Raw genomic sequence first — 57,671 nt, forward strand, 5'->3', positions numbered from 1 at the left:
GCGGCATCGGTATTCGTATCGAACGATGGCGTGCGGCGGTGCGTGCACGCATCGATACCGTGCTCGCCGATGCGCCACATCGCGGCATAGTCGTGGCGCTCGCGACTGGCGCGCAGGACGCCGTGAGCGATGCCGACTGGCGGCTGATGCGCAACACCGGCACATCCCATCTGGTAGCGATTTCCGGCCTGCATTTCGCATTCGTCGCCGGGCTCGGTGGCTGGGCGGCGGGGGCGCTGTGGCGGCGCGCACGCTGGCGCGGCATGAACGCGTCGTTGATCGTGCCCGCCCAGAAAATCGCCGTGGCGGGCGCGTTGTGTGCCGCCGGCGTTCACGCCGCGCTCGCGGGCTTTAACGTGCCGGTCCAGCGTGCGCTGTGGATGCTCGCGGTGGCGGCGGTCGCGGTTCTGAGCGGGCGCAATGTGGCGCGATCGCAGGTGCTTGCATGGGCGCTCGGGCTTGTGCTGATCCGCGATCCGTGGGCGGTGACGGCGGCGGGATTCTGGCTTTCGTTCGGCGCAGTCGCGGCGATACTCTTCGCCGCTGCAGGCGTGCCGCGCGTGCGGCGCGAGAGAAGCGAGGGTCACGTGCCCGATAACGTCGATCCGATGAGCGACGCGGCCCCCGTGGTCTCACGTGCCGACAAAACGCGACGCCTGCTCGCGCAAACAGGCAATGCCGCACGCGGAATGGCAGACCGGCTGACGGACGCCGCGCGAGTGCAATGGGCGGTGACGATTGCACTCGCGCCGCTCACGGCTTACTGGTTTGCGCAGATACCGCTGATTGGACCGTTCGCGAATGCATTGGCGATTCCCTTCGTCAGTGCGCTCGTGACGCCCACGGTGCTCGCAAGCGTCGCGATTCCTGCGCCGCTCGACGCCTTTGCGTTGCAAGCGGCTCACGCGATGCTCGATCTGCTGGCTGCTGTCCTCGGCTGGTTTGATGGCGTGTCGTGGGCCGTGTTGCGCCTGCCGCAACCCAATGCATGGGCGCTGGCGTGTGCAGCTTTGGGCGTGGCGTGGTGTCTCGCGCCGCGCGGCTGGCCGCTGCGCTGGATCGCGCCGTTCATGTGGCTACCGCTCCTGTTTCCGGCACCCACGGGGCCACCCGCCGGGGCGTTCCGGGTCACCGCGCTGGACGTCGGGCAGGGCACTTCGGTGCTGGTGGAAACCGCGCGCCATACGCTGCTGTTCGACGCGGGAACGGGGCCGGAATCGACGCACGCGGGCGAGCGGATCGTCGTGCCGTATCTGCAGGCGCACGGCGTCCAGCGCCTCGACATGTTCATGGTGAGCCACGACGACTCCGATCACTCCGGTGGCGCGCCGGCCGTGCTCGATCAGATCGCGGTGAAGCAGTTCGCGGCGGGTATCCAGCCGAATCATCCGCTCTGGGCGAGCGCGAGCCGAAGTGGCGCACAGGCGATCCAGTGCGCGGCCGGTCAGCGCTGGCACTGGGACGGAATCGACTTCGAGGTGCTTTGGCCCGACGCGGGTCCTCTCGCGGGCAAGCCGAACGCGCGCTGCTGCGTGCTGCGCGTTTCAACGACGGGGCAGGGCGATACCACGGCGGCGCTCCTCGCGGCCGATATCGAAGCTGCCACCGAACGCACACTCCTCGTGCGCGCAGCCGATCGCCTGCGCGCTCAGGTGCTGGTGGTGCCCCATCACGGCAGCCGCACGTCGTCTACCGAGCCGTTCCTCGACTCTGTCTGGCCGCTCGTCGCGATTTTTCAGGTAGGCTACCTGAACCGTTTTCACCACCCGCATCCCGGCGTGTACACGCGCTACGCGGCGCGACACATCGTTCTCACTCGCAGCGACTCGGATGGGGCCGTGCGTGTCGAGGCCCAGACCGGCGCTCTCGCGGTCGAACGCTATGTCGACACGCAGCGTCGATACTGGATGGACGTACCGGACGATTGACGCGGCGGTGGCCACCTACTTACAAAACAACGGAGACAACTGGCCTTTGAAGAACGTCATCCACTTTTCGCACGCTAACGGCTTTCCTGCCTCGACGTATCGAACGCTCTTCGCCGAACTCGGCGACAACTACGAGCTGCGCCACATCGAGCGCGTCGGCCATGACGCGCGTTTTCCGGTCACGCGCGACTGGCCGCATCTCGTCGATGAGCTGATCGAGGACATCGAGCGCAGCTACGAGCAGCCCGTGTGGCTCGTCGGCCATTCGCTCGGCGGCTATCTTTCGCTGATGGCGGCGCTCAGGAGGCCGCAGTGGGTGCGCGGGGTGGTGATGCTCGATTCGCCTGTGATCGCGGGATGGCGCAGCGGCATGTTGCGCGTGTCGCAGTGGACGGGCCTCGACGAGCGTCTTTCGCCCGCCGCGGCCACGCGCAATCGTCGCACCACGTGGGCCAACCGCGACGAGGCATGGCGGCACTTTCATTCGAAGCCCGCATTTGCGCGCTGGGACGAGCGCGTCCTGTCCGACTATGTCGACTTCGGCATTCCTCAGACGTCGGCCGACGGCGCACGCACGCTGGCGTTCGACCGGCGCGTCGAATATTTGATCTACCGCACACTGCCGCACACGCTTGGCGCGCGTCTCGCGCACGGCTCGCCCGTGCCGGTTGGCTTCATCGCTGGCACGCATTCGAAGGAGGTGCGCCAGGTCGGGCTTGCGGCAACGCAACGCATCGCGGGCGATCGCTTCGAATGGATCGAGGGTTCGCACCTTTACCCGATGGAGCGCCCGATCGAAACGGCGCGTGCCGTGCAGCGCCTCATCTACTCGATGGACAAAGTCTGACGCGGCGCGACGAGCGCGTGGCTGTTGACGCAGACGGCTGAGCCTTCGCTGGCGGGGTCCCCGATCGCGACTCGGTTGTGCCTGAGTCGTGCCGTCGTCGTTCCTCTACGCGCAGCATGAACCGCCCACCGGCCAAAGCCGTACCTCGCTCGCGAACGCTCGTGCGCGGGTCCCGCCATGAACGCACCACGATCGCGTGGTGATCGTGCCATACCGGGCTCGCGCAAAAAGCAGGGTTAGCCCTTCCTTTACGGTATAATCCGTTTTTCCCGCGAGCATCCAGCGATGACCAAATATGTTTTCGTCACCGGCGGCGTAGTTTCATCCCTTGGCAAGGGCATTGCCGCCGCCTCCCTCGCCGCGATCCTCGAATCGCGCGGTCTGAAAGTCACCCTCCTCAAGCTCGATCCCTACATCAACGTCGACCCCGGCACGATGAGCCCGTTTCAGCACGGCGAAGTGTTCGTAACGGAAGACGGAGCGGAAACCGACCTCGACCTCGGCCACTATGAGCGCTTCATCAGCACGAAGATGCGCAAGGCCAACAACTTCACCACGGGCCAGATCTACGAATCGGTGATCCGCAAGGAACGCCGCGGCGACTATCTGGGCAAGACCGTGCAGGTCATTCCGCACATCACGAACGAGATCCAGGCATTCGTCGAACGCGGCGCGGCATCCGCGACGTGCGGCGAGCCTGATGTTGCGATCGTCGAGATCGGCGGCACGGTCGGCGATATCGAATCGCTGCCGTTCCTCGAGGCCGCGCGCCAGATGAGCCTGCGCCTCGGCCGCAATAGCTGCTGCTTCGTGCACCTCACGCTCGTGCCGTTCATCGCGACGGCCGGCGAGCTGAAGACCAAGCCCACCCAGCACAGCGTGCAGAAGCTGCGCGAAATCGGTATCTATCCGAACGTGCTGCTGTGCCGCGCCGACCGTCCGATTCCGGACGACGAGCGCTCGAAGATCTCGATGTTCTCCAACGTGCCTGAAGACGCCGTTATTTCGGTGTGGGACGCGGACAGCATCTACAAGATTCCGCAGATGCTGCACGATCAGGGCCTCGATTCGATCGTTTGCGACGAGCTGAAGATTTCCGCGAAGCCCGCCAATCTCTCGGTGTGGTCGGAAATGGTCGAGAAGCTCGAGAATCCGAAGCATGAAGTCACGATCGGCATGGTCGGCAAGTACGTCGATCTGACCGAGTCGTACAAGTCGCTCATCGAAGCGCTGCGTCACGCGTCCATCAAGACGTCGACGAAGGTGAATATCGAGTACATCGACTCCGAGCAGATCGACGAAGAAGGTGTGGCGAGCCTGCAGCATCTCGACGCGGTCCTCGTGCCGGGTGGTTTCGGCCGTCGCGGCACCGAAGGCAAGATCAAGGCGATCCAGTACGCCCGCGAAGCGAAGGTGCCGTACCTCGGCATCTGCCTCGGCATGCAGCTCGCCGTGATCGAGTTCGCGCGCGACGTGGTGGGTCTCAAGCACGCGAACAGCACGGAGTTCAACCCGGACACGCCGGACCGCGTGGTCGCGCTCATCACGGAATGGGCCGATCGCGAAGGCAAGGTCGAGAAGCGCACCGAAGACTCGGACCTCGGCGGCACGATGCGCCTCGGCTCGCAGCGTTGCCCGATCAAGCCCGGCACGCTTGCATCGGAAATCTACGGCAAGGATGTGAACGAGCGCCACCGTCACCGCTATGAAGTGAACAACGGCTACGTGCCGAAGCTCGAAGCGGGCGGTCTCATCATCAGCGCCCGTACCCCGACCGAAGATCTGCCGGAAATGATGGAGCTGCCGCGCGAGATGCACCCGTGGTTCGTCGGCGTTCAGTTCCACCCGGAATTCACGTCCACGCCGCGTGATGGCCATCCTCTCTTCAAATCGTTTGTCGAAGCGGCGCTCGCCCATCAGCAGTCGTGCGCCGAGGAGAAAGCATGAATCTGTGCGGTTTCGAGATTGGCCTCGACAAGCCGTTCTTCCTGATCGCCGGTACCTGCGTCGTCGAATCGGAGCAGATGACGATCGACACGGCCGGCCGCCTGAAGGAAATCACCGCGAAGCTCGGCATTCCGTTCATCTACAAGTCCTCGTACGACAAGGCCAATCGCTCGAGCGGCAAGTCGTTTCGCGGCCTCGGGATGGACGAGGGCCTGCGCATCCTCTCCGAAGTGAAGCGTCAGCTCGGTCTGCCCGTGCTGACCGACGTGCACTCGGAAGAGGAAATCGGGCCCGTGGCTTCGGTCGTGGACGTGCTGCAGACGCCTGCGTTCCTGTGCCGTCAGACCGACTTCATCCACGCCTGCGCGCGCTCGGGCAAGCCGGTCAACATCAAGAAGGGCCAGTTCCTCGCGCCGCACGACATGAAGAACGTGATCGACAAGGCGCGCGACGCGGCGCGTGAAGCGGGTCTCTCCGAAGACCGCTTCATGGCGTGCGAACGTGGCGTCTCGTTCGGCTACAACAACCTCGTGTCGGACATGCGCTCGCTCGCGATCATGCGCGAGACGCGCGCGCCGGTCGTGATGGACGTGACCCACTCGGTACAGCTTCCGGGCGGGCAGGGCACGAGTTCCGGCGGCCAGCGCGAGTTCGTGCCGGTGCTCGCACGTGCGGCCGTTGCGACGGGCGTCGCAGGTCTCTTCATGGAGACGCACCCGAATCCCGCCGAAGCGAAATCCGACGGTCCGAACGCCGTGCCGCTGAACCGTATGGCCGACCTCCTCGAAACGCTCGTGACGCTCGACCAGGCGGTCAAGCGCACGCCGTTCCTCGAAAGCGACTTCAACTGATCGCGATAATGTGCAGCGGCGCGCGGCAATGCCATGCGCGCCGCGCCTGACAAAAAAGAATCACCTTCATTTCCTGAGGAAACCATGAGTGCAATCGTAGACATCATCGGTCGTGAGATTCTGGATTCGCGCGGTAACCCCACCGTCGAATGCGACGTGCTGCTCGAATCGGGCACGATGGGCCGCGCGGCTGTGCCGTCGGGCGCGTCGACGGGCTCACGTGAAGCGATCGAACTGCGCGACGGCGAAGCTGGCCGCTACAACGGCAAGGGCGTGCTGAAGGCCGTCGAGCACATCAACACCGAAATTTCCGAGGCGATCATGGGCCTCGACGCGTCGGAGCAGGCTTTCCTCGACAAGACCCTGCTCGAACTCGACGGCACCGACAACAAGTCGCGTCTCGGCGCGAACGCGATGCTGGCTGTCTCGATGGCCGTCGCGAAGGCTGCTGCTGAAGAAGCCGGCCTGCCGCTGTACCGCTACTTCGGCGGCTCGGGCGCAATGCAACTGCCGGTCCCGATGATGAACATCGTCAACGGCGGCGCGCACGCGAACAACAGCCTCGATATTCAGGAATTCATGATCGTGCCGGTGAGCCAGCCGACCTTCCGTGAAGCGCTGCGTTGCGGCGCGGAAGTGTTCCACGCGCTCAAGAAGATCCTGTCCGATCGCGGCATGAGCACGGCAGTGGGCGACGAAGGCGGCTTCGCACCGAACTTCGGCAGCAACGACGAATGCCTCTCGACGATCCTGCAAGCCATCGAGAAGGCTGGCTATCGCGCCGGTGAAGACGTGCTGCTCGCGCTCGACTGCGCGGCGAGCGAGTTCTACCACGACGGCAAGTACCAGCTCGCGGGCGAAGGTCTGCAACTGTCGTCGGCGGAATTCACCGACTACCTCGCCGCACTGTGCGACAAGTTCCCGATCGTCTCGATCGAGGACGGCATGCACGAAGGCGACTGGGCCGGCTGGAAGCTGCTGACCGAAAAGCTCGGCAAGAAGATCCAGCTCGTCGGCGACGACCTGTTCGTCACGAACACGCGCATCCTGAAGGAAGGCATCGAGAAGGGCATCGCGAACTCGATCCTCATCAAGATCAACCAGATCGGCACGCTGACGGAAACTTTCGCAGCGATCGAAATGGCCAAGCGCGCGGGCTACACGGCTGTGATTTCGCACCGTTCGGGCGAAACCGAAGACTCGACGATCGCGGACATCGCCGTCGGCCTGAACGCCGGTCAGATCAAGACCGGTTCGCTCTCGCGCAGCGACCGCATCTCGAAGTACAACCAGCTGCTGCGTATCGAGGAAGATCTCGGCGATATCGCCAGCTACCCGGGCAAGTCGGCGTTCTACAATCTGCGTTGATTTGCATTAGTTAGTACGCAGAGAATGTCGACAGCCGCCATGCTGTCACTCTTCGACTCCTCTCTTCGCCGCCCTGCGTTCGTCGCAGGGCGGCGTTTGGTTATCCGGCACCTTTCATGCGGCTTGTCACTGTCGTTTTGATCATTCTGCTGGCGCTGATCCAGTATCCGCTCTGGTGGGGCCACGGCGGGTGGCTGCGCGTGCACGAGCTGCAGGGGCAGCTGGAACAGCAGCTCAAGCAGAACGATGACGAGAAAACGCGCAACGACCGCATTGCGGGCGAAGTGCAGGATCTGCAGAGCGGGACTTCAGCCGTCGAGGAGCGTGCGCGTTACGAGATGGGGATGGTGAAGGACAGCGAGGTGTTCGTTCAGTTTGTCTCGCCGAACCAGTCGCTGCCAGCGCCCAGCGTTTCTTCGAACACTTCGACGCGCGGTGTGGTGTCGGCTGCACCTGTGAAGGTCGTTCCGAACCCCGTGTCGCGCGTGCCTGAGAAAAAACGTGCTCGCGAGAAAGACGCGAAGAGCGAGAAGGACGTGAAGAAAAAGAAGGTAGGCTGAGCTGGATTGCTGCCGACCACCGCCAGCTTCATCGGCGCGTGCAGTCAAATGAAAAAAGCGCGGCGACGAGCCGCGCTTTTTTGCTTTCGGCGATCGGGCGTGCGAGGGTGGGCGCCCGCGCTGGACTTACCAGCCCCACCCCCAGCCAGGGGCCCCATAGCCGACGCCCCAACCACTTCCCCAGCCGCCGCTGTAGTAACTGCCGTAGACCGTGACGGGACGCGAGTAATAGCGCGCCCATGCCTGCTCGGCCGCCTGGGCGGCCATAGCGCGGTCCTGGTCGGCGAGCGCCTGGCGGTCGATTGCGTCGTAGCGTGCGCGCTCCTCGGGTGAAAGCGGCTTCGCGACGGTCGGGATACCCGATTGGTTTTCGGGCAGGCGGCTATAGATCGGCGACGGCCCCGGCGGGTCCATCACGCAGCCGCTCGTCATCGCGGCGAGTGCGCCGAGCGCAACCAGCGCAGCGATTGTCCCGGCGCGCTGCCCCACAACGCGCGATCGGCTTGCGTAAGATTTTTCCTTATTCATGCTTCTCTCCATTCTGTCGGACGCCTAAGCAAATCGAGCTGACAAGAGGCACCCACGATCCAGCTTGAGTTCAATCCGCGCGCACGCGCTACAGCTTGTACAGCAGCGCGTGCGTGGCGACCTGCATGACCGCCTGCGCGAAAATCAATGACGCCGTTGCGCCGCGGGGGTGACTGCTTCTGAGAGCCCTGGCGTCGCGAAAAGTTGCGCGACGTCCACAGGGTCGAACTCGTAGCGCTGATTGCAGTAGTCGCAGTGGATTTCGACGTGGCCGCGCTCTTCGATCACACCGTCGATTTCCTCACGGCCCAGCATCTTCAACATGGCGCCGACCTTTTCGCGCGAGCAGCTGCACTGGAAGCGCGTGGGCGCGGGTTCGAAGTGGCGGACGTTCTCCTGCCAGAAGAGCCGGCGGAACAGCGTCTCCGGTTCCTGCTCGAGCAGTTCGTCGCGCGAAAGCGTGCCGCCGAGTGTGCACACGCGCGCCCAGGTATCGCCGTCGAGCTCGTTAGGATGCGGCACGATGCCGCCGTCGCCGGGCAGCTTTTGCAGCAGCATGCCGACGGCGCGCTCGCCATTGGCCGCGAGCCACAGGCGCGTGTCGAGCTGTTCCGAGTGATGCATGTAGTGCTCGAGCACCTCGGAGATCGACTTGAGCGGGCCGTCGTCGCCGTTGAGCGGCACGATGCCCTGATACGGTTGCTGGCCAGGCTGCTTGTTGGCCGGATCGAGCGTAATCACGCAGCGGCCATGGCCGGTCGGATTGATGAGCTCGGCGAGCGTCATGTCTTCGGGCAGCGCCGCGGCGGCGTCGGGCGTGATACCGTCGGCGAGCCGCGCGGTCGCGCGCATCGACAGATCCGAGCCGCATTGAACGACCAGCATACGCACGGGGCCATCGCCGAAAATCTGCATGATCAGCGTGCCGTCGAACTTCAGGTTGGCCGAGAGCAGGGCGCACGCGGCCATCATTTCGCCGAGCACGGTCTGAACCGGCATCGGGTACTGACGGCGCGTGAGCACCTCCTGCCAGGTGTTGCGCAGCGAGACGATCTCACCGCGTACCGGGGCAGCGCTGAACAAGAATTTCTGCAACTGGTCGTTCACAATCTTTTCCTTCGTTTCGATCCATGCGGCGCGGCTTGCGCCGGCGGGCGGGCATGTATGCCGCCTAGCCGATCCGCACGAGCTGCGCCTTAAAATATTCGCGACGCTTCGCATAAACATCTGCGTTGCGCTTGAGGCCGACGATGTCGGCCTCGCTGAGTTCGCGCACCACTTTCGCGGGTGCGCCGAGAATCAGCGAGTTGTCGGGGAACACCTTGCCTTCGGTGACCACCGCTCCCGCGCCAACCAGACAGTTGCGGCCGATCACCGCGCCATTCAAGACCACGGCCTGAATGCCGATCAGCGCGCCTTCCTTCACGGTGCAGCCGTGCAGCATCGCCTGATGGCCGATCGTCACGTTCGCTTCGAGCGTGAGCGGGTAGCCCGGGTCGGTGTGCAGCACGGAGCCTTCCTGGATGTTGCTGCGCTTTCCGACGGTGATCGGCTCGTTGTCGCCGCGCAGCGTTGCCCCGAACCAGACGCTCGACTCCTCGGCGAGCGTCACGTTACCGACGACGGTTGCGTTGTCCGCAACGAACACGCTTTCGTGAATGGTGGGTGCGGCTTCGCCAAGCTTGTAGATGGTCACGGTGGTGCGTCTCCTGAGTCTCGGGGTGCGGCTGCGGCGTTGTTGCGACTGGGCGCAGGGCGCGCAGCAGGTGAATCGCGTATTGTAAACGGTTGCGCGCGGACCGCCCGCCATGTCGCGGGGCACGTCGGCCTGCGGCAGGCCACAACGCGTCTACGTAGCCCGATTTTTCACCCGTTTTTCTGTACGTTCTCGATGAATTCCGTTGCTTCAACCCATTCCACACCGAATGCCGACGACTTCAATGCGCCCGGGAACTGGCGTCTTGCCGCGCTCGATGCGCTGCGCGAGTGCGATCCCGCGGCGAAAGCCGAAGCGGTACGCGCGCTTCATGCGATCGCACAGGCAGGCATGTCGAATGGGGCGCCGCGCTGGGAGCCCGAGCACGAACTGCACGCCCCCGCTGGTCTGCCAGGTCGTCCCGCGAGGCCGGAGCTTGTCGATCCGCGTCAGCTCAAGCGGCGCAGCATGGGCACGCCGCAGGGCCGCGCGGTGCTGCTGCACGCACTGGCCCACATCGAATTCAACGCCATCAACCTCGCGCTCGACGCCGTCTGGCGCTTCCCGGGGATGCCCGAGACGTTTTACGCCGACTGGCTGACGGTTGCCGCTGAGGAGGCGTATCACTTCTCGCTGCTGAGTGCGCGCCTCGCGGACTACGGCCACGCCTACGGCGATTTCCCGGCCCACAACGGCTTGTGGGAGATGTGCGAGCGCACGCGCGATGATGTGCTCGCGCGCATGGCGCTCGTGCCGCGCGTGCTGGAGGCGCGCGGGCTGGACGTCGCGCCGCCTATCCGTGCGCGTCTGAAACAAGCGGGCGACGACGAGTCGGCGGCGGTTCTCGATGTGATCCTGCGCGACGAGGTAGGGCACGTGCGCATCGGCAACCGCTGGTTCCGTTATCTGTGCGACGTGCGTGGACTCGACCCACACGCGGCATGGCTCGCGCTTGCCGAACAATACCGGGCGCCCCGGATGCGCGGACCCTTCAACTTCGAGGCGCGCCGATCCGCCGGCTTCGACGACACTGAACTGGACACGCTCGCCGCCCAGGACGCGTCAGGAGATGCGGCCGGCGGGGCCAGCCGCACCGGCGACGGAAGCGAAAAATGAGGGAATAGGCGTCGATTCGTCGCCGTGTCCCGATATAATCGAACGACCATTCTTTTTTGTTGCGCACCCGAATGAACGTTTCCCGATCCGAGTTCGTTGAAGTCAATGGCATACGCGTGCACGTGCGGCGCTGGGGCCCCAACGACGCACCCATCCTCTTCATGCTGCACGGCTGGATGGATGTGGCGGCGTCATTCCAGTTTGTCGTCGATGCGCTCGGTGGCAACTGGCAGGTCATCGCGCCCGACATGCGCGGTTTCGGCCTCTCGGACTGGCCGGTTGCCGCGCAGGGCGGCGGCAACTACTGGTTCTACGACTATCTCGCCGATCTGGATGCGCTCCTCGATCACTACGCGCCCGACGGTGAGGTGAACCTCGTCGGCCACAGCATGGGCGCGAACATCGCTTGCCTCTATGCGGGCGTGCGGCCCGAGCGCGTGCGTCGCGTGATCGATCTCGAAGGCTTCGGCATGCCCGCAACCGTGGCCGCGCAGGCGCCGAAGCGCGTGCGCGCGTGGCTCGACGAAATGCGCGATCGGCCCACGTTGCGAAGCTACGCGACACTCGACGCGGTGGCCGCGCGTCTCACGAAGACGAATCCGCGGCTTGCCGCGGCGCGCGCGCGCTATCTCGCGCAGCACTGGTCGAAGCCGGACGGCGAGGGCGGCTACATGCTGCTCGCCGATGCGGCGCACAAGATGCGCAGTCCGCTTCTGTACCGCATCGACGAGGTCATGGCGATCTGGTCGCAGGTGCGCGCGAAGGTGCTGCACGTCGAGGCGGCCGATTCCGAAACGCTCGCGTGGCTCGCGGGCGCTGTTCCGATCGACGAATTCAAGGCGCGTTTCGCCGCGTTTCCCGATTGGCGTGAACGCATCATCGACGATGCCGGCCACATGATCCACCACGACCAGCCTGAGGAAATTGCACGGCTGATCGAGGCTTTCTGCGCTTAGCCGCACGATCGGGCCCGACTTTTTGCGCATAACGCTGCCGGCGCCGCCCGTCGCTGGCCGTCCCCGGACGCCATCGATGCATTGCAGTAAAATGGCGTCAGACTTTTTTCCCGATTGTGATGAACGCCGACCTACATTGCCACTCCACCGTCTCGGACGGCCAACTCGCTCCCGCCGCTGTTGCGCGGCTGGCGCAGTCGGGCGGGGTGACGCTATGGTCGCTCACCGATCACGACGAGATCGGCGGCCAGCGCGAGGCGCGCGAAACCGCCGAGGCGCTCGGCATGCGCTATCTGTGCGGCGTCGAGATCTCGGTGACGTGGGCGTCGCGCACCGTGCACATCGTGGGCCTGCACGTCGATCCCGACTGTTCCGTGCTCGTGGAAGGGCTCGCGCGTACACGCGACGGCCGCGCCGCGCGCGCGGTTGCGATCGGCGAGCGGCTCGGCGAGCTCGGCATCCCCGATGCCTACGAGGGTGCGCTGCGCTACGTTTCCAATCCCGACCTGATCTCGCGTACGCACTTCGCGCGCTTCCTCGTCGAGTCGGGCCGCGCGCAGAACACGCAGGACGCGTTTTCGCGCTGGCTCGGCGAAGGCAAGCCGGGCTACGTCTCGCACCGATGGGCGAAGCTCGCCGACGCTGTCTCGTGGATCAAGGCCGCGGGCGGCGAGGCCGTTATCGCGCATCCGGGCCGCTATCACTACACGCCGCTCGAATTCGACACGTTTTTCGGCGAATTCATCGATCTCGGCGGCAAGGCCATCGAGGTCGTCACCGGCAGTCACACGCCGGATCAATACGTCGAGTACGCTGCCGTTGCACGCCGTTTCGGCTTCGAGGCGTCGCGCGGCTCCGATTTTCACGCGCCGGGGCCCGATTTCATCGCGCCCGGCAGCCTGCCGCCGCTTCCCGCGAATCTCACTCCTGTCTGGGAACGATGGCTGTAGGCCGCGCTCGCGTGGCCCACAACCCCTGCATACCGTCGCGCCGTCAGTATCGTTGTGACGTACGATACGTCGGCGTTTCGTCCCCTGTTAGCTGATCACTGCCATGGCCCAGTACTTTCGGCTTCATCCCGACAATCCGCAGCCGCGCCTCGTCAAGCAGGCAGTGCAGATCATCCGCGACGGCGGCGTGATCGCGCTGCCTACCGACTCGAGCTACGCGCTCGCGGCGCGCATCGACGACAAGCAGGCCGCCGAACGCCTGCGTCGCATCCGCGGACAGGATGAGCGGGCGCTGCTTTCGCTGATGGTGCGGGATCTGTCCGAACTGGCGAACTTCGCGATGGTGGACAACCAGCAGTACCGGCTCATCAAGTCGGTGACGCCGGGGCCCTATGTGTTCGTGCTGCAGGCGACGAAGGAAGTGCCGCGGCGGCTTTCACATCCGTCGCGCAAAACCATCGGGCTGCGGGTGCCGGGGCACCCGATTCCGCTTGCGATTCTCGAAGAACTCGGCGAGCCGCTGCTCGCCACGACGTTGATCCTGCCGCCGGACACGGAGCCGCTCAACGACCCCGAAGCGATCCGCGAACGGCTCGAAGCGCCACTCGATCTCGTGATCGACGGCGGCGCGTGTCCGTGCGAACCTTCGACGATCGTCGATCTCACGGGCGGCGAGCCGGTGCTCGTGCGTGCCGGACGCGGGAGCCTCGCGCCGTTCGGTCTCGAGGAGCCGGCCTGATGTTCCGCTTCAACGTCCCTGGCTGCGCGCCGGGGCATTGATACAATACCCCGCCATGGATGCTTCACTGATACAGACGATCGCGGTCTACGCGCTTCCGGTCATCTTCGCCATTACGCTGCACGAGGCCGCGCACGGCTATGTCGCGCGCGCGCTCGGCGACAACACCGCATACGTGCTCGGCCGCGTGTCGCTCAATCCGATGCGCCACATCGATCCGATCGGCACGATCGCGATGCCACTGATCCTTTATTTCCTCACGGGCGGGGCGTTCGTGTTCGGATACGCGAAGCCGGTGCCGATTTCCTTCGGGAACCTGCGCAATCCGCGCTGGGGCACGCTCTGGGTGGCGGCGGCGGGGCCGGCGTGCAACTTCGTTCAGGCGCTCGTCTGGGGCGTGTTCGGCGTCGCGCTCGACGTATTCGGCATCAACGAGCCGTTCTTCACGCGCATGGCCGCGGCGGGTATCGGCGTGAATCTCGTGCTCGGCGTGCTCAACCTCTTTCCGCTTCCGCCGCTCGACGGCGGGCGCGTTCTCGCGGCGCTCCTGCCGACGCGGCCGAGCATTGCGCTCTCGCGCCTCGAGCCCTATGGTTTCATCATCGTGATGGCGTTGCTCGTCACGGGCGTCTTTACCCGATTCTGGCTGCGGCCGCTCGTGAGCCTCGGCTTCGACGCAATCTCGGCCATCCTTACCCCACTTCAGTCGCTCCTCTCATAACATCATGTTCCCAGACCGTATCTTCTCCGGCATGCGGCCCACCGGGTCGCTGCACCTCGGCCACTATCACGGCGTGCTGAAAAACTGGGTGCGACTCCAGTCCGAGTACCCGAGCTTCTTCTGTGTGGTCGACTGGCATGCGCTCACGACGCACTACGAAACACCCGAGATCATCGAGAAAAACGTCTGGGAAGTGCTGATCGACTGGCTGGCGGCCGGTATCGATCCGAACCAGGCGACGTTGTTCATCCAGAGCCGCGTACCCGAGCACGCCGAGCTGGCACTGCTGCTCGGCATGAGCACGCCGCTCTCGTGGCTCGAGCGCGTGCCGACCTACAAGGAGCAGATCGAAAAGCTGCGCGACAAGGATCTCGGGACGTACGGCTTCCTCGGCTACCCCGTGCTGATGGCCGCCGACATCCTGCTGTACCGTGCGTCGCTCGTGCCGGTGGGCGAGGATCAGGTGCCGCACGTCGAGATGGCGCGCGAAATGGCGCGGCGCTTCAACCACATGTACGGCCGCGAGCCGGACTTCGAGGAGAAGGCCAACGAAGCCGCGAAGAAGCTCGGTGGCAAGCGCTCGAAGCTCTATCACGAGCTGCGCAATGCCTACCAGCAGGAAGGCAATGAAGAAGCGCTCGAACAGGCGCGCGCGATGTTGTCCGAATCGCAGAGCCTTTCGATGAGCGACCGCGAACGCCTCTTTGGTTACCTCGAAGGCTCGCGCAAGATCATCCTGCCGGAGCCGCAGGTGCTGCTCACGGAGGCGTCGCGTATGCCGGGCCTCGACGGCCAGAAGATGTCGAAGTCGTACGGCAACACGATCGGCCTGCGCGAGGATGCCGAGTCGATCACGAAGAAAGTCCGCACCATGCCGACCGACCCGGCACGCGTGCGCCGCACCGATCCGGGCGATCCGGACAAGTGCCCGGTGTGGCAACTGCACGAGGTCTACACGGACGAAGCGACGCACGAGTGGGTGCAGAAGGGTTGCCGCTCGGCTGGCATCGGCTGCCTCGAATGCAAGCAACCCGTGATCGAGGGCATCCTGCGCGAGCAGCAGCCGATGCTCGAACGTGCGCAGAAGTACATGGACGACCCGTCGCTGTTGCGCGCGATCGTCGCCGATGGTTGCGACAAGGCCCGCAAGTTCGCGAACGAGACCATGCGCGACGTTCGCGAAGCAATGGGCCTCTCGTACAACTAACGGCGGTTGCCTTGAGCACGACGCATACGTGTGCTGCCGGCGCGACTCAGGGTGCGCTTGCCGAACCGTCGCGCTGGGTGCGCCGTTGGGCGCATCTGGTGGCGCCGGGTGGGGCGGTACTCGACGTGGCGTCGGGCGGAGGGCGGCACGCGCGCTTCTTCGCTGAACGCGGCCATCCGGTGACCGCGCTCGATCGCGATGCGGCCGCGCTTGCGACGATGCGCGGCGTACCTGGCATCGAGACGCTCGAATGCGATCTCGAAGGCGCGCCCTGGCCGCTCGCGAGCGAGGGGCCCGAATCGCGGTTTGCGGCGGTCGTCGTGACGAACTACCTGCATCGCCCGCTCATGCCGCGTCTCATTGACGCGCTGGCGCCCGACGGCGTGCTCATCTACGAAACCTTCGCCCACGGGAACGAGACCGTCGGCAAACCGTCCAATCCCGCATTCCTGCTCGCGCCGGGCGAACTGCTCGCAGTTTGCACGCCCGCGCTTCGGGTGATCGCGTACCAGGACGGATTTCTTTCACAGCCGCGTGAGGCATTTATCCAGCGGATCTGCGCAATACGGGAATCGCACAGTACGAATCCCGCTGAAATCAGCGGAAATCGAGATGCGACTCAGGTACTACCCGTGCCGCGTTACGATCTGGCCGGCTAATCCGCTACAATCGCGCTTTAACGTACTCATTTTTTTGACGTTTCATGGCTAACGGCACTCAGGACGGCATTACGTTGCGCGGCAGCATCCCCGCGATCGTCACCCCCATGCATGAGGACGGCAGTCTCGATCTGCCGGCGTTCCGCAAACTGATCGACTGGCATGTGGAAGAGGGGACGGATGCCCTCGTCGTCGTCGGCACGAGCGGAGAGTCCGCCACGCTGGACGTCGAAGAACATATTTTGATGGTCAAGACGGCGGTCGAGCACGCCGCAGGCCGTTTCCCGATCATCGCAGGGTCGGGCGGCAATTCCACCGCCGAGGCGATCGAACTGACCCGCCAGGCCAAGGCAGTCGGCGCGCAGGCGTCGCTCCAGGTCGTGCCCTACTATAACAAGCCGACCCAGGAAGGGATGTACCGGCACTTCGCGAAGATCGCGGAGACGGTCGACTTGCCGGTCGTGCTGTATAACGTGCCGGGCCGCACGGTCGCGGACATGTCGAACGAGACGATCCTGCGCCTCGCGCAGGTGCCCGGCATCGTGGGCGTGAAGGAAGCGACGGGCAACATCGACCGCGCCGCACACCTGATCAAGCACGCGCCGGAAGGCTTCAGGATTTTCAGCGGCGACGATCCCACTGCGATCGCGTTGATGCTGCTCGGCGGCCACGGCAACATTTCGGTGACCGCGAACGTGGCACCGCGCCAGATGAGCGATTTGTGCAAGGCCGCGCTCGAAGGCGACGTGAAGACTGCGCGCGCGATTCACATGAAGCTGCTGTCGCTGCACAAGAACTTGTTCATCGAATCGAATCCGATTCCGGTGAAGTGGGCGCTGCAGGAACTCGGACGCATCGAAGGCGGCATCCGCCTTCCGCTCACGCCGCTCGACGCGCGCTGCCACGACGTGGTTCGCACCGCGCTGCGCGAAGCCGGCCTGATTGGCTGACGGGTCCCAGATCTGCCACCCAGCGCCCGATTTTTAACCGACGCCGCCACCCGCCCGTATCCAAGAAAGATCCCGGCTTTGCGTTCCAGCACCTCGAAGGTCCCCATGAAACGTTCCGCTCTCTCCCTCCACGCAACCCGCATGGCGGTGCTGGCGCTGGCCATTGGTTCGCTCGCAGGCTGCGAATCGCTGAACGACTATTTCGCGTCCGACCGCGTCAACTACAAGGACACGCCGAGCGCACCGCCGCTCGCGGTGCCGCACGATCTTGCGGCAGCGCCGACCGAACAGAAGTACGTCGCACCGCCGCCGCAGCTGGCGCTGGGCGGCGCACCCAAGGGCGCGGTGACGACGGCGGGTAACACGACGCTCGGCACGCCGACGGCGCAAGACCCGCTCGGCATGCACGTTGAACGCGACGGCGATCGTCGCTGGCTCGTGATCGACGGCCGCTCGCCCGACGACGTCTGGCCGATCCTGCAGACCTTCTGGACGGAAAACGGCTTCACGCTGGCCACTGATTCGGCGGCCACGGGCATCCTGACGACCGACTGGGCGGAAAACCGAGCGAACATTCCGGACGACTGGTTCCGCCGCACGATCGGCCGCGTGATCGACTTCGCGTACTCGTCGGGCACGCGCGACCGCTTCCGCACGCTCGTCACGCGCGGCCCGGACGGTCAGACCGACATTTCAATCACCCATGCCGCGATGGAAGAAATGCTGATGGGTCAGGACAAGTCGCAGTCGAAGTGGGTCGAGCGTCCGCGCGATCCGGCTCTCGAGGCGGCGTTCCTGTCGAAGCTGATGCAGAAGTTCGGTCTCACTGACGCGCAGTCGAAGCAGCTGCTGACGGACGCGCGTACGTCGACGGTGGTCGCGCAACTCGACAAAGCCGCAGGCGGCGTCACGCTCGATTTGCCCGAGTCGTTCGACCGCGCATGGCTGCGTGTGGGTCTCGCGCTCGACCGCACGAACTTCACGGTCGATAACCGCGACCGCGCGAAGGGCCTGTACTACGTTCGCTACGCCGACTCGATGCAGGAGTTGAAGGGTGACGGCCTGCTCGGCAAGCTGTTCTACAACCCGAAGACGGCTGCGAAGAACCAGGGGCCGGAGTTCATGATCGCGGTGCGCGCGAAGAGCGACTCGCAAACGCAGGTCGCCGTGCTCGACCACAACGGCCAGGTGGACACGTCGTCGGACGCGCAGCGCATCGTGGCTGCACTGCACGCCCAGCTCAACTGACGCGACTGTGCGCTTTGCTAGTCTCGGCAGCGGCAGCGAGGGCAATGCGCTGGTCGTAGAAGCAGGCCGCGGTGTCGGTGGTGCGGGCGCAACGCGCGTGCTGCTGGACTGCGGTTTTTCGGCAAAGGAAGTCGAGCGGCGGCTGGCGCGAGCCGGTCTCGCCGCCGACACCCTCCACGCCATCCTGATCACCCACGAACATAGCGATCACATCGGCAGCGCACTCACACTCGCGCGCCGCTGGTCGATCCCGCTCTACATGAGCTGGGGCACGGCGCAGGCCGTCGGCGCCAGTGATGCTGGCGTCGACCTGCGCGTTCTGTGGGGTGACGAGACGGTCGAAATCGGTGAAGTCGACGTGTTGCCCTATACGGTTCCGCACGATGCGCGCGAGCCGCTCCAGTTCGTGTTCAGTGACGGGGCGAGCCGGCTCGGCGTACTGACCGATGTCGGCGAATCGACGCCGCATATCGCCTCGATCCTCTCCGGTTGCGACGCACTCGTGCTGGAATGCAATCACGATCTCGCGATGCTTGCGGCGAGCCGTTATCCGCCTTCACTGAAGGCGCGCATCGGCGGATCGCACGGGCACCTGAACAACGAAGCGGCCGCCGGGATTCTGGCGGCGCTCGATCGCTCAAAGTTGCGGCACCTCGTTGCCGCGCACCTAAGTCAGCAAAACAACACGCCTGAACTCGCGCATGCCGCGATGGCCGGTGTGCTCGGCAACGCGGCGACGGAGATCGCGGTTGCATCGCAGGACGAAGGGTTCGACTGGGTGGTGCTCTGAGCGGTCAACGCTCGCAAGCAACTCACAACCAGGCGCGGCACGAAAAAAAGCCCATGACAGTAGTCATGGGCTTTTTTGTGCCAGAACTGCCGGCGAGCCGTCCGGCCCGCCAGACAGGGCAGTGCTCAGTTGCGGTTGCCGCCGAAGATGCCGAGCAGCGCGAGCAGGTTCGTGAAGACGTTATAGAGGTCCAGATAGATCGCGAGCGTGGCGGAGATGTAGTTCGTCTCGCCGCCGTTCACGACGCGCTGAACGTCGAACAGCATGTACGCCGAGAAGATCACGATGGCCAGGACCGAAAACGTGAGCATCAGCGCGGGCAGTTGCAGGAACATGTTCGCGACGCCGGCAAGCAGGAGCACGATCACGCCCATGAACAGCCACTTGCCGAGACCGGAGAAGTCGCGCTTGCTGACGGTGGCGATCGTGGCCATGGCCGCGAAAATCACGCCGGTGCCACCGAAAGCGAGCATGATGAGCGACGGACCATTCGAGAAGCCGAGGATGAACGACAGCAGCCGCGAGAGCATCAGGCCCATGAAGAACGTGAAGCCGAGCAGCACGAAGACGCCGACCGAGCTGTTCTTGGTGCGCTCGATGGCGAACATGAAGCCGAAGGCGATCGCGAAGAACGCGAGCAGGCTCATCGCCGGGCTCGTGGCCGCGAACAGCTGGAAACCGGTGGCGACGCCCACCCACGCTCCGAGCACTGTCGGCACCATCGACAGCGCGAGCAGCCAGTAGGTGTTGCGCAGTACGCGGTTGCGAGCCTCAGCCGAGATGACGGTGCCGCCGCGGCCGAAGTTATAGGGGTACTCGTTCATGCTTGCTCCTTGCGTGAGGGGGCGCTGGTTCGGCGCTGGTTCTGATTTGGGCGCCACAGGCGGATTACACGATCCGCACCTTCGTAAGATATGCGCGTCGCCCCGGAGTTTCAACGGGCCGACTCGCTACTTCGCGGTCCAGTGTACTGCAGGCACTGTGCGCATCGCGCATGCTTTTAGTGTTTTGGGGCCCGTGACCCGGCCGATGCCCCGGTTTGGGTCGCTTTGGGGTGCCATTTTGGCTACTTCAGGCGCTACTATCGGCCCGGCTAACAGGGTTCAATCGCAATCATACATGGGAACATGCTACAATTGCCGATTGTTTTAAACCTGTAACCTGTTAATTTTCTGGAGTTTTTATGGCGATCGAACGCACCCTGTCGATTATCAAGCCGGACGCAGTGGCGAAGAATGTGATCGGCCAGATCTACAGCCGCTTCGAAAACGCTGGCCTGAAGATCATTGCCTCGCGCATGGTTCACCTCTCGCGCGCTGACGCCGAGAAGTTCTATGCTGTTCACGCAGCACGTCCGTTCTTCAAGGACCTCGTCGACTTCATGATTTCGGGCCCGGTGATGATTCAAGTGCTCGAAGGCGAAGGCGCGATCCTGAAGAACCGCGATCTGATGGGCGCCACCGACCCGAAGAAGGCTGAAAAGGGTACGATTCGTGCCGACTTCGCCGATAGCATCGACGCCAACGCCGTGCACGGCTCGGACGCCGCTGAAACGGCCGCTGTCGAAGTCGCGTTCTTCTTCCCGCAGGTCAACGTCTACTCGCGCTAAGCGAGTCGGCGCGAGTTAGATAAGCAGCACCCCGGTCGCGAACGGCCATGGTGTTCACCGTCCACCCGGAGGCTCGCTGGAGTCGCACGGCTGGCCGGTGAACCCGCGGATCGACCAGCGGGTCGATCACGGGTAAACCGGGTTTCGCACTGAAATGGCAGGATTGACCATGACGAGCAGTTCCACCGTCAACCTTCTCGATCTCGACGCCCAAGGGCTCGTCGCCTATTGCGAAAGCCTGGGCGAGAAGCCGTTTCGCGCCAAACAATTGCAACGCTGGATCCATCAATACAATGCCGCCGACTTCGACGGCATGACGGATCTGGCGAAATCGCTGCGCGAAAAGCTCAAGGGGCGTGCCACCATCGGCATGCCCAGCGTCATCAGCGATCACGTCTCTACCGACGGCACACGCAAGTGGCTCATCGACGTGGGCAACGGCAACGCCGTCGAAACCGTGTTCATTCCCGAAGAGACGCGCGGCACGCTGTGCGTGTCCTCGCAGGCGGGATGCGCGGTCAACTGCCGGTTTTGTTCCACCGGAAAGCAGGGATTCTCCCGCAACCTCACCACGGCCGAGATCATCGGCCAGCTGCGCATGGCGGAGTTCGCGTTGCGCGCTTCGCTGCTGGGCGAAGCGGGCGGCAAGGCGACCGGCGGCGACGGCAAGGGCGAGCGCGTCATTACGAACGTCGTGATGATGGGCATGGGCGAGCCGCTCCTGAACTACGAAGCCGTTGTGCCGGCGATGCGCCTGATGCTCGACGACAACGCGTACGGCCTGTCGCGCCGGCGCGTCACGCTCTCGACCTCGGGCGTCGTGCCGATGATGGACCGTCTCGGCGCGGAATTGCCCGTGGCGCTCGCCGTCTCGCTGCACGCACCGAACGATGCGCTGCGCGACGAACTCGTGCCGCTCAATCGCAAGCACCCGCTGCGCGAACTGATGGCCGCGTGCGAGCGGTATCTGAAAGTCGCTCCGCGCGACTTCATCACGTTCGAGTACTGCATGCTCGACGGGGTTAACGACACGGAGAAGCATGCACACGAATTGCTCGCGGTTACGCGCGACGTTCCGTGCAAATTCAATCTGATACCGTTCAACCCGTTCCCCGAATCGGGCCTCCTGCGCTCGAAGCCTGAGCAGATCAAGCGTTTCGCGCAGGTTCTGATGGATGCGGGCGTCGTCACGACCGTGCGCAAGACGCGCGGGGACGATATCGATGCGGCTTGCGGGCAGCTCGCAGGCGAAGTGAAGGATAGAACGCGCCTTGCTGAACGCACGGCGCGAAAGGTCATCGAGGTAAGGCCGGTGCAGCATTGACTGTGCCGGTAACGATGAAGCCAGGGCGGCTGCGCGGGGGTCACGCGCCGTCCCGGTTGTAGTGGTCGGAAACGTTGCAGAGCGATCGGAAGCGGCACAGACGCCGCACATTTTGTTATAAACGGTCTGCGAATCGCGGGGCATGAACACCCGGGCGGTTCCAGGATTGAAAAGAAACGACGCAAGGATCACGGATGAGCGAGCCGCAGCACCCTTTCGGGACAGACACCAACGCAGGTCGTCCGGCGCCGGGCAGTGCGCCATCGCCGGTGCAACCCGTTCCCGACACAATGGTCGCTGCCGGCGCGCGCCTCGCGCAGCTGCGCGAGGCGAAGGGTTGGGCGGTTGAGGACGTCTCGGCGCGGCTGAAGGTGTCGGTGCAGAAGTTGCGCTCGCTCGAAGCCGGCGATCTGACGCATCTGCCGGACACGACGTTCGCACTTGGCGTGGTGCGCAGCTACGCGAAGATGCTCGGCGCGGATCCCACTCCGTTCACGCAGGCCCTGCGCCGCGAACGCGGCATGCCGGAGCCGGATCTGTCGATGCCCGCTTCGGCCAGCTCCGACCTGCCGCGCGGCCGTGTCTCGCTGTCCCTCGGCGGCAACGCTGGGCCTCGTCATCGTTCGTGGCTGTGGGGCGTCGCGGCTGTGATCGTCGCGGTGATCGCGCTCAGCATGTGGCATACGAACAGCGGTGAATCGTCGGCGTGGTTCGCGCGCCTGAAGTCGATGGCGAATGGTGCGCCGGCACAGCCGGGCGGGGCGTCGGCGACGGTGGCCGAAGGCCAGACGGCGGGCGCTGCAGGCGCATCGGCGGTAGAGGGCGATCAGGCGCAGGCGAGCGCAAACACTCAGGCGAGCGATGCTGCAGCAGGTTCCGAATCCGCCGCGCCGGCCGATGCGGCGCCTGCAGCCGCAGGCAGCGCGCCGCAGGCCGTGGCGCCGGCGGTGGCACCCGCAGCGGCAGCGAGCGCGCCGACGACTGGCGCGGTGAGCACCCCGAAAGCGCCGGCCGCAGCTACGCCGGCCGCTAGCGAGCCGGTCGCGCAGAGTGCGTCGGCGGTGCACGTTACGCCGACGGCGGATACCTCGGGCGCCGATACGTCGACGTTCGCGATCCGTGTGACGCAGGACACCTGGGTCAACGTGCGGCAGAAGGACGGCAAGGAGGTGTTCTCCGGAATGGTTCGCGGCAGCGACGCACGCGAGATCACGGGCACCGAGCCGCTGAAGATTACTGTGGGCAACAAGGCCGGCATCGAGTCGATGACGATCGACGGCCAGCCGGTCGATCCGTCGAAGTACGCGTCGGCGCGCGGCAATGTCGCGCGTTTCGTGTTGCCTTGATAGATACATGGCATGCGTTGGGGCCGGTCGTCGTTCACGTGGTTCACGATTCGCCGGCCGCAACGTTTTTCAGCTTGATCAATTCGCGCGCGGTTGCATTTCTTGTCGCGCGCGAGGTGTAAATGGGTTTCCCGATGCAAACTGAACAGCAATTTCCGTCCAGCACCAGCCAGATCTGTTCGACTGAACCGATCCTCGGCGGCCACGCGCCGCGCCGCAAGTCGCACGGCGTTCACGTGCGCTGGGGCGGCAACCTCGTGACGGTCGGCGGCGACGCACCGGTGCGCGTGCAGTCGATGACGAACACCGACACTGCTGACGCAATTGGCACCGCTATTCAGATCAAGGAACTGGCGCAGGCCGGTTCCGAACTCGTCCGGATCACCGTCAACACGCCCGAGGCGGCGGCGGCAGTTCCGGCAATCCGCGAGCAGCTCGATCGCATGGGTGTGTCGGTGCCGCTCATCGGCGACTTCCACTACAACGGCCACCTGCTGTTGCGCGACTATCCGGGCTGTGCCGAGTCGCTCTCGAAGTACCGGATCAACCCGGGCAACGTGGGTCAGGGTGCCAAGCGCGACACGCAGTTCGCGCAGATGATCGAGGCCGCGGCGAAGTACGACAAGCCGGTGCGCATCGGCGTGAACTGGGGCAGTCTCGATCAGGACCTGCTCGCGCGGATGATGGACGAGAACGGCGCGCGCAGCGAGCCGTGGGAAGCGCAGAGCGTGATGTACGAGGCGCTGATCCAGTCGGCGATCGGGTCGGCGGAACGCGCAGTCGAACTCGGCCTCGGACGCGACAAGATCATCCTGTCGTGCAAGGTCAGTGGCGTGCAGGATCTGATCGCCGTGTACCAGCAGCTCGCGAAGCGTTGCGAATTCGCGCTGCACCTCGGGCTGACCGAGGCGGGCATGGGCTCGAAGGGCATTGTCGCGTCGACGGCGGCGCTTTCCGTGCTGCTGCAGCAAGGCATCGGCGACACGATCCGCATCTCGCTCACGCCGGAACCGGGCGCGTCGCGTACGGGTGAAGTCGTGGTCGGTCAGGAAATCCTGCAGACCATGGGCCTGCGCTCGTTCACGCCGATGGTCATCGCATGTCCGGGTTGCGGCCGCACGACGAGCACGCTGTTCCAGGAACTCGCGTCGCAGATCCAGAACTATCTGCGTGCGCAGATGCCCGTGTGGCGCTCCGAATATCCAGGCGTCGAGACGATGAACGTCGCCGTGATGGGCTGCATCGTGAACGGCCCCGGTGAATCGAAGCACGCGAACATCGGCATCAGCCTGCCCGGTTCGGGCGAGAACCCGGCTGCACCGGTGTTCATTGACGGCGAGAAAGTGAAGACGCTGCGCGGCGAGCACATCGCTGAAGAATTCCAGCAGATCGTGAGCGACTACGTCGTGCGCAAGTACGGCAAGGCCGAAGCCACCGCCTGACGCAACCGGCCGCGAGCGAGCAGTAACGCACCGGCGCCACGCACAACCGAATATCGCCAATCGTAATCAGATGACTGAACAGAAAAGAAAGCCCGAGAAGCTGACCGGCGTGAAGGGCATGAACGACATCCTGCCGCAGGACGCAGGGCTGTGGGACTTCTTCGAAACGACCGTGAAGTCGATGCTCCGTTCGTACGGATACCAGAACATCCGCACGCCGATCCTCGAGCACACGCAACTTTTCACGCGCGGTATCGGTGAAGTGACCGACATCGTCGAAAAGGAAATGTACAGCTTCACCGACGCGCTGAACGGCGAGAATCTCACGCTGCGTCCGGAGAACACGGCTGCGGTCGTGCGCGCGTCGATCGAGCACAACATGCTCTACGACGGCCCGAAGCGTCTGTGGTACGTCGGCCCGATGTTCCGCCACGAGCGTCCGCAGCGCGGCCGCTATCGCCAGTTCCACCAGGTTGGCGTCGAAGCGCTCGGCTTCGCGGGCCCGGATGCGGACGCGGAAATCATCCTGATGTGCCAGCGTCTGTGGGACGACCTCGGTCTCACCGGCATCAAGCTTGAAATCAACTCGCTGGGTCTCGCTGAAGAGCGTGCCGCCCATCGCGTTGAACTGATCAAGTATCTCGAGCAGCACGTTGAACTTCTCGACGAAGACGGCAAGCGCCGTCTCTACACGAATCCGCTGCGCGTGCTCGACACGAAGAACCCCGCGCTGCAGGAAATCGCGAACAACGCGCCGAAGCTGATCGACTTCCTGGGCGACCACTCGCGCGCGCACTTCGAAGGGCTGCAGCGCATCCTCAAGGCGAACAACATTCCGTTCACGATCAATCCGCGTCTCGTGCGCGGTCTCGATTACTACAATCTGACCGTGTTCGAATGGATCACCGACAAGCTCGGCGCGCAGGGCACCGTCGCGGCGGGCGGCCGCTACGACCCGCTGATCGAGCAGCTGGGCGGCAAGCCGACGGCGGCTTGCGGCTGGGCGATGGGCGTCGAGCGCATCCTCGAATTGCTCAAGGAAGACGACCTCGTGCCGCAAGACGAAGGTTGCGATGTCTACGTTGTCCATCAAGGCGACGCGGCGCGCGATCAGGCGTTCATCGTGGCAGAGCGTCTGCGTGACACTGGCCTCGACGTGATCCTGCACTGCAGCGCCGACGGCCAGTCTGCGAGCTTCAAGTCGCAGATGAAGCGCGCGGATGCGAGCGGAGCTGCATTTGCGGTGGTGCTTGGCGAGGACGAGGTGGCGAAGGGTGTGGTCGGCGTGAAGCCGTTGCGCGGCGTGGCCGCTGACGCGCGCAACGAGCAGCAAACCATCGCGCTCGAAGACTTGACCGAATATCTAATCAATGCGATGGTTGCATCCGCCGAAGACGGCGACGACTGATCGCGTCAGGCAGAAAACACCTGCACAACACCCTCGACGTGCCTGATTTGCGGATCAGGCGCGCGAGACGACAGGCTGGATAAAAGAGAAGGAATCGCTACGCGATGAGTTACCACGACGAACAGGAATCGATCGAGAGCTTCAAGGCATGGTGGGCGCAGTGGGGGAATCTCACTACGTGGATCGTGCTGATCGCTCTGCTCGCGCTCGCCGCGTGGAACGGCTGGAACTTCTGGCAGCGCCGTCAGGCGGCAGAGGCGTCGGTGCTGTACGACCAGGTGCAGCAGGCCGTGGGCGGAAACGACAAGGCGATGCTCACGCGCGTTGCGTCCGACATGGAAGACCGCTTCGGCGGCACCGCATACGCACAGATGACGGCCCTTGCCGTCGCGAAGGCGCTCTACACAGCGGGCGACACGACGGGCGCGAAGGCGCAGCTGCAATGGGCCGCCGACCACGCGAAGGACGACGAATTCCGCCAGATCGCGAAGCTGCGTCTCGCGGCGTTGCTGCTTGACGAAAAGGCCTACGACCAGGGCCTCGCACTGATTCCGCAGCCCGATTCGGGTCCGTTCAAGGGTATCGTCGCGGACGGCCGCGGTGACCTGCTCGCCGCGCAGGGCAAGCGCGACGAAGCGCGCGCAGCCTACCAGCTCGCGCTCGACACCTTGCCGAAGAGCGACACGTCCGGGCGTCAACTGATCCAGTTCAAGCTGGACGCGCTCGGCGGCTAAGGCGCACGCGCGCCGCGAATCTCACTAAACCAATACCATTCATGCTTCGCTCACCGATGAATCTGCTGAAACGATACGTTGTGCCCACCGTCTGCGCGATGACGGTCCTTGCAATGGCGGCCTGCTCGTCGACCAAGGACGAGCGCCGCGTGCCGGTGCCGCTCACCGAGTTCAAGCCGGTGCTCAACGTCCAGCAGGTGTGGAAGGCGAGCGTCGGCAAGGCCGGCCGCTATCTCTTCGCGCCGGTTGCTGTCGGCGACGCCGTGTTTGCGGCGGGCGAGAACGGTTCGGTCGTGAAGATCGACGCGCAGACCGGCAAGGAAGTCTGGAGCACGAAGCTCAAGGGCGACCTGTCGGCCGGTGTGGGCAGTGACGGCAACTTCACCGCCGTCGGCGGCCTGAAGGGCGAGGTCTACGTGCTCGACGCCAATGGCAAGCTCTCGTGGCAAGCCACGGCGCCGGGCGAAATCATCTCGCCGCCGCTCGTCGGCAACGGGCTCGTGATCGTGCGCACCATCGACGGTCAGATCGTCGCGTTCAACGCGCAGACCGGCGAACAGAAGTGGGCCTATCGCAACCGTGCCGTGCCGCTCAACCTGCGGGTTTCCGCGGGCATGACGTTCGCTGGCGACCAGGCCGTGCTCGCGGGCTTCCCGGGCGGCGGTTTCGCGGCGATCAACCTGCAGACGGGCGACGTGTTCTGGGAAACGCCGGTGTCCTATCCGAAGGGCGTGACGGAAGTTGAGCGTATCAACGATGTGAGCGGTCCGCCCACGCTCGTTGGCGCGACGACGTGCGCGGTCACGTTCCAGGGTCAACTGGGTTGCTTCGACGCGAATTCGGGTCGTCCGATGTGGACGAAGCCGTTCTCGAGCGTGAGCGGAATTGCCCAGAACGAGGACAGCGTGGTCGGCGCAGACGACTGGTCGGTTGTCCGCTCGTTCGGTGTATCGACGGGAACGCAGTCCTGGAGCACCGACAAGCTCAAGAGTCGCGACCTCAGCGTGCCGATGGTGCTCGGCCACGCGGTCGTGCTCGGCGACTTTGAGGGCTATGTGCATTTCCTGTCGCTTGACGACGGCAGTTTCGTGGCGCGTGTGAAGACCGACGGCAATCCGATCACGGCCGCTCCGGTTCTGGCCGGCAATACGCTCGTCGTCCAGACGAAGGGCGGCGGGCTGTACGGGCTGCGTCCGCAGTAAGCGCCATTCGACAACGACGCCGGGCCTGCGCAGCCAGGTGTTTCGAAGGGTAGTTGTCTACGCGTAGTGTTCGAGCCCCGGTCGAACCCTTCCCGCGCGGGTGGCGGGACGGCAAGACCGTGCGGTGCCCGATCCAGGCCGGCTCATGCCGGCCGCGCGCGTTTTTGAGCTCACGGGATGAAAGAGAGCGTCGGCCGCTCGTCTTTGGTCCATCCGTCTGCCCGACGTGGGCTCAAGCCAGTGTGGCTGTGTGCTGCACGCGTCGCCCGGGCGTCGGGCGAAATTCGTGATAATTTGCAACTGACGCAACCCTGCAAACGCAGTGCGTTGCCGCGCAGTGCGCCGGACCACCGGGCGCCGCGCCTTACCGTAGAAAAGATCAGATGAAACCCGTAATCGCCCTTGTTGGGCGCCCCAATGTGGGGAAATCCACGCTGTTCAACCGGCTTACGCGCTCGCGCGACGCGCTGGTGGCCGATCTGCCCGGCCTCACACGCGACCGCCACTACGGCGAGGGGCGCGTGGGCGATCGTCCCTACCTCGTGGTCGATACGGGCGGTTTCGAGCCCGTCGCGAAGGACGGCATCCTGCACGAGATGGCGCGTCAGACGCGCCAGGCGGTCGAAGAGGCGGACATCGTCGTGTTCATCTGTGACGGCCGCAACGGGCTTGCGCCGCAGGACAAACACATTGCCGACTATCTGCGCAAGACCGGCCGCCCGATCTACCTCGTCGTCAACAAGGCCGAGGGCATGAAGTACAGCGCCGTTGCCGCTGACTTCTACGAGCTGGGCCTCGGCGACCCGCGTGCGATTTCGGCTGCTCACGGTGACGGCGTGACGGAGATGATCAACGAGGCGCTCGACAAGGCCTACGCGGATCAGCCGGAAGAAACTGAAGAGGAGGCCGAAAAGCATGGCGTGAAGATCGCGATCGTCGGGCGTCCGAACGTCGGCAAGTCGACGCTCGTGAACACGCTGCTCGGTGAAGACCGCGTGATCGCCTTCGACATGCCCGGCACCACGCGCGACTCGATCTATATCGACTTCGAGCGCGGCGGCAAGAAGTACACGCTCATCGACACGGCGGGTCTGCGTCGTCGCGGCAAGGTGTTCGAGGCCATCGAAAAGTTCTCGGTGGTGAAGACGCTGCAATCGATTTCGGACGCCAACGTCGTCATCCTGATGCTCGACGCGCAGCAGGAGATCTCCGATCAGGACGCGCACATCGCCGGTTTCGTCGTGGAGCAGGGCCGCGCGCTCGTGGTGGGCGTGAACAAGTGGGACGGTCTCGACGAGCACGCACGCGAGCGCATCAAGCACAACCTGCAGCGCAAGCTGAAGTTTCTCGAGTTCGCGAAGTTCCACTTCATCTCGGCGACGGAGAACTTCGGCATCGCCACGCTGATGCGCTCGGTGGATTCCGCTTATGCCGCTGCGATGGCCAAACTGCCCACGCCGCGCCTTACGCGGGCGCTGATCGAGGCTGTGGAGTTCCAGCAGCCGCGCCGTCGCGGCCCGGTTCGTCCGAAACTGCGCTACGCGCACCAGGGGGGACAGAACCCGCCCATCATCGTGATCCACGGTAATGCGCTCGACGCGGTCACGGAGACGTACAAGCGCTACCTGGAAAACCGCTTCCGGGAAACTTTCTCGCTGACCGGGACTCCATTGCGCATAGAGTTTCGTTCTTCGACGAACCCCTATACCGAGAAAAACTGAGCTGTGTACGTTGCCGCGCATGCCCGTCCTGGCCGGACGGCCATGAGCCTCGCGGCTGAACGAGAATCAGCTATAGTGTAGCGATTGACGCCGGATTTCTTTTTCTTCGGCGCCAGTCCGAGTTAAACCTGCAAAAAAATACGGAGTTTGCTATGAGCAACAAAGGGCAACTGTTACAAGACCCGTTTTTGAACGCGCTGCGCAAGGAGCACGTGCCTGTTTCGATCTACCTCGTCAACGGCATCAAGCTTCAGGGGAACATTGAATCGTTCGACCAGTACGTTGTGTTGCTCCGTAATACGGTTACGCAGATGGTGTACAAGCACGCCATTTCCACGGTTGTTCCGGCCCGTCCGGTGAATTTCCACCCGGATCAGGAAGCGACCTGACCCACGTTCCGGCCGGTCCGGTGCGCCTCTCAGGCGAACCGGACCGGCCGTTTTTATTTTGACATCCGCTAATTTGACCAACGCCGCACTTGTCGGCATCGATTTCGGCAAGACCGATTTCGAAGCCAGCCTCGAAGAACTCAGTCTGCTCGCACGGAGTGCGGGCGCGCATCCCGCGGTTACGCTCACTGGCCGACGCTCCAGCCCCGACGCTGCCATGTTCATTGGCAGTGGCAAGGCCGATGAATTGCGTCTCGCATGTGAGGCGAACGACGTCGATATCGTCATCTTCAATCACGCTCTGTCACCTGGCCAGCAACGCAATCTGGAGCGAGCGCTGGATCGCCGCGTGGTGGATCGCACGAGCCTCATCCTCGATATTTTCGCGCAGCGCGCGCGTAGCCATGAAGGCAAGCTCCAGGTCGAGCTCGCGCAGCTCCAGTATCTCGCCACACGGCTCGTGCGCGCATGGACCCACCTCGAACGCCAGAAGGGCGGTATCGGTTTGCGCGGTCCCGGCGAAACACAGCTCGAAACCGACCGGCGGCTGATTGGCGAGCGCATCAAGATGCTGCAGGGGCGCCTTGCGAAGCTGCGCCGCCAGCACGGCACGCAGCGCCGCCAGCGCCAGCGCAACCAGACCATGTCGGTGTCGCTCGTCGGCTATACGAATGCGGGCAAGTCCACGCTCTTTAATGCGCTCACCAAGGCGCAGGCGTATGCCGCCGACCAGCTTTTCGCGACACTCGACACCACCTCGCGGCGCGTCTGGCTGGGCGGCGAGGTCGGGCAGATCGTGCTGTCGGACACCGTTGGCTTCATTCGCGAATTGCCGCACCAACTGGTTGCCGCGTTTCGGGCGACGCTTGAGGAAACCGTTCAAGCCGACCTGTTGCTGCATGTGGTCGATGCATCGAGCGCGGTGCGTCTCGACCAGATCGATCAGGTCAATGAGGTGTTGCATGACATCGGCGCGGACGCGATCCGGCAGGTGCTCGTGTTCAACAAGATCGATGCCGTGCCCGAACTGGCGGCCCGCGGCGGGACGGTCGAGCGGGACGAATATGGTAATATTTCGCGCGTCTTTTTGAGCGCGCGCACGGGCGTCGGACTGGATGCGCTGCGTGCTGCCATCGCCGAAATCGCGACTGGCGAGCCGCTTGTCGGCGAGGCTCAGTCGTTAGGGCAAATGCGGCAAATGCAGCAACCGCAGCAATCGGCGCAAGCGCCGCAAGCAGTGCAATCGCCCGCCGACGATTGGGACGCGGTACCCCATGAACTTCGCAGCGAATTTGAATCCGGTGGGGAACACGGCTCGGACCACGGCCACTGAGCCACGTCCGGGGCCATTTGACCGGTGCGGCTACGTGCGCGGTACCGGGTACAGTACCGGGCGAAAGCCGCACGCATTGACCCGCTGTCTACTCTGGTGAACGAACTCAGGTGAACGATTACAACAAGCGGACTGGCTGGCAGCGCGTGCGCGCCATTCTCTCGTTGAACGACCCGCGTTGGGGTCGTGGCGACGGCAATGGCCAGCGTACGGACGAGCCGCGCCGCCCGCCGGGCAAGAACGGGAATAACGGCGGCGGGCAGGGCGACGGTCCTCCCGACCTCGACGAAATGTGGCGCGACTTCAATCGCCGCCTCTCGGCGTTGTTCGGCCGCAAGGGCAAGGGGCCAGGCGGCCTCGGTCCGCGCCCGGACAACGGTCACGGTGCACGCGTCGGCGTCGGCATCGTGCTCGGTGTGCTCATCGCCATCTATCTGGGCAGCGGCGTTTTCGTGATCCCGGAAGGGCAAGCGGGCGTCGTGCTCCAGTTTGGGCAGTATCGTCAAACCGTCGGGCAGGGCGTCCATTGGCGCCTGCCGTTTCCGTTCCAGTCGCACGAAGTCGTCAACGTCGGTCTGGTCCGCTCCGTCGAGATCGGCCGCAACAATCTCGTGCGCCCGGCCAACGTGAGGGACGCGTCCGTACTCACGCGCGACGGCGACATTCTCGATTTGCGCTTCACTGTGCAGTACCAGGTAAAGCAGCCTACCGATTACCTGTTCCGCAGCGTCGACCCCGACCTCACTGTTACCCAGGCCGCCCAGTCGGCGGTGCGTACGGTGGCGGGTACGCACAGCACTCACGATCTGCTTTTCGCCGACCGCGAACCGGTCCGCGCGCAGCTCGCCGATACCATTCAGCACGCGCTCAACGACTACAAGACCGGCCTCAACGTGACCGGCGTGACGATCCAGAGCGTGCAGGTACCCGACCAGGTGCAGGCAGCCTTCGACGACGTCACGCGTGCGCGTCATGACCGCGAGCGCGCGAAGCATGATGCACAGGCTTACGCCGACCAGTTGCTGCCGCGTGCACAGGCCGACGCCGCACACATGATCGAGGACGCCAAGGCGTACAGCGATCGCGTAGTGGCACAGGCGCAAGGCGATGCCCAGCGCTTCACGCGGGTCTACGAGCAATACGCGAAGGCACCGGCGGTGATCCGCCAGCGCATGTATATGGAGACCATGCAGCACATCTACTCGACTACGACGAAGGTGTTCGTCGACAGCAAGTCCGGCAGCAACGTGATCAATCTGCCGGCTGAGACCCTGGTCGAGTCGGCGCGCCAGCGCGCGGCAGCATCCGCGCCCGTGTCGGGCGTTCCGGGTGCGCCGGCCGCTGCAGCCGCGGGTTCCGAGGCCTCGGCCCCTGCCGCCGCGGGCGGTGGCGAGCCATCAGGCGCGGCGCAGCCTGGCGCAGCCGCGCCGGGTCAGTCGGCCAGCGAGCCGGCTGGGGCTGCGCGCGAGTCGTTCCGGTCGCGCGACGCGTTCCGCAGCCGCGGTCGCGAAAGCGACACGCAATAACGGAGCGCACCCATGAACCGAATCATTGCGCTTGTCGTCGTTGTCGTGGTCGCCGTGCTGGTTGCGTCGTCGTCGGTGTTCGTCGTCGATCCGCGTCACGTCGGCGTTGTTGCATCGTCGGGCGGCAGTCCGGCGACGCTCGCCGAACCCGGCATCCACGTGAAACTGCCGCCGCCGTTCCAGACCGTGACGTTCATCGATACGCGCGTCCGGGCGATCGCCAGCCCGGATGCGGACCGCTATTCGACGTCCGACAAGACCGAACTGCTGGCGAGCCCCGTGATCCGCTATCGCGTCACGGACCCGCTCAAGCTTTTCACGGCGACGAAGGGTGACCCGCAGACGCTCGCGGACCGGCTTGCCTCGCTTTCGCGCGACGCGCTCGGCGACGCGTTCGCGAAGGTCACGCTGAATGACGCGCTCGCGAAGCAGGACACAATCGCGAGCGGCGCGCGCGACGCGCTGCGCGAGGCGGCGACCCCGCTCGGTGTCGAGGTCATCGCCATCGAGTTCACGCGCCTCGACTTCCCGCCGGAACTTGCGGACACCGTCTACAAGCGCATGAGCGCCGCGCACGAGCAGGCCGCGGCCGACGAGCGCGCGCAGGGCGCCGCTGACGCACAGCAGATCAAGGACGATGCCGCTCGCAAGCAGCAGGGTGTGCTCGCAGACGCGAACAACCAGGCGCAGGTGATCAAGGGCGAGGGCGACGGCAAGGCTGCCGCCATCGCCGCCGAGGCGTTCGGGCGCGATCCGCAGTTCTATCAGTTCTACCAAAGCATGCTGGCGTATCGCGAAACGTTTAAGCCGGGCGATGTCGTCGTGGTCGATTCGTCGAGCGATTTCTTCCGCTTCATGCGTGGTCCGAACGGCGAAGCAGCGTCGGTTACGGCTCCTGCCGCACCGCGCAGACACTGAATAACACGAGACGATTGAGACGCCGCGCCTCGCGCGCGGCATGTTCTTCTGCATGGACATAGCTGGCTCCCTGTTGCTCGCGATCGCGCTGATGCTGATTATCGAGGGCATGTTTCCGTTTGTTTTCCCGACGGCATGGCGCGACACCTTCCGTAAAATTGCGGAACGGCCGCCGCACCATATCCGGATCGGCGGACTGATCGTGATGGGACTCGGACTCGTGCTCCTCATGCTCGCAACCTGATTGCAAACGAACGCACGCGCGGCCCGTCCGCGCGTTCCGGTTCCGCGGCCCGAGCGTTACGCCTCGCGCGCCGCCTTGATAGTGGTAGGACTCAACCGATGTCGACCTGGTTACTTCCCGAAAATATTGCCGACGTGCTGCCTTCCGAGGCGCGCAAGATCGAAGAGCTGCGCCGCCGGCTGCTGGATCGCTTCCGTGCGTACGGCTATGAGATGGTCATGCCGCCGCTGCTCGAGTATCTCGAATCGCTGCTCACGGGCAGCGGGGGCGATCTGAACCTGCGCACGTTCAAGCTCGTCGATCAGCTTTCGGGTCGCACGCTCGGCCTGCGCGCCGACATGACGCCGCAGGTCGCGCGCATCGACGCGCACCTGCTGAACCGTCAGGGCGTGACGCGCCTGTGCTACGCGGGCAACGTGCTGCATACGCGTCCGCGCGGCCTGCACGCCACGCGCGAGCAGATCCAGACCGGCGCTGAAATCTACGGTCATGCGGGGCTCGAAGCCGACCTCGAAATCCAGCAGTTGATGCTCGATGCACTGCGCCTCGCGGGGCTGGCAAAGGTGCGTCTCGACCTGTGCCACGCGGGCGTGCTCGCGGCGCTGATCGACGCTGATCCGGCGGCCGCCGCGCTCGGCGACGCGCTCTATGAAGCGCTCGCGTGCAAGGATGTGCCGGGTCTCGCTGAACTCACGGCGGAACTTGCGCCACAGACGCGCGACGCGTTGCGCGCGCTTCCGTCGCTCTATGGCGACGCGAGCGTGATCGACGAAGCGCGCAAGCGCCTGCCGGCGCTCCCGGGCATCGCTCGTGCGCTGGACGACCTCGCGTTCCTTGCCGGCGAGATCGAAGGCGCGGAGTTGATGATCGACCTCGCCGATCTGGGCGGCTACGCGTACCACACGGGTGTGATGTTCTCGGCCTACGTCGACGGCGTGCCGAACGCCGTTGCGCGCGGCGGCCGATACGACAAGGTGGGCCTGGCCTATGGCCGGGCACGCGCTGCGACGGGTTTCTCGCTCGATCTGCGTGAGGTGGCCCGCATTTCGCCGGTAGAGGCGCGCAGTAGCGCGATACTCGCGCCGTGGCGTCATGACGAGGCGCTGTCCGCGGCCGTAGCGGCCCTGCGCGACGCGGGCGAGGTTGTGATCCAGGCGCTGCCGGGCCATGAGCACGATCTCGACGAATTCGCGTGCGACCGCGTTCTGGTCGAGCGCAATGGTGTGTGGACCGTCGAAACGCACGCCTGACAGCACCCGGGCGCGCCCGGGATACGTGTCCCCGGCGCGTTTTGTCGCGCATGCCGTTGAGTGCAAAGGAAATTTCCCGATAACGCGGGAAAAAAAGGCGGGCTTGCGCCCGAACCCAGGTAAAATACGTTTTTAACCAGGTAACGAAACACCATGTCTGCCAGCGCAGTGAATGTAACCCAGGGACGCAACGTCGTTGTCGTGGGTACCCAGTGGGGAGATGAAGGCAAGGGCAAGATCGTAGACTGGCTGACGGACCACGCCCAGGGCGTCGTGCGCTTCCAGGGCGGTCACAACGCCGGCCACACGCTCATCATCGGCGGCAAGAAGACCATTCTTCGCCTCATCCCGTCGGGCATCATGCGCGCCGGCGTTGCTTGCTACATCGGCAACGGCGTGGTGCTGTCGCCTGAGGCCCTGTTCAAGGAAATCGGCGAACTCGAAGACGCGGGCATCGATGTCCAGAAGCGCCTCTTCATCTCCGATGCCACCACGCTGATCCTCCCGTATCACATCGCCATCGACCAGGCGCGCGAAGCGAAGCGCGGCGCCGCGAAGATCGGCACGACCGGCCGCGGCATCGGCCCGGCCTACGAAGACAAGGTCGCGCGTCGTGGCCTGCGCGTGCAGGACCTGTTCGAGCCGCAAATGTTCGCAGAGCGTCTGCGCGACAACCTCGACTATCACAACTTCGTGCTCACGCAGTACCTGGGCGCGGCGCCGGTGGACTTCCAGCAGACGCTCGACACGATGCTCAGCTATGCCGACCGTCTGAAGCCGATGGTGACGGACGTTTCGCGTCGTCTGCACGATGTGAACGAAACGGGCGGCAACCTGCTGTTCGAAGGCGCGCAAGGCACGCTGCTCGATATTGACCACGGCACCTATCCGTACGTCACGTCAAGCAACTGCGTGGCAGGTGCGGCAACGGCGGGCGCAGGCGTCGGTCCGCAGCGACTGAATTACATCCTCGGCATCACGAAGGCGTACTGCACGCGCGTCGGCTCGGGCCCGTTCCCGAGCGAACTTTACGACGCGGATAACCCCAATCGGCAGGAGCAGGTGGGCGTCACGCTCGCTAACGTCGGCAAGGAATTCGGCTCGGTCACGGGTCGTCCGCGCCGCACCGGCTGGCTCGACGCCGCCGCGCTGCGCCGTTCGATCCAGATCAACGGCGTGACTGGCCTCTGCATCACGAAGCTCGACGTGCTCGACGGACTCGACGAAGTGAAGTTGTGCGTCGGCTACAAGGTCGATGGCAAGGACGTCGATATCCTGCCGCGCGGCGCGTCGCAGGTTGCAGCGTGCGAGCCGGTCTATGAAACCTTCCCGGGCTGGAAGGGAAGCACGATCGGCATCACGCAGTGGGATGCGCTGCCGCAGAGCGCGCAGGCCTATCTCACCCGCGTGCAGGAAGTAGCCGGCGTGCCGATCGACATGGTTTCGACCGGTCCGGATCGCGACGAGACCATCCTGCTGCGTCATCCGTTCAAGGTGTGAGAGGGTGCACACCATGATTCAGATGACGGACCCGCGCAACGACGAGAAGAACCTGTGGGTCGGCTGGGACGAGTATCACCGGCTGATTGAAGTGCTTGCGCTCGCGGTGCATGAATCGCGCTGGAAATTCGACCAGATCCTCTGTCTCGCACGCGGCGGGCTGCGCGTGGGCGACCAGCTTTCGCGCATTTACGACCTGCCGCTCGCGATCCTCGCGACCAGTTCGTATCGCGAAGCCGCCGGCACCGAGCAGGGCGATCTCGACATCGCGCAGTACATTACGATGACGCGCGGCGAACTGTCGGGCAACGTGCTGCTCGTCGATGATCTCGTCGATTCGGGTGTCACGCTTGCACGCGTGCAGGAGCACCTCAAGGAGCGCTATCCGGCCGTGACGGGCGTGCGTTCGGCAGTGCTCTGGTACAAGGGTTGCTCGAAGGTCAAGCCCGATTACTTCGTGCAGCACCTGCCGACCAACCCGTGGATCCACCAGCCGTTCGAGGAGTGGGACACGGTGCGTCCTCACAATCTCGGCGCGTGGATCAAGCGCGGCCTTCAGGAAGCAGACCAGGCGAAGCAGGGCTCGCAGTCCTGACGCGATTCGCGCCATGCCTGTCACGCCCGTCGTGACGGCATGCAACGAACCAGAAACGGAGCCTTTTCAAGGCTCCGTTTTTTTTGGCGCGGCGTGACGCCGGGCTGATGCACGCTGGTGTGGCGCGCAAGATCGGGGGTTTGGGGCGCGAATGCTACACTTCGCCGGAGCGAACGGCGTGGCATCGCCACAACGAGGGTCATACTCCGCCGCGCGGCCCGGTTTAGAATAGCGGTCGCTTTTTAGTTCCGCCTCGAAAACGGATTTGCGCGTATATGACAACTAGCACACACGTGGCAAAGCAGCCTCTGCCGACTCTGGCCGTCGCGGCGATCGGCGTGGTATTCGGCGATATCGGCACCAGCCCGCTCTATTCGCTGAAAGAGGCCTTTAGCCCGTCTCACGGGATTCCGCTCAACGACGCTTCCATCCTCGGCGTCATCTCGCTTCTCTTCTGGGCGATCATCATCGTCGTGAGCGTCAAGTACGTGCTGTTCGTGATGCGCGCCGACAACAATGGCGAAGGCGGCGTGCTCGCGTTGATGGCGCTCGCGTTGCGCTCGTTCAACCGGTCAAGCCGTTCAGCTATTTTGCTCACGGCGCTCGGCATCTTCGGCGCGTGCATGTTTTACGGCGACGCGGTCATCACGCCCGCGATATCGGTGATTTCGGCGGTCGAAGGTCTCGAAATCGCGGCGCCTCACCTCAGTCACCTCGTGCTGCCGATCACCATGGTGATCCTGGTCGCGCTCTTCTGGATTCAGCGGCACGGCACTGCGCTCGTGGGCCGGCTGTTCGGGCCAATCATGGTGCTGTGGTTCGTGACCATCGCCGTGCTCGGTTTTTCGCGCATCGTGCAGGCGCCTGGGGTCATCGCCGCGCTCAATCCGTACTACGCGGTCAGCTTCATGGGCAAGCACCTGTTGCAGGCCTACGTCGTGCTCGGTTCGGTCGTTCTCGTGCTGACCGGGGCGGAAGCGCTCTACGCGGACATGGGCCACTTCGGCGCGAAGCCGATCCGCATGGCCTGGTATGCGCTCGTAATGCCGTCGCTCGTGCTCAACTATTTCGGCCAGGGCGCGCTCCTGATGCAGGATCACCACGCCATCGAGAATCCGTTCTTCCTGCTCGCCCCCGACTGGGCGCTCCTGCCGCTCGTGGTGCTCTCGACGGTGGCGACGGTGATTGCCTCGCAGGCAGTGATTTCGGGCGCGTACTCGCTAACGAGCCAGGCCATCCTGCTCGGCTACGTGCCGCGTATGAAGGTGTTGCATACATCGGATCTCGCGATCGGCCAGATTTACGTGCCGCTCGTCAACTGGATGCTGCTCTTCATCATCCTGTGCATCGTGCTCGGCTTCCAGAGTTCGGATAATCTCGCCGCCGCTTACGGTATTGCAGTTACCGCGACGATGGTGATCACCACCGTGCTGGCGTGCGTCGTGATGGTGAAAGTCTGGAACTGGAACAAGGCGCTTGTCGCTCTGATCATCGGGGGCTTCATGACCGTCGATCTCGGCTTCTTCGGGGCGAACCTGCTGAAGGTCAGAGAGGGCGGCTGGCTGCCGCTCGGGATCGGTGCGTTGTTGTTCTTCCTGCTGATGACCTGGTACAAGGGGCGCATGATCGTCAAAGAGCGCACGGCCGCCGACGGTATTCCGTTGATGCCGTTCCTGCAGGGGCTGCTCGCGCATCCGCCGCATCGCGTCTCGGGCACGGCGATCTATCTCACGGGCAGCGACGCACTCGTGCCGGTGAGCTTGCTGCACAACCTCAAGCACAACAAGGTGTTGCACGAGCGGACCATCTTCCTGACTTTCGTGATACGTGACATTCCCTACGTGAGCGACGCGGAGCGCGTGCACGTGACGGACGTCGGCGGCGGGCTGTTTGTTGTGAAGGCCGACTACGGTTTTAACGAAACGCCAGACGTGCAAGCCGTGCTGGAGGACGTGGGCCGTCGGGAAGGCATGATGTTCGAGATGATGGATACGTCTTTCTTCCTCGCGCGCGAGACCGTGGTGCCGACGCAGTTGCCGGGGATGTCGATTTTCCGCGAGCGCGTATTCGCGTGGATGCACCAGAACGCGGCGAAGCCTACCGACTTCTTCAGCATTCCCGCGAATCGCGTGGTGGAGCTTGGGACGAAGATCGAGATCTGATTGCTCGCCTTTCGCAGCAACAAAAAAACGGCACCTCGGTGCCGTTTTTTGTTGCTACATGCCGCGTGGACCCATGCGAGCCCACGCGCGTATTGCTGGCTATCGATCCGCGTGACTTAGCGTGACTTGAGCTTCGCAAAAGCGGCTGCCATCGCGCCTGCAGGCTCCGGCTCACGCGAACGCTGCTGTCCACGGCCCGCGTTGCCGCCGCCGTTGCGGTTGCCCGCGCCGCTGCCCGCATTGCTGCTGCTTCGCGGGGCCGTCGCGCTTGCGGGATCGTCGTCGAGGCGCATGGTCAGCGCGATCCGCTGGCGTTTCACATCGACGTCGAGCACCTTCACCTTCACAACCTGGCCTGCCTTCACGACTTCATGCGGGTCCTTGATGAACTTGGTGGACATCGCGGAAACGTGCACGAGACCGTCCTGATGCACGCCGATATCGATGAACGCGCCGAACGCGGCCACGTTCGTCACGACGCCTTCGAGCAGCATGCCGGGCACGAGATCGGAGACCTTCTCGACGCCATCGCGGAACGTCGCGGTCTTAAATTCGGGACGCGGATCGCGGCCCGGTTTTTCAAGCTCCGTGAGGATGTCGCGCACGGTGGGCAGTCCGAAGCGTTCGTCGACGAACTCGGCGGGCGAGAGGCCCGAGAGGGCTTCGCGGCTGCCGAGCACGTCGCCGATCGTGCGTTTGATCTTCGCGAGCATGCGCTCGACGACCGGATAGGCTTCCGGGTGCACCGACGAGCGGTCGAGCGGATTCTCACCGCCATTGATGCGCAGGAAGCCTGCGGCCTGTTCGAACGTCTTGTCGCCGAGGCGTGGCACTTTGCGCAGATGATCGCGCGACGGGAACGGTCCGTTGGAGTCGCGGTAGTCGACGATATTGCGTGCGAGCGTGGCGTTCAGACCCGAGACCCGCGCGAGCAGGGCGACGGAAGCCGTGTTCGCATCGACACCCACGGCGTTCACGCAGTCCTCGACGACGGCATCGAGCGAGCGCGCAAGTTCGCGCTGATTGACGTCGTGCTGGTACTGGCCGACGCCGATGGCTTTCGGCTCGATTTTCACGAGTTCCGCGAGCGGATCCTGCAGACGGCGCGCGATGGAGACGGCGCCACGCAGCGAGACGTCGAGTTCGGGGAATTCCTTCGCAGCCAGTTCGGACGCCGAATAAACCGATGCGCCTGCTTCGGATACCACAATCTTCTGCAGCTTCAGTTCCGGATGGCGCGAGATGAGTTCGCTCGCGAGCTTGTCGGTCTCGCGCGAGGCCGTGCCGTTGCCGATGCTGATGAGTTCCGCTTGCGTCTGCGCGGCGATCCGCGCGAGCTTTGCGAGCGAGCCGTCCCAGTCGCGACGCGGCTCGTGCGGGTAGATGGTGTCGGTGGCAAGCAGCTTGCCGGTGCGGTCCACGACAGCCACCTTCACGCCCGTGCGCAGCCCCGGGTCGAGGCCGATCACGGCCTTCGGCCCGGCCGGTGCGGCCAGTAGCAGGTCCTTGAGGTTGCGCGCGAACACGCGAATCGCTTCGGCCTCAGCCTGCTCGCGCAGGTTGGTCAGCAGTTCGCTCTCGAGGTGCGGCTGCACCTTCACGCGCCAGCACCAGCGACACACATCGGAGAGCCACTTGTCGGCCGGACGGCCCTGATTTGCGATGCCGAAGTGGCGCGCAATCCGGCCCTCGCCAGGATGCGGCACGAGCGCGTCCTGTTCCGTGCCGAGGCCCAGCTTGACCATCAGCACGCCGGCGTTACGGCCGCGAAACAGCGCGAGTGCGCGATGCGACGGCACCGTCTTGATGGTTTCGGAATAGTCGTAGTAGTCGCGGAATTTTTCGCCTTCCTCGCCTTCCTTGCCCTCGACCACGCTTGAGCTCACGATGCCGTCGTTATGCAGCCAGTCGCGCAGCTTGCCAAGCAGTTCGGCCGTTTCGCCGAATTGCTCCGAAAGGATGTCGCGCGCACCGTCGAGGGCGGCCTTCACATCGGCGACACCCTTTTCGGCGTCGACGTATTGGGCGGCTTCCGTCTGCGGATCGAGCAGCGGATTCGCGAGCAGTGCGTCTGCGAGCGGCTGAAGCCCGGCTTCGCGTGCGATCTGTGCACGCGTGCGGCGCTTCGGCTTGTAGGGCAGGTACAGGTCTTCGAGGACCTGCTTGCTGTCCGCAGTTTCGATCGCGACGCGCAGCTCATCGGTGAGCTTGCCTTGTTCTTCGATGCTTGCGAGGATCGTGGCGCGCCGCTCTTCGAGTTCGCGCAGATACAGGAGCCGCTCTTCGAGCGTGCGCAGTTGGGTATCGTCGAGATTGCCCGTGACTTCCTTGCGGTAGCGGGCGATGAACGGAACAGTCGCGCCTTCATCGAGAAGCTGCACGGCGGCTGCCACCTGCCGCGGCTGAACTGTCAGTTCGGTGGCGATACGCTGGACGATCTTGAGTGCTACGGTTTCCGTCATAGGGTCTGGATATTCCTGCGAGGATCGGGTTGCGGTTCAGAGGCCCACGTCTCGGCTATGTCTTGTGGTACGCGAGCGCGTCGGCGGGCCGGTGAAGCGGGGCATTTTGCCATAAATGCCGGAGCGCTCAACTCGGGGGGTGTTAGAATTTCAGGCATGTCCCGCTGCCCTCAGAAGACGTTGACGATCTCCCGCTTGCTCTCCGGTTTGTCCCCCGTCCCGACCAGTACGCGTAAAGGCGCGCGCTGGCGGTCCGTCGTCGGTCGGACGGCGTGTGCTGTCGCGCTGTGCGCGTGCGTGCCGGGTATGGCGCAGGAGAGCGCGGCGCCTGCTGCGAATGCGGTGGCGCCGGGTGCAGCGCCGGCTGATTCGGCCGCTGGTGTACAGGCTGGTTTTGCTGCGCGCCAGCAGGAGCTTGACCGGCGTACGGCTGAAAATAATTATCGCTTTGCGGTTGCGCAACACGACTGCTACAGCACATTCTTCGTGAATCATTGCATCGGCCGCGCGCGTGACCGGATGCGGGCCGTACAGGCGGATATCCGCAGCGAGCAACTCAAGCTCGACGCTGAGCAGCGCGCGGAGCGCGCACGCGATCGCGACCAGCAGGTCGCGCTGCAACGCGCGAGAGACGAGGCTGACGCGCCGCAGCGTGCCGCTGATGAAGCGCGCAATGTGGCAGCGTACGAGCAGAAGCAGCAGCAACACGCGCTCGACTTGCAGCAGCGCGCGGCCGAAGCGCCGCAGCGTGCCGCTAACGCAGAGGCGTACGAGCAGAAGCAGCAACAGCACGCGCTTGATGAAGCGCAACGCGCCGGGGAACAATCGCAGGCGCAGCATGCGGCGAACCAGGCGGCGTACGATCAGAAGCAGTCGGATTTCCAGAAGAAGATGGCCGAGGCCCGCGCGCAGGGCGAGCAGAAGGCACAGGAGCGCGAACAGAAAGCCGAGCGTTACCAGCAGAAGCAGGAAGACGCGGCGAAGCATAAGGCTGACGTCGAAGCACGTCAGAAGCAGGCGGCTGAAAAGGCGCAGCAAAAGCAGCAACAAGAGCAGCAACAGCAGCAACAGACGAAGACGCAACAGCAGGACCAGTAGCAGCGCTTTTTGGCCAGACAGCAACCTCAGGCGTGCCATCTTACGCTCAAGGGGCACGCCGCTCAGGACGAGGAGGCGAGCATGCGCGAGCAACGTGAAGTCAGGACCGCGGTCCTTCGTGACCGCATTCTGCAATTGGAGTCGGAGCACGGCGATCTTGATCGCATGATCGAGCGGATCGCCGGGACGCCCGGAAGCGACGATCTCGAACTGCAACGGCTCAAGAAGCGCAAGCTCAAGGTCAAGGACAACATCATCCTGCTGCAACTGCAGCTGGACCCCGATTCAACGAAGACTTCGGACGGGCACGCCTGATTCCGGGTCCTGGCAGGCGCCGGGGCGCGGCATCGAGGTTGCCGCGCCCGCAGGACCGAGCAGGAACCGCTTGCCTTGAATTCAACGACCGTATCCCGATCGCGGCCTGCGCCCGAAGGCGGCGCGCCGGCTGGTGACGCACGTCCTGTGCCCGGCTCCGCGACGTCCGCCACAGTGGCGCCACTTTCCGCGCGCCGCGTCGCCGAACTCGAGGATCTTTTCGCCGCTGATGGGCTGCTCGCCCGGGAAATTGACGGCTATCGGCCGCGTGCATCGCAGATCGAGATGGCCCGCGCCGTAGCGGCTGCGATGGAGGCGGCCGCACAAGCGCTGCCGGACCCCGCGACGTTCGAGCTGCAGTCGCGCCCGGCGCGGCGCAAGCAGGGCGGCGCAGAGCAAGCCGCGGCTTCCGGGCCCATGGACGAGGCGGCAAAAGCTATCGCGGACGCGGGCGACAACACGCTGATCGTCGAAGCGGGTACCGGCACCGGGAAGACCTACGCCTACCTCGTGCCGGCGATGCTATGGGGCGGCAAGGCGGTCGTCTCGACAGGCACCAAGCACCTCCAGGACCAGCTGTTCCAGCGCGACATCCCAACCGTGCGCGACGCGCTTGCGGTTCCAGTCAGCGTTGCGATGCTCAAGGGACGCTCGAACTACCTGTGTCATTACTACCTGCAACGCACGGCCGACAACGGACGTTTGCCGTCGCGCCAGGAGACGGCGTACCTGCAGGAGATCGTGCGCTTCGCGAAGATCACGCGTTCCGGTGACAAGGCGGAACTGGCGAGCGTGCCGGAGACGGCAGCGGTCTGGTCGATGGTGACCTCGACGCGCGATAACTGCCTCGGCCAGGAATGCCCGCATTACAAGGACTGCTTTGTGATGCAGGCTCGGCGCGAGGCACAGCAGGCGGACATTGTCGTCGTGAATCACCACCTGTTCTTCGCCGACATCATGCTGCGCGACACGGGTATGGCCGAACTGCTCCCGAGCGCGAACACGATCATTTTCGACGAAGCGCATCAGTTACCCGAAACGGCGACGCTGTTCTTCGGCGAAACGCTCTCGACCTCGCAGTTTCTCGAACTCGCACGCGATTGCGTGGCCGAAGGCCTGAGCCACGCGCGCGATGCGGTCGAGTGGGTGAAGCTCGGCGCCGCGCTGGAGCGTGCGGCGCGCGACGTGCGGCTCGCATTCAAGGAAGACTCGCTACGCGTTTCGATCACGCAACTGCCCGTCGATCATCCGCTCTACGATTCGCTCGATGCACTGCAGACCGAGCTTGGCGCGCTCGCGACGGCGCTAGCCGGTCAGGCTGAGCGAGCCGAATCGCTCGGCGCGTGTCTGCGCCGCGCGCGCGAGCTGCAGGGTGTACTGGCGGGCTGGACAGCGCCCGCCGCCGCACCGTCGCGCGACGCACGCAAGGCCGAAGCGCAAGGCGAGGAGGGCGAGCAAGCTGACGCCGACGAAAAGGTCCGCTGGGTCGAAGTGTTCTCGCACACGGTGCAACTGCACGAAACGCCGCTGTCGGTCGCACCGATTTTCGCGAAGCAGCGCGCCGGCGTGCCGCGCACGTGGATCTTCACATCGGCGACGCTGTCCGTGCGTGGCGACTTCACGCACTATGCAGCGCAGATGGGTCTCAGTTCGCGCCGTTCGATGACGTTGCCAAGCCCGTTTGACTACCCCCAGCAAGGGCTTTTGTACGTGCCGCGGAACATGCCGCAGCCGTCCTCGCCGCAGTTCACCGATGCCGTGTTCGACGCTGCGCTGCCTGCCATCGAGGCCTCCGGCGGCGGGGTGTTCATGCTTTGCACGACCTTGCGCGCGGTGGACCGGATCGCGTCGAAGCTGCGCGAAACGATCGATGCGCGCGGCTGGAACACACCGCTCCTGGTACAGGGCGACGCGAGCCGCACGGAGTTGCTGGAGCGCTTTCGCGCGTATGGCAACGCGATCCTCGTAGGGAGTCAGAGCTTCTGGGAGGGCGTCGACGTGCGCGGCGATGCGCTGTCGTTGGTCGTAATCGACAAGCTGCCGTTTGCGCCGCCTGACGATCCCGTGCTCGCGGCGCGTCTCGATGCGCTTACAAAAAAGGGCTTGAGCCCGTTTGCGGTCCATCAGTTGCCCCAAGCAGTCATTACGCTGAAGCAGGGCGCGGGGCGGCTCATCCGCGCGGAAACAGATCGCGGTGTACTGATGATCTGCGACACGCGTCTCGTCGACAAACCTTACGGCCGCCGAATCTGGCAAAGTCTGCCGCCGTTCAAGCGCACGCGTGAGATCGAGGTGGTGAAAGCGTTCTTTGGGAGCGAAGAGGCCGGAACCAATCAGGCTTGACGGCTGCCCGGGACCGGGGCGCCGGCGTGGCTGCGAGCCACACGGCGCTTCCGCGAGGCTCACTAGGGGCGGCGCACAACCAACGTGTGCGACAGCATAAAAGCACTGCAAAACAAAAAGCCACGAACGTAAGTTCGTGGCTTTTTTGCTTGCCAGACACAAGCCTGACGATTCTGTCAGGCTGCGCGGCGATTCGCTGCAATGCCCGCTGGAGCAGGGCTCCAGCGCGAGCGTTGCGCGAAACCAGCTTACTGGCTTGCGCCAGCTGCCGGCGATGCGCCTTCAGCCGGCGATGCAGCGGCTGCCGGCGAAGCGGCTTCAGCCGGCGACGCAGCTTCAGCCGGGGATGCAGCGACTGCCGGCGATGCGGCTTCAGCCGGGGATGCAGCAGCAGCCGGGGACGCAGCATCTGCCGGAGCAGCAGCTTGGTCGCTGCTCTTGTTGCATGCAGCCAGTGCAACAGCTGCCAGCAGGGATGCTACGAGGAGGGATTTCTTCATGATCACGTCCTTTTATGGTTAAAGGTAAGCAACAGCGCAAATAAAACCGGTAATGTGCTCCAACACCGACCTGAGCCGCTGGTGGATACGCACTGCAAGAGCGTGAATCTTCCCTACGGCTTGGGCGGAAATTATAGGCACTTTCGTATCGACCGTCGACAAATCCGGGGACAATACGTTGTCTTTATCATACTAGCACTAACTCAGTACGGTATAACAGTCCAGCGTGCTTAGGCAAGCATTCCGACCCGTATCCAGCCCGCACAATACCACTCGTGCAGCAAAGCTGTCATCGACGAATCGGCCGAGAGTGTTACAAAGCATTTCCCGTCCATCGAGCGGCTGTCGGCCAAAGCAGGCAGCCACTTTCTCGCTTCTTTAAGCACGTACTGTTCCCCGTTCAGGTAGTACGAGCGCGAATCGTAAAGCAGGATCGTCCTGCGGTCGAGCGTTAAACCGTTTTTTGCGGCGCGCGCCGCGAATCGTACCTCATCGAGCGGCCGCTCGGGTGTATCGAAGACAACATTTGACTTTGGTTCACTTAACCACGAGCCAACGAAGGAAGATACGTCAGATTCGCTCCAGCGGATTTTTGAGAGTACCTGTCCCACGCGTCCGACCATTAGAGGCGGCAATTGCGCCGGGTGTTCGACAGCGGGTTGGTCGGGGTCGCGATAAAGCGCCGGCGTGGCCGACGGGGCGCCCATGCCGCGTTCTGCGAGCCAGTAGAGAAACTGGCTCGACAGTTCGTTCGTGGAGGGCGTGCGAAAGCCGATCGAGCACGTCATGCATTCGCCCTCGGCGATGCCGTCGTGCGCAATGTGCGGGGGCAGGTAGAGCATGTCGCCCGGTTCCAGCACCCATTCCTCTTCGGGCTCGAAATTCGCGAGAATCTTCAGCGGCAGCCCGTCCAGCAACGAGAGGTCGCGCTGCGCCCCAATGCGCCAGCGACGCTTCCCATGAACCTGGAGCAGGAAAACATCATACGAATCGAAATGGGGACCGACGCCACCCCCATCGGTCGCGTACGAAATCATCAGATCGTCCAGGCGGGCATCTGGCGCAAAGCGAAAGCGCTCCATCAGGGCGCGCGCGCGGTCGTTATGCAGGTCGACGCCCTGTACCAGCAGCGTCCACTGGCGTTGGGCCGCTGAAGGCAATTCGTCGGGCGAGAACGGGCCGTGTCCGAGCGACCAGCGTCGGCGGAAATGCTTGATGAGGCGCGACTCGACGTCCTCATCATCTGCGAGCGTGAAGAGTTCGTCACGCGTGAGCGGCGGCTCGATGTCCGGGATCGCCTGACGGATCAGGAGCGGTTTTTTCTGCCAGTAGCGCTTCATGAACTGCGCCGGGCTCAAGCCGCCTAGCAGCGGTGTGGGAACGTCGGGAGCGGGGCTTGCCGGGGAGCGGGAGGCACGCCGCTGGCGGGCGCCCACAGGGTGATCAGGGGACCGCTTGGGCATCGTATAATGTGGGCTGTATTCTGGAGGATCGAATGAAAATCGCAAAGGACACCGTCGTGTCGGTCGCTTACAAGCTATCGGATGCGCAGGGCAATCTGATCGAGGAGAGCGACGAGCCGATGGTCTATCTGCACGGCGGCTATGATGGCACGTTCCCCAAGATCGAGGAAGTGCTGGACGGCAAGGAGCCGGGCTTCGAGACCCAGATCCAGCTTGAGCCGTCAGACGCGTTCGGGGAATACGATCCCGAACTCGTGAAGGTCGAGCCGCGCACCCGTTTCCCGGAGCCGCTCGAAGTCGGCATGCAGTTCGAGGGCACGCCGGAAGAGGGTGACGAAGACCTCGACTCCCTCATCTACACCGTGACCGATGTTGCCGAGGACAAGGTCGTGCTCGACGGCAATCACCCGCTCGCGGGCATGGCCCTGCGTTTCGCACTGACCGTGAAGGAAGTGCGCCAGGCGACCGACGACGAAATCGAGCACGAGCATGCGCACGGTGCGGACGGTCTCGAAGTTGTCGACGAAGATGAGGACGAAGACGACGGCGACGCGGGTTCCAAACCGACGTTGCACTAATCAATTGGGTTGCGCGCCGGTTCAGGCCGGCGCGTCGAAACGCCCGTGCTGTTCGGCTGAAAATCTCTGGTGTTACGGCGCCTGATGTACCGGAGGCTCGCCATCCGGCATCGCATCGGGCGCTGGTGGTATGGACGGGGGTAATGCTCCGTTCGCGGGCACTCCGCTCTCCGGCAGGCCACCGGGCACCTGCTGCATGCCGGGAATTTCTGTGACATCGGGCATCGACGACACCTCGGGCATCTCGGGCTGAGGTGTTAATGCTTTGCCATCCGCGGACGGCGGCGGCAAGAGCGGCGTGTTCTTCGGCACGTCGCGCACGCTGACGCGCAGCGGCGTGCGACGGGTTGCATCCACATCGAATTGCAGCCATTGCGTGAGCGGGTCGTGCAGGGCAAACGCGATCTGCGTGACGTTGGCCACTCTCACACCTTTTTCATTCCGCAGCGGCTGGTCGATCACGAAGCCGTGTGCGAGCTTCGTGTCGGCGGCGTGCACGAGCACAATCGGGCCGCGGAATGTCTCCGCCAGCTTGATGAGGCTCTTCCTGAACTCGAGATAACCGTCCCGCGTGCGATGCCCAAAACGCAGCCACGCGAAACGCTCGGCACGCTCCTCGTGTTCCGGCAGTGGGTTGGCCTGGATGAAGATCACAATCGCGTGTGCGTTGCGGCGCTTCGCGTATTCGGCGGCATGATCAAGCCAGAAACTGTTGGCGATCACGCGGTCCTCGAACTCGCCATTGCGCCCACCCGCATTCAGAAAGTGGTTGTTACCGTCCGGCACGTTCATCGCCACGAACACGGTGTCGCCAAGCTGCCAGCGCACATTTTCCCGATATGGCCTGAAACGCGGTACCTCGCTCTCACGCGTAATGGCGAGTGTGCTCTGGCCTAGCGTCGCGGGATCGGAGAAGAAGGTCTGGCGCAGCAGATCGAGCCGCTCGACCGGATCGTATGCACCCGACCCGCTCGCGCCACAACTGGCCCAGTCCTGCTGTCCCGGCACGAAGACCAGCGGTGTACGCGACGCATCGAGCATCGCATGGCGCTGCTCATACAGGGAGTCCGCGCAGACTTCGCGCGAGCCCTTCAGGTTGCCGTCGTAGACGAGGAACGCGCTTTGCGGGTCGAGGCCGATCGCGTCGATGAGCCGTCGTGCTGCGGGTTCATCGCGTTGCGACGTCACGACGTTCGCAACGACCGAGAACGCATAGCGCGGCGCCTGCGCCCGCGCTACGATGCCGAACGGCAGCGTCAGGAGGAGCGCCGCAGCAAGGCTACGCAACGCGTGCGCGCGTGACAACGCACCACCGTCGAGGTGGGCCCGCCGTGGTGACAACGCCTCGCGGCGCTCAGTTTTTCGCGTCCGGCGACGTAGCCAGCTCATGTAGTTCGTACAACAGATCGAGTGCATCGCGCGGGCGCAGCTCGTTTGGATCGAGGGCACGCAGCCGTTCGGCGACGCGCGCCGCAAGCGGGTCCGGCGTGTGTGGCGCGTCTTCGACTTCGAGCGATGCCTCGTCGGGTTGCGATAGCGCGAACAGATCGAGCTGTGGCGCGGGCTGTCCAGCCGACATCTGTTCGAGATGCACGAGATGCTTGCGCGCCGCGCGGATCACGGGTGCCGGTACGCCTGCGAGCTGGGCGACCTGCAGGCCATAGCTCTGGTTCGCCGGGCCGTCCTGCACCGCATGCAGGAACACGATGCCGTGCCCGTGCTCGACCGCCGAGAGATGGACGTTGGCCGCCTGCGCAAACTCGGAAGGCAACTGCGTCAGCTCGAAATAGTGCGTGGCGAAGAGCGTGTGGCAGCCGTTGCTCGCGAGTAGATGTCGCGCGATCGCCCAGGCCAGCGCGAGGCCGTCGAACGTCGAAGTTCCACGCCCGATCTCGTCCATCAGCACGAGGCTCTGCGGCGTGGCGCCGTTGAGGATCGCCGCGGCTTCGGTCATTTCGACCATGAAGGTCGAGCGGCCGCCCGCGAGATCGTCGGCGGCGCCGATGCGCGTGAAGATGCGGTCGATTGGACCGAAGCGCGCGCGCTTCGCTGGCACGTAGCTGCCCACGTAGGCAAGTAGCGATATCAGCGCCGTCTGGCGCATGAAGGTCGACTTGCCGCCCATGTTCGGGCCGGTGATGAGCAGCAGCTTGCGCTCGGCGTTGAGAGCGCAGTCGTTCGCGATGAACTGCTCGACTTGCGCTTCGACGACTGGATGGCGGCCCTGTTCGATCTCGATGCCGGGTGCATCCGAAAACTCGGGCGCGTTCCAGTCGAGCGCACGGGCGCGTTCTGCGAATGCCGCGAGCAGGTCGAGTTCGGCGAGTGCTGCAGCCACGCGCTGGCAGTCGGGGATGAAAGGCAACAGCGCCTGCAGCAGTGCGTCGTAAAGCGCGCGCTCGCGTGCGAGTGCGCGCTCCTGCGCCGACAGTGCCTTGTCCTCGAACACCTTCAGCTCGGGCGTGATGTAGCGCTCGGCGTTTTTGAGCGTCTGGCGGCGGCGGTAGTCGTCGGGGACCTTGTCGGTCTGGCCGCGCGTCACTTCGATGTAGAAGCCATGGACCTTGTTGTACTCGACGCGCAGATTGCCGATGCCGGTGCGCGTGCGCTCACGCGTTTCGAGATCGAGCAGGAACTGGCCACAGTTCTCCGACATGTCGCGCAGTTCATCGAGTTCGGCGTCGTAGCCGCGTGCGATCACGCCGCCGTCGCGCACCATCGCCGCCGGTTCCGGCGCGACCGCGCGCTGCAGCAGCTCGGCGCAGTCGGCGGGCGGCTCCAGTGTCTCAGCAATGCGTGCGAGCGAGGCCGCCGCGCCGCTGGCTGACGCGACTTGCTCTCGCAGCGCCGGCAGGGCGGCGAAAGTGTCACGCAGGCTCGACAAGTCGCGCGGACGCGCCGAGAGCAGGGCAAGACGGCCTGTGATGCGCTCGACGTCGGCGATCTGGCGCAGCGCGGCGCGCAAGGTGTCGACGCTGGCGCCGGGCGGCGCTTCGAGCAGCGCGCCGATTGCTTGCTGACGCATCTGTGCAATCGACGCATCGCGTGGTGGATGATGGAGCCAATGTCGCAAGAGGCGGCTACCCATTGCCGTGCTGCAGGTATCGAGCAGCGAACAGAGCGTGGGCGATTCGGTGCCGCGCAGCGTTTCGGTGAGTTCGAGGTTGCGGCGCGTGGCCGGGTCGAGGCCGATGTATTCCGACTCGACTTCCACCTTCAGGCTGCGCACGTGGCGCAACTGCTGGCCCTGGGTGGCCGCTGCGTAGAGCAGCAGCGCGCCTGCGGCACCGCATGCGCTCGTGAGCGATCCGGCGCCGAAGCCATCGAGACCCGCAACGTCCAGCTGGTCGCACAGGCGTTGCTTGCCTGACGAGACATCGAAGTGCCACGCCGGTACGCGCGTGAACGCTCCGACACCGCCTGGCGGCGTCCAGTCCGACGATTCGGCGGGCATTTCCGCGACGAGAATTTCCGCCGGCCGGATCCGTTCGAAGGCTGCTGCGGTCTGGTCGGGTGCGATTTCGGCGAGGCGCAACGCGCCACTCGCAAGATTGAGCCATGCGAGGCCGACGTTCACCGTGACGCCGCGCCGGTTGTGCCCGGGGCAGACCGCCATGAGATAGACGTCGTTCTTGTCGGACAGCAGGGCTGCATCGGTGAGCGTGCCGGGCGTCACCACGCGCACGACCTTGCGCTCGACCGGTCCCTTCGAGGTAGCCGGGTCGCCGATCTGTTCGCAGATCGCCACCGACTCGCCGAGCTTCACGAGCTTCGCGAGGTACTGTTCGACAGCGTGATGCGGCACGCCCGCCATCTTGATCGGCGTGCCCGCGGACGCGCCGCGCTGCGTGAGCGTGAGATCGAGCAGACGCGCAGCTTTTTCCGCGTCATCGAAGAACAGTTCGTAAAAGTCGCCCATCCGGTAGAACACGAGCGTGCCCGGGTGATCGGCCTTGATGCTCAGGTACTGGCGCATCATCGGCGTGTGTTGCGCGATGTCGCCTTCGGTGTGTGTAGCCATCCTCGGTGTCAAGCTTAGGGTTCAGGGCGTGAGTTTAACCCGCTTCGTGTGCGCGTCTACCTGGCCCAATGGCCAACGACGTGCGTTCACGTGCACTGATGTGTCCTCGAGCGCGTACGGGTTCGTCAGGCGAGCATTTGCGGCGCAGCGCCGCATGGCAAGCGCGATCATCGCGGCAACAAACGTGCCGGCAGGCGATGATCTGCTGCACGCGCCTTTGGGGAGTGACCATCAGCACGTTGTCCGCAAGCGATGAGCCGAACCGCACTGCGATGATCGCGAAAAAGCCCTTTTCATCGAATGCGGGCGCCACATGCAGCGGGCAAAACAAAAAAGCGGCCGAAGCCGCTCATTGCTGCCGGACTGCCTGTGATGACGCGTCCGGTTGGCAGCGCCAGCTTGCCGGGACGGAGTACTCGCGCCACGTCTGATGGGCCGCGGGTTTAACCGCGGCGAGGCGAGGCGGGTACAGTCGACGGACTGCGCCGCACCAGGGTCACACGAAACGAGCCGCGATTACGCGGTTACTTTACGCGGCGTTGACGTGGGTGTACTTCGAGAGGATCGGCACCATCTGCGCGTACACCTTCGGGTTGCCCGCAACAATTTCCCCTACGTGGAGGAAGTCAGAGTCGCCGGTGTAGTTGCCGATAAGGCCACCCGCCTCCGTCACGAGCAGTGCGCCCGCAGCGACGTCCCACGCACTGAGACCCTGCTCGAAGAAGCCGTCCATGCGGCCGGCGGCGACGTTCGCCAGGTCGAGCGCGGCCGCACCCGGACGGCGCAGGCCAGCGCAGGCGCGGGTCATGTCGGCGAACAGATCGGTGTAGCGCGCGATGCCATCCTTCTCGCGGAACGGGAAGCCGGTGCCGATCAGCGAGTCGGCGAGCCGGTCGCGGCGGCCGACGCGGATGCGGCGGTCGTTCAGGTAGGCGCCGCGGCCGCGCGAGGCGGTAAAGAGGTCGTTACGGGTCGGATCGTAGACCACGGCTTGCGTGACGATGCCCTTGTGCGTGAGCGCGATCGAGACGCAGTAATACGGGAAGCCGTGGATGAAGTTCGTGGTGCCGTCGAGCGGGTCAATGATCCACTGATATTCGGATTCATTCTCCGAATGGCCCGACTCTTCGGCGAGGATGGCGTGATCGGGGTAGGCGGTCCTGAGCGTGTCGATGATCGCCGCTTCCGACGCCCGGTCGACCTCCGTGACGAAATCGTTGTGCTGCTTCTTCGCGACCTGCACGAGGTCGAGATCGAGCGACGCGCGGTTGATGATCTGTCCGGCGCGGCGCGCGGCCTTGACAGCGATGTTGAGCATGGGATGCATGAGCCAGGTCCTTTTTATCCGACGCGCGCCAGAGGCGCCGAGCCGGTCAGCAGAAGATAAAAGCGTCTAACGATGGACAGGGTCTTTTCACAAGACCTGTCCCGCCAACGGAGACGAATTGAATAAGAGCGGGGCGCGGCTGGCAAATGCCTTGTGGATAACCGAAGGGGCCTTTACCTTTTTACCGCGCGCGAATTCCGCCATTTTACCCGAGTCCGGGCCGGTCTTGCTGCGCGCACGCCGAAGCGGGTCGTTGGCAGCGCCCTTCGGGCTGGCAGCGTGCCGGGTCAGGGGCGCTGGGCGGGGTGCCCGGCGGCCATGGTGGCCTCCGCGTAAGGCCGCGAATTTGTGGCGAAAGCACGCGGAGTCTCTCCCAACCGCCCGGCGTGCGACGCTGCCACTGGACGCCAGCAAGCGGAAAGGCGCGCTAACATAGCGTTTTCATTGCGCTGTCGTTCGAGACTTATCTTGGTGCACCCCGATCATCACGCCGCCTCAGGCGACGCCCACGAGCCGCTGCGCGGCGGCTTCACTTCCACGCGTTTCGTCCTCGTCGAGCCGAGCCATCCGGGCAACATCGGCGCCGCGGCGCGCGCGCTCAAAACGATGGGCTTCTCGCGGCTCGTGCTGGTCGCGCCGCGCGTGCCGCAGGCGCAGCGCGACCCGGAGGCCATTGCGATGGCGAGCGGCGCCGACGATGTGCTCGCGGGCGCCCACGTCGTGCCGACGCTCGCGGATGCCCTCGCGGGCACGCAATGGTCGCTGGCGCTGACGGCGCGCATGCGCGAGTACGGCCCGCCGCCGGGCACGCCGCGCGAAGCGGTGCTCGACGCTTGCCGCCAGGTGGCGGCCCACGGCGACATCGCGATCGTGTTCGGCAACGAACGCACGGGCCTTTCGAACGATGACGTCGAACGCTGCAGCGCGCTCGCGCATATCCCGGCGAATCCGGCGTACAGTTCGCTCAATCTCGCGCAGGCGGTTCAGTTGCTCTCCTACGAATTGCGTCTCGCGTATCTCGCCTCGGGCGAGCCAGGCGCGACGCTGCCCACTGCGGGTCTTGCGCCCGCGGGCTCGCCGCTCGCCACTAGCGAGGACATCGAGCGCATGTACGTCCACCTCGAAAACGCGCTGATCGCGCTCGACTTTCTCGATCCGGCCAATCCGAAGAAGCTGATGTCGCGCCTGCGGCGGCTCTTTGCACGCTCCGGCCTCGAGCGCGAGGAGGTCAACATCGTACGAGGGATCGCGAAACACATCCTCCTGCAGAAGGGCAAGGACGACACCGAAGGGCGCTAGGCTCGCGTCACGTGTGCGTTGCGGCGGGCACGCGCTCGTCTTCGCGCATTCCCGGTGCGGTCCTGCGCGCTCGACCTTGACGGCTTCGGGGGCATGGCGGCAGGTGCTGGCGGTTGCGCCTACAATCGATACAATCCACTCCCCGTAATAAGCAAATCAGCGTTCCTGCCGATGCGGCGACGTCGTGCTGCGCGCATCGCATACGCGCGCAGCAGTCCCCAAGGCAACGTATGGCAGCCATCATGTTCAAGAGACTCCGCGAAGACATCGCCACTATCCGCGAGCGCGATCCCGCCGCCCGCAGCGCGTGGGAAGTCCTGACGTGTTATCCCGGTCTGCACGCGCTCGTGCTGCATCGCGCGGCGCATGCTTGCTGGCTCGCGAAGCGGCGCTGGCTCGCGCGCTACATTTCGCAGCTCGCGCGCTTTCTGACCGGTATCGAAATCCATCCGGGTGCGACGCTCGGACGGCGCGTGTTCATCGATCACGGGATGGGCGTCGTGATCGGCGAGACGGCAGTCGTCGGCGATGACTGCACGATTTACCAGGGCGTGACACTCGGCGGCACTTCGCTCACGCGCGGGGCGAAGCGTCACCCCACGCTCGGCGCGGGCGTGATCGTCGGCGCGGGGGCGAAGGTTCTCGGCAGCTTCACAGTGGGCGCGCAGGCGAAGATCGGCTCGAACGCGGTGGTCGTGAAGCCGGTGCCCGCGGGCGCGACGGCCGTTGGCAATCCGGCGCGGATCGTCATGCCCGCGAATGCCGCGCAACCGGAGGCGAAGCCGAAGTCCGCGAGCGAATCATTCTGCGCATATGGCATCACGCCCAATGCCGACGATCCGGTGTCGCTTGCGATTCACGGTCTGATCGATCACGCGGCCAAGGAGACGCAGCGCGTGGACGCGATCGTCGATGCGATGGAGCGGCTCGGCGCACGGCTCGAGGCGCTCAATGGCGCGGATGCAGCGCTCTTCGATCTGCGACGTCTGTGTGCGGGACTGGAGGGTGGGGCGCCTGTAAGCGAAACAGCGCACGAAATGGCGCACAAAACAGCGAAGCGGGCCGCAGCAGGGAACGACGAAAGCGTTTCTGATATCGACGCGCGCAAATAATCGTCAACTGCGAGTGACGAAGCGCGCGTATCTTTTTCCTTCCATCGATGCCGCTCAATCGAGCGGCAACATCCTGAATCCTTCCGCATCGACACGCAGATAGCCACCACGTGGCTTGCCGTGATCGAGTTCCCAGTCGGGTAGCACCCATCGCACGCCGCCAGGTTCCTGGTGGCGCGCCGGGCGGTGCGTATGGCCGTGAACGATCGTCGTCGCACGGCTGCGCCTGAAAAGCGCCGCGACGCCGCGCGCAGTCACATCGTAGCGCGGCAAGGCGGGCCGATCGCGACCTGCCTCGCTCTTGCGGCGCATGTTCTCGGCAAGCGCACGACGCCAGCGCAGCGGCCACGCGAGAAAGAGCAGTTGCGCGAGGCGGTTGCGCGCGAACGTGCGAAAGATCTGATAGCCGCGATCGTCGGTGCACAGCGCGTCGCCATGAGCAAGCGCGATGCGCGTGCCGAATGCCGTGATCGCGATGGGGTCCGGCAGCCAGATCGCGCCCGCGGCTTTCATGAAGCGCTTGCCCATGAGGAAGTCACGGTTGCCGTGCATGACGTAGAGCGCGATGCCGCGCTCGGAGAGTGTGTGCATCAGCGCGGTCATGCGCGCGATGAACGGATCGGCGAGCATGTCGTCGCCGATCCAGTATTCGAAGAGGTCGCCGAGGATGAACACCGAGTCCGCCTGATCGGCAGTGACGCGGATGAAACGCTCGAACGCGGCGACCGTGTGCGGGATCGCCTCACTCAGATGCAGGTCCGATACGAACAGAAACGGGCGTGCCGCGTGCGGGCGTTTGCCCTCGCCGGGCACACCCGCCGCGGCGTGTCGTAGTGCTTTCTCCTGCAGCATGAATGAAGCGCGCTCCCGGTGTCGTTATTCGACGACGACAGCTTTTTCGATCACGACGTCGTCGGCCGGCACGTCCTGATGGAAGCCCTTCGAGCCCGTCTTGACCTTCTTGATCTTGTCGACGACGTCGAGGCCCTCAACGACCTTGCCGAACACGGCGTAGCCCCAGCCTTGCGGCGTCGGCGACGAGTGGTTCAGGAAGTCGTTGTCGGCGACGTTGATGAAGAATTGCGCCGATGCCGAATGCGGGTCGTTGGTGCGCGCCATGGCGATCGAGCCGCGCTCGTTCTTCAGGCCGTTGTTCGCTTCGTTTTCGATCGGGGCATCGGTAGGGCGTTGCTTCATGCCGGCTTCGAAACCGCCGCCCTGGATCATGAAGCCGTCGATGACACGGTGGAACACGGTGCCGTCGTAGTGGCCCTTCTTTACGTAGGCGAGAAAGTTCGCGACGGTCTTCGGCGCTTTTTCGGCGTCGAGTTCGAGCTTGATGACGCCGTGATTCGTATGCAGTTCGACCATGATGGAATCCTTTGCTGT

The 57,671-nt window shown here is 64.5% G+C and carries 51 protein-coding genes (1 of these 51 cut by a window edge); 39 read left to right on the forward strand and 12 right to left on the reverse strand.

What is annotated here, in order from left to right:
• The 6 genes from L0U80_RS06160 to ftsB form a co-directional block, all read left to right on the forward strand.
• Positions 1-1,928, forward strand: partial view of a DNA internalization-related competence protein ComEC/Rec2 gene (locus L0U80_RS06160; RefSeq protein WP_233863093.1) — the 3' portion only. The gene continues 706 nt to the left of window position 1, outside the view; only the last 1,928 of its 2,634 coding nucleotides appear in the window; the start codon falls outside the window, past its left edge; the stop codon is at positions 1,926-1,928.
• 46 nt (positions 1,929-1,974) lie between these two features.
• The gene (locus tag L0U80_RS06165; protein WP_233863094.1) at positions 1,975-2,775 is read left to right on the forward strand and encodes an alpha/beta fold hydrolase; all 801 of its coding nucleotides are present in this window, start codon (positions 1,975-1,977) and stop codon (positions 2,773-2,775) included.
• 285 nt (positions 2,776-3,060) lie between these two features.
• Positions 3,061-4,722: a CTP synthase gene (gene pyrG / locus L0U80_RS06170; RefSeq protein ID WP_233863095.1), complete on the forward strand. Its 1,662-nt coding sequence runs from the start codon at positions 3,061-3,063 to the stop codon at positions 4,720-4,722.
• Positions 4,719-5,573, forward strand: coding sequence for a 3-deoxy-8-phosphooctulonate synthase (gene kdsA / locus L0U80_RS06175; RefSeq protein ID WP_233863096.1), 855 nt, complete (start codon positions 4,719-4,721; stop codon positions 5,571-5,573). Before pyrG ends, kdsA begins: the two co-directional genes overlap by 4 nt.
• A gap of 84 nt (positions 5,574-5,657) precedes the next feature.
• The gene (gene eno / locus L0U80_RS06180; protein WP_124150300.1) at positions 5,658-6,941 is read left to right on the forward strand and encodes a phosphopyruvate hydratase; all 1,284 of its coding nucleotides are present in this window, start codon (positions 5,658-5,660) and stop codon (positions 6,939-6,941) included.
• A gap of 116 nt (positions 6,942-7,057) precedes the next feature.
• Positions 7,058-7,501: a cell division protein FtsB gene (gene ftsB / locus L0U80_RS06185; RefSeq protein WP_233863097.1), complete on the forward strand. Its 444-nt coding sequence runs from the start codon at positions 7,058-7,060 to the stop codon at positions 7,499-7,501.
• Between the two features lie 126 nt (positions 7,502-7,627).
• Here ftsB and L0U80_RS06190 read toward each other — a convergent pair whose 3' ends face one another.
• The 3 genes from L0U80_RS06190 to L0U80_RS06200 form a co-directional block, all read right to left on the reverse strand.
• On the reverse strand, positions 7,628-8,029 hold the full coding sequence (locus tag L0U80_RS06190) for a hypothetical protein (protein ID WP_373322113.1): 402 nt from the start codon (positions 8,027-8,029) through the stop codon (positions 7,628-7,630).
• 144 nt (positions 8,030-8,173) lie between these two features.
• On the reverse strand, positions 8,174-9,136 hold the full coding sequence (gene hslO / locus L0U80_RS06195) for an Hsp33 family molecular chaperone HslO (protein WP_233863098.1): 963 nt from the start codon (positions 9,134-9,136) through the stop codon (positions 8,174-8,176).
• 64 nt (positions 9,137-9,200) lie between these two features.
• Complete coding sequence (locus tag L0U80_RS06200; protein ID WP_233863099.1) at positions 9,201-9,725, reverse strand: gamma carbonic anhydrase family protein; 525 nt, start codon at positions 9,723-9,725, stop codon at positions 9,201-9,203.
• A 195-nt stretch (positions 9,726-9,920) separates the two neighbouring features.
• On the opposite strand from L0U80_RS06200, the gene L0U80_RS06205 reads away from it, so the two are divergent.
• The 10 genes from L0U80_RS06205 to L0U80_RS06250 all read left to right on the forward strand — a co-directional run bounded on the left by L0U80_RS06205 (position 9,921) and on the right by L0U80_RS06250 (position 19,061).
• Positions 9,921-10,841 carry a ferritin-like domain-containing protein gene (locus L0U80_RS06205; RefSeq protein WP_233863100.1) on the forward strand — a complete coding sequence of 307 codons (921 nt, stop codon included), beginning with the start codon at positions 9,921-9,923 and terminating at the stop codon, positions 10,839-10,841.
• Between the two features lie 71 nt (positions 10,842-10,912).
• Complete coding sequence (locus L0U80_RS06210) at positions 10,913-11,797, forward strand: alpha/beta fold hydrolase (protein WP_233863101.1); 885 nt, start codon at positions 10,913-10,915, stop codon at positions 11,795-11,797.
• A 119-nt stretch (positions 11,798-11,916) separates the two neighbouring features.
• Positions 11,917-12,747 (forward strand): 3',5'-nucleoside bisphosphate phosphatase, encoded by an 831-nt coding sequence (locus L0U80_RS06215; protein WP_233863102.1) that lies wholly within the window; start codon positions 11,917-11,919, stop codon positions 12,745-12,747.
• A gap of 103 nt (positions 12,748-12,850) precedes the next feature.
• Entirely contained in the window at positions 12,851-13,486 is a 636-nt protein-coding gene (locus tag L0U80_RS06220) for an L-threonylcarbamoyladenylate synthase (RefSeq protein ID WP_233863103.1), read from the forward strand.
• Between the two features lie 55 nt (positions 13,487-13,541).
• Entirely contained in the window at positions 13,542-14,207 is a 666-nt protein-coding gene (locus tag L0U80_RS06225; RefSeq protein WP_233863104.1) for a site-2 protease family protein, read from the forward strand.
• A gap of 4 nt (positions 14,208-14,211) precedes the next feature.
• Positions 14,212-15,414, forward strand: coding sequence for a tryptophan--tRNA ligase (locus tag L0U80_RS06230; protein WP_233863105.1), 1,203 nt, complete (start codon positions 14,212-14,214; stop codon positions 15,412-15,414).
• 11 nt (positions 15,415-15,425) lie between these two features.
• On the forward strand, positions 15,426-16,073 hold the full coding sequence (locus L0U80_RS06235) for a class I SAM-dependent methyltransferase (protein WP_233863106.1): 648 nt from the start codon (positions 15,426-15,428) through the stop codon (positions 16,071-16,073).
• Positions 16,074-16,117: 44 nt separating this feature from the next.
• Positions 16,118-17,023, forward strand: a complete 906-nt coding sequence (gene dapA, locus L0U80_RS06240; RefSeq protein WP_233863107.1) for a 4-hydroxy-tetrahydrodipicolinate synthase — start codon at positions 16,118-16,120, stop codon at positions 17,021-17,023.
• Between the two features lie 105 nt (positions 17,024-17,128).
• The gene (gene bamC / locus L0U80_RS06245; protein WP_233863108.1) at positions 17,129-18,271 is read left to right on the forward strand and encodes an NlpB/DapX family lipoprotein; all 1,143 of its coding nucleotides are present in this window, start codon (positions 17,129-17,131) and stop codon (positions 18,269-18,271) included.
• Between the two features lie 7 nt (positions 18,272-18,278).
• Entirely contained in the window at positions 18,279-19,061 is a 783-nt protein-coding gene (locus L0U80_RS06250) for an MBL fold metallo-hydrolase (RefSeq protein ID WP_233863109.1), read from the forward strand.
• Positions 19,062-19,186: 125 nt separating this feature from the next.
• Here L0U80_RS06250 and L0U80_RS06255 read toward each other — a convergent pair whose 3' ends face one another.
• Positions 19,187-19,885, reverse strand: coding sequence for a Bax inhibitor-1/YccA family protein (locus L0U80_RS06255; RefSeq protein ID WP_233863110.1), 699 nt, complete (start codon positions 19,883-19,885; stop codon positions 19,187-19,189).
• Positions 19,886-20,244: 359 nt separating this feature from the next.
• Between L0U80_RS06255 and ndk the strand changes: the two genes are divergently transcribed.
• The 17 genes from ndk (at position 20,245) to L0U80_RS06340 (ending at position 39,764) form a co-directional block, all read left to right on the forward strand.
• Positions 20,245-20,670: a nucleoside-diphosphate kinase gene (gene ndk / locus L0U80_RS06260; RefSeq protein WP_124150316.1), complete on the forward strand. Its 426-nt coding sequence runs from the start codon at positions 20,245-20,247 to the stop codon at positions 20,668-20,670.
• Between the two features lie 169 nt (positions 20,671-20,839).
• Positions 20,840-21,994 (forward strand): dual-specificity RNA methyltransferase RlmN, encoded by a 1,155-nt coding sequence (gene rlmN, locus L0U80_RS06265; RefSeq protein WP_233863111.1) that lies wholly within the window; start codon positions 20,840-20,842, stop codon positions 21,992-21,994.
• Between the two features lie 194 nt (positions 21,995-22,188).
• Entirely contained in the window at positions 22,189-23,340 is a 1,152-nt protein-coding gene (locus tag L0U80_RS06270) for a helix-turn-helix domain-containing protein (RefSeq protein WP_233863112.1), read from the forward strand.
• A gap of 134 nt (positions 23,341-23,474) precedes the next feature.
• Positions 23,475-24,782, forward strand: a complete 1,308-nt coding sequence (gene ispG, locus L0U80_RS06275) for a flavodoxin-dependent (E)-4-hydroxy-3-methylbut-2-enyl-diphosphate synthase (RefSeq protein WP_233863113.1) — start codon at positions 23,475-23,477, stop codon at positions 24,780-24,782.
• Between the two features lie 70 nt (positions 24,783-24,852).
• The gene (hisS, locus tag L0U80_RS06280; RefSeq protein ID WP_233863114.1) at positions 24,853-26,190 is read left to right on the forward strand and encodes a histidine--tRNA ligase; all 1,338 of its coding nucleotides are present in this window, start codon (positions 24,853-24,855) and stop codon (positions 26,188-26,190) included.
• A gap of 104 nt (positions 26,191-26,294) precedes the next feature.
• Positions 26,295-26,924: a tetratricopeptide repeat protein gene (locus L0U80_RS06285; RefSeq protein ID WP_233863115.1), complete on the forward strand. Its 630-nt coding sequence runs from the start codon at positions 26,295-26,297 to the stop codon at positions 26,922-26,924.
• Positions 26,925-26,980: 56 nt separating this feature from the next.
• The gene (gene bamB / locus L0U80_RS06290) at positions 26,981-28,126 is read left to right on the forward strand and encodes an outer membrane protein assembly factor BamB (RefSeq protein WP_233863116.1); all 1,146 of its coding nucleotides are present in this window, start codon (positions 26,981-26,983) and stop codon (positions 28,124-28,126) included.
• 383 nt (positions 28,127-28,509) lie between these two features.
• On the forward strand, positions 28,510-29,847 hold the full coding sequence (gene der, locus L0U80_RS06295; protein WP_233863117.1) for a ribosome biogenesis GTPase Der: 1,338 nt from the start codon (positions 28,510-28,512) through the stop codon (positions 29,845-29,847).
• A 152-nt stretch (positions 29,848-29,999) separates the two neighbouring features.
• Positions 30,000-30,236: an RNA chaperone Hfq gene (gene hfq / locus L0U80_RS06300; RefSeq protein WP_233863118.1), complete on the forward strand. Its 237-nt coding sequence runs from the start codon at positions 30,000-30,002 to the stop codon at positions 30,234-30,236.
• 58 nt (positions 30,237-30,294) lie between these two features.
• Entirely contained in the window at positions 30,295-31,569 is a 1,275-nt protein-coding gene (gene hflX / locus L0U80_RS06305; RefSeq protein WP_373322114.1) for a GTPase HflX, read from the forward strand.
• Positions 31,570-31,679: 110 nt separating this feature from the next.
• Positions 31,680-33,095: an FtsH protease activity modulator HflK gene (hflK, locus tag L0U80_RS06310; RefSeq protein WP_233863120.1), complete on the forward strand. Its 1,416-nt coding sequence runs from the start codon at positions 31,680-31,682 to the stop codon at positions 33,093-33,095.
• A 12-nt stretch (positions 33,096-33,107) separates the two neighbouring features.
• Positions 33,108-34,013: a protease modulator HflC gene (gene hflC, locus L0U80_RS06315; RefSeq protein ID WP_233863121.1), complete on the forward strand. Its 906-nt coding sequence runs from the start codon at positions 33,108-33,110 to the stop codon at positions 34,011-34,013.
• A 52-nt stretch (positions 34,014-34,065) separates the two neighbouring features.
• Positions 34,066-34,257 carry a DUF2065 domain-containing protein gene (locus L0U80_RS06320; protein WP_028210024.1) on the forward strand — a complete coding sequence of 64 codons (192 nt, stop codon included), beginning with the start codon at positions 34,066-34,068 and terminating at the stop codon, positions 34,255-34,257.
• 98 nt (positions 34,258-34,355) lie between these two features.
• Positions 34,356-35,507: an ATP phosphoribosyltransferase regulatory subunit gene (locus tag L0U80_RS06325; protein ID WP_233863122.1), complete on the forward strand. Its 1,152-nt coding sequence runs from the start codon at positions 34,356-34,358 to the stop codon at positions 35,505-35,507.
• 153 nt (positions 35,508-35,660) lie between these two features.
• On the forward strand, positions 35,661-37,007 hold the full coding sequence (locus tag L0U80_RS06330) for an adenylosuccinate synthase (RefSeq protein ID WP_233863123.1): 1,347 nt from the start codon (positions 35,661-35,663) through the stop codon (positions 37,005-37,007).
• A gap of 13 nt (positions 37,008-37,020) precedes the next feature.
• A complete protein-coding gene (locus L0U80_RS06335; protein ID WP_233863124.1) occupies positions 37,021-37,602 on the forward strand; it encodes a phosphoribosyltransferase in 582 nt (193 codons plus the stop codon).
• Positions 37,603-37,877: 275 nt separating this feature from the next.
• The gene (locus L0U80_RS06340) at positions 37,878-39,764 is read left to right on the forward strand and encodes a potassium transporter Kup (RefSeq protein WP_233863125.1); all 1,887 of its coding nucleotides are present in this window, start codon (positions 37,878-37,880) and stop codon (positions 39,762-39,764) included.
• Positions 39,765-39,880: 116 nt separating this feature from the next.
• On the opposite strand, the gene L0U80_RS06345 is transcribed toward L0U80_RS06340, so the two are convergent.
• Positions 39,881-42,226 carry a Tex family protein gene (locus L0U80_RS06345; protein ID WP_233863126.1) on the reverse strand — a complete coding sequence of 782 codons (2,346 nt, stop codon included), beginning with the start codon at positions 42,224-42,226 and terminating at the stop codon, positions 39,881-39,883.
• A 306-nt stretch (positions 42,227-42,532) separates the two neighbouring features.
• Between L0U80_RS06345 and L0U80_RS06350 the strand changes: the two genes are divergently transcribed.
• The 3 genes from L0U80_RS06350 to yoaA all read left to right on the forward strand — a co-directional run bounded on the left by L0U80_RS06350 (position 42,533) and on the right by yoaA (position 45,982).
• Positions 42,533-43,324, forward strand: a complete 792-nt coding sequence (locus tag L0U80_RS06350; protein ID WP_233865719.1) for a colicin transporter — start codon at positions 42,533-42,535, stop codon at positions 43,322-43,324.
• Positions 43,325-43,405: 81 nt separating this feature from the next.
• Positions 43,406-43,639, forward strand: coding sequence for a DUF465 domain-containing protein (locus tag L0U80_RS06355; RefSeq protein ID WP_124150334.1), 234 nt, complete (start codon positions 43,406-43,408; stop codon positions 43,637-43,639).
• 75 nt (positions 43,640-43,714) lie between these two features.
• Complete coding sequence (yoaA, locus tag L0U80_RS06360; protein WP_233863127.1) at positions 43,715-45,982, forward strand: DNA repair helicase YoaA; 2,268 nt, start codon at positions 43,715-43,717, stop codon at positions 45,980-45,982.
• Positions 45,983-46,230: 248 nt separating this feature from the next.
• Here the strand turns inward: yoaA and L0U80_RS06365 are convergent, their stop codons facing one another.
• Positions 46,231-46,482 (reverse strand): hypothetical protein, encoded by a 252-nt coding sequence (locus tag L0U80_RS06365; RefSeq protein ID WP_233863128.1) that lies wholly within the window; start codon positions 46,480-46,482, stop codon positions 46,231-46,233.
• 230 nt (positions 46,483-46,712) lie between these two features.
• Positions 46,713-47,945, reverse strand: coding sequence for a cupin domain-containing protein (locus L0U80_RS06370; protein ID WP_233863129.1), 1,233 nt, complete (start codon positions 47,943-47,945; stop codon positions 46,713-46,715).
• 32 nt (positions 47,946-47,977) lie between these two features.
• Here L0U80_RS06370 and L0U80_RS06375 point away from each other — a divergent pair, with 32 nt between their 5' ends.
• Positions 47,978-48,523 (forward strand): FKBP-type peptidyl-prolyl cis-trans isomerase, encoded by a 546-nt coding sequence (locus tag L0U80_RS06375; protein ID WP_233863130.1) that lies wholly within the window; start codon positions 47,978-47,980, stop codon positions 48,521-48,523.
• A 72-nt stretch (positions 48,524-48,595) separates the two neighbouring features.
• Here the strand turns inward: L0U80_RS06375 and L0U80_RS06380 are convergent, their stop codons facing one another.
• The 3 genes from L0U80_RS06380 to L0U80_RS06390 form a co-directional block, all read right to left on the reverse strand.
• Positions 48,596-49,912: a hypothetical protein gene (locus L0U80_RS06380; protein ID WP_233863131.1), complete on the reverse strand. Its 1,317-nt coding sequence runs from the start codon at positions 49,910-49,912 to the stop codon at positions 48,596-48,598.
• On the reverse strand, positions 49,878-52,544 hold the full coding sequence (gene mutS, locus L0U80_RS06385) for a DNA mismatch repair protein MutS (protein WP_233863132.1): 2,667 nt from the start codon (positions 52,542-52,544) through the stop codon (positions 49,878-49,880). Before mutS ends, L0U80_RS06380 begins: the two co-directional genes overlap by 35 nt.
• Before the next feature lie 529 nt (positions 52,545-53,073).
• Complete coding sequence (locus L0U80_RS06390; protein WP_233863133.1) at positions 53,074-53,871, reverse strand: inositol monophosphatase family protein; 798 nt, start codon at positions 53,869-53,871, stop codon at positions 53,074-53,076.
• A gap of 468 nt (positions 53,872-54,339) precedes the next feature.
• Between L0U80_RS06390 and L0U80_RS06395 the strand changes: the two genes are divergently transcribed.
• Together L0U80_RS06395 and cysE are read left to right on the forward strand one after the other, a co-directional pair.
• A complete protein-coding gene (locus tag L0U80_RS06395; protein ID WP_233863134.1) occupies positions 54,340-55,170 on the forward strand; it encodes an RNA methyltransferase in 831 nt (276 codons plus the stop codon).
• Between the two features lie 242 nt (positions 55,171-55,412).
• Entirely contained in the window at positions 55,413-56,282 is an 870-nt protein-coding gene (gene cysE / locus L0U80_RS06400; protein WP_233863135.1) for a serine O-acetyltransferase, read from the forward strand.
• 54 nt (positions 56,283-56,336) lie between these two features.
• Here cysE and L0U80_RS06405 read toward each other — a convergent pair whose 3' ends face one another.
• Positions 56,337-57,134: a UDP-2,3-diacylglucosamine diphosphatase gene (locus tag L0U80_RS06405; protein ID WP_233863136.1), complete on the reverse strand. Its 798-nt coding sequence runs from the start codon at positions 57,132-57,134 to the stop codon at positions 56,337-56,339.
• A 24-nt stretch (positions 57,135-57,158) separates the two neighbouring features.
• A complete protein-coding gene (locus L0U80_RS06410; RefSeq protein ID WP_233863137.1) occupies positions 57,159-57,653 on the reverse strand; it encodes a peptidylprolyl isomerase in 495 nt (164 codons plus the stop codon).
• Positions 57,654-57,671: the final 18 nt, after the last annotated feature.

Origin of the sequence: Paraburkholderia adhaesiva, assembly GCF_021390575.1 — a bacterium.
Lineage (GTDB): Bacteria > Pseudomonadota > Gammaproteobacteria > Burkholderiales > Burkholderiaceae > Paraburkholderia > Paraburkholderia adhaesiva.

Excerpts from the sequence above, each read along its gene's own strand:
- L0U80_RS06255 (WP_233863110.1), bottom strand. The coding sequence starts at position 19,885 with ATGAACGAGTACCCCTATAACTTCGGCCGCGGCGGCACCGTCATCTCG.
- dapA (WP_233863107.1), top strand. The coding sequence starts at position 16,118 with ATGGCTAACGGCACTCAGGACGGCATTACGTTGCGCGGCAGCATCCCC.
- hfq (WP_233863118.1), top strand. The coding sequence starts at position 30,000 with ATGAGCAACAAAGGGCAACTGTTACAAGACCCGTTTTTGAACGCGCTG.
- L0U80_RS06225 (WP_233863104.1), top strand. The coding sequence starts at position 13,542 with ATGGATGCTTCACTGATACAGACGATCGCGGTCTACGCGCTTCCGGTC.
- L0U80_RS06285 (WP_233863115.1), top strand. The coding sequence starts at position 26,295 with ATGAGTTACCACGACGAACAGGAATCGATCGAGAGCTTCAAGGCATGG.
- ftsB (WP_233863097.1), top strand. The coding sequence starts at position 7,058 with ATGCGGCTTGTCACTGTCGTTTTGATCATTCTGCTGGCGCTGATCCAG.
- L0U80_RS06370 (WP_233863129.1), bottom strand. The coding sequence starts at position 47,945 with ATGCCCAAGCGGTCCCCTGATCACCCTGTGGGCGCCCGCCAGCGGCGT.
- rlmN (WP_233863111.1), top strand. The coding sequence starts at position 20,840 with ATGACGAGCAGTTCCACCGTCAACCTTCTCGATCTCGACGCCCAAGGG.
- L0U80_RS06220 (WP_233863103.1), top strand. The coding sequence starts at position 12,851 with ATGGCCCAGTACTTTCGGCTTCATCCCGACAATCCGCAGCCGCGCCTC.
- L0U80_RS06330 (WP_233863123.1), top strand. The coding sequence starts at position 35,661 with ATGTCTGCCAGCGCAGTGAATGTAACCCAGGGACGCAACGTCGTTGTC.
- L0U80_RS06270 (WP_233863112.1), top strand. The coding sequence starts at position 22,189 with ATGAGCGAGCCGCAGCACCCTTTCGGGACAGACACCAACGCAGGTCGT.
- hisS (WP_233863114.1), top strand. The coding sequence starts at position 24,853 with ATGACTGAACAGAAAAGAAAGCCCGAGAAGCTGACCGGCGTGAAGGGC.
- L0U80_RS06405 (WP_233863136.1), bottom strand. The coding sequence starts at position 57,134 with ATGCTGCAGGAGAAAGCACTACGACACGCCGCGGCGGGTGTGCCCGGC.
- L0U80_RS06335 (WP_233863124.1), top strand. The coding sequence starts at position 37,021 with ATGATTCAGATGACGGACCCGCGCAACGACGAGAAGAACCTGTGGGTC.
- L0U80_RS06320 (WP_028210024.1), top strand. The coding sequence starts at position 34,066 with ATGGACATAGCTGGCTCCCTGTTGCTCGCGATCGCGCTGATGCTGATT.
- L0U80_RS06350 (WP_233865719.1), top strand. The coding sequence starts at position 42,533 with ATGGCGCAGGAGAGCGCGGCGCCTGCTGCGAATGCGGTGGCGCCGGGT.
- mutS (WP_233863132.1), bottom strand. The coding sequence starts at position 52,544 with ATGGCTACACACACCGAAGGCGACATCGCGCAACACACGCCGATGATG.
- L0U80_RS06230 (WP_233863105.1), top strand. The coding sequence starts at position 14,212 with ATGTTCCCAGACCGTATCTTCTCCGGCATGCGGCCCACCGGGTCGCTG.
- L0U80_RS06365 (WP_233863128.1), bottom strand. The coding sequence starts at position 46,482 with ATGAAGAAATCCCTCCTCGTAGCATCCCTGCTGGCAGCTGTTGCACTG.
- L0U80_RS06205 (WP_233863100.1), top strand. The coding sequence starts at position 9,921 with ATGAATTCCGTTGCTTCAACCCATTCCACACCGAATGCCGACGACTTC.
- der (WP_233863117.1), top strand. The coding sequence starts at position 28,510 with ATGAAACCCGTAATCGCCCTTGTTGGGCGCCCCAATGTGGGGAAATCC.
- L0U80_RS06345 (WP_233863126.1), bottom strand. The coding sequence starts at position 42,226 with ATGACGGAAACCGTAGCACTCAAGATCGTCCAGCGTATCGCCACCGAA.
- L0U80_RS06355 (WP_124150334.1), top strand. The coding sequence starts at position 43,406 with ATGCGCGAGCAACGTGAAGTCAGGACCGCGGTCCTTCGTGACCGCATT.
- eno (WP_124150300.1), top strand. The coding sequence starts at position 5,658 with ATGAGTGCAATCGTAGACATCATCGGTCGTGAGATTCTGGATTCGCGC.
- bamB (WP_233863116.1), top strand. The coding sequence starts at position 26,981 with ATGAATCTGCTGAAACGATACGTTGTGCCCACCGTCTGCGCGATGACG.
- L0U80_RS06390 (WP_233863133.1), bottom strand. The coding sequence starts at position 53,871 with ATGCATCCCATGCTCAACATCGCTGTCAAGGCCGCGCGCCGCGCCGGA.
- hflC (WP_233863121.1), top strand. The coding sequence starts at position 33,108 with ATGAACCGAATCATTGCGCTTGTCGTCGTTGTCGTGGTCGCCGTGCTG.
- L0U80_RS06375 (WP_233863130.1), top strand. The coding sequence starts at position 47,978 with ATGAAAATCGCAAAGGACACCGTCGTGTCGGTCGCTTACAAGCTATCG.
- L0U80_RS06215 (WP_233863102.1), top strand. The coding sequence starts at position 11,917 with ATGAACGCCGACCTACATTGCCACTCCACCGTCTCGGACGGCCAACTC.
- pyrG (WP_233863095.1), top strand. The coding sequence starts at position 3,061 with ATGACCAAATATGTTTTCGTCACCGGCGGCGTAGTTTCATCCCTTGGC.
- cysE (WP_233863135.1), top strand. The coding sequence starts at position 55,413 with ATGTTCAAGAGACTCCGCGAAGACATCGCCACTATCCGCGAGCGCGAT.
- kdsA (WP_233863096.1), top strand. The coding sequence starts at position 4,719 with ATGAATCTGTGCGGTTTCGAGATTGGCCTCGACAAGCCGTTCTTCCTG.
- bamC (WP_233863108.1), top strand. The coding sequence starts at position 17,129 with ATGAAACGTTCCGCTCTCTCCCTCCACGCAACCCGCATGGCGGTGCTG.
- L0U80_RS06340 (WP_233863125.1), top strand. The coding sequence starts at position 37,878 with ATGACAACTAGCACACACGTGGCAAAGCAGCCTCTGCCGACTCTGGCC.
- L0U80_RS06210 (WP_233863101.1), top strand. The coding sequence starts at position 10,913 with ATGAACGTTTCCCGATCCGAGTTCGTTGAAGTCAATGGCATACGCGTG.
- L0U80_RS06410 (WP_233863137.1), bottom strand. The coding sequence starts at position 57,653 with ATGGTCGAACTGCATACGAATCACGGCGTCATCAAGCTCGAACTCGAC.
- L0U80_RS06380 (WP_233863131.1), bottom strand. The coding sequence starts at position 49,912 with ATGAGCTGGCTACGTCGCCGGACGCGAAAAACTGAGCGCCGCGAGGCG.
- L0U80_RS06325 (WP_233863122.1), top strand. The coding sequence starts at position 34,356 with ATGTCGACCTGGTTACTTCCCGAAAATATTGCCGACGTGCTGCCTTCC.
- L0U80_RS06190 (WP_373322113.1), bottom strand. The coding sequence starts at position 8,029 with ATGAATAAGGAAAAATCTTACGCAAGCCGATCGCGCGTTGTGGGGCAG.
- ispG (WP_233863113.1), top strand. The coding sequence starts at position 23,475 with ATGCAAACTGAACAGCAATTTCCGTCCAGCACCAGCCAGATCTGTTCG.
- ndk (WP_124150316.1), top strand. The coding sequence starts at position 20,245 with ATGGCGATCGAACGCACCCTGTCGATTATCAAGCCGGACGCAGTGGCG.